The 56,328-nt window shown below is 69.6% G+C and carries 55 protein-coding genes and 1 tRNA gene (2 of these 56 running past the window's edge); 24 read left to right on the plus strand and 32 right to left on the minus strand.

Annotated features, from left to right (window positions below; translation table 11 throughout):
• From ACXJJ3_RS21940 to ACXJJ3_RS21950, 3 genes are all read right to left on the minus strand, one after another.
• Window positions 1–121 carry the start of a quaternary amine ABC transporter ATP-binding protein gene (locus tag ACXJJ3_RS21940; protein WP_458163639.1) on the minus strand. Its footprint begins 935 nt before the window's first position, so the window shows 121 of its 1,056 coding nt (coding positions 1–121); the start codon lies at window positions 119–121; the stop codon falls past the left edge of the window.
• Window positions 122–198: 77 nt separating this feature from the next.
• Complete coding sequence (locus tag ACXJJ3_RS21945; RefSeq protein WP_458163641.1) at window positions 199–657, minus strand: group II truncated hemoglobin; 459 nt, start codon at window positions 655–657, stop codon at window positions 199–201.
• Between the two features lie 12 nt (window positions 658–669).
• Window positions 670–1,569, minus strand: coding sequence for an aminoglycoside phosphotransferase family protein (locus tag ACXJJ3_RS21950; protein ID WP_458163643.1), 900 nt, complete (start codon window positions 1,567–1,569; stop codon window positions 670–672).
• 142 nt (window positions 1,570–1,711) lie between these two features.
• Here ACXJJ3_RS21950 and ACXJJ3_RS21955 point away from each other — a divergent pair, with 142 nt between their 5' ends.
• The 3 genes from ACXJJ3_RS21955 to ACXJJ3_RS21965 are packed head-to-tail and all read left to right on the plus strand — an operon-like array spanning window position 1,712 to window position 3,423.
• Window positions 1,712–2,398: a hypothetical protein gene (locus ACXJJ3_RS21955; protein ID WP_458163645.1), complete on the plus strand. Its 687-nt coding sequence runs from the start codon at window positions 1,712–1,714 to the stop codon at window positions 2,396–2,398.
• A 19-nt stretch (window positions 2,399–2,417) separates the two neighbouring features.
• On the plus strand, window positions 2,418–2,648 hold the full coding sequence (locus ACXJJ3_RS21960; RefSeq protein WP_458163647.1) for an antitoxin VbhA family protein: 231 nt from the start codon (window positions 2,418–2,420) through the stop codon (window positions 2,646–2,648).
• A 7-nt stretch (window positions 2,649–2,655) separates the two neighbouring features.
• The gene (locus tag ACXJJ3_RS21965; RefSeq protein ID WP_458163649.1) at window positions 2,656–3,423 is read left to right on the plus strand and encodes a Fic/DOC family protein; all 768 of its coding nucleotides are present in this window, start codon (window positions 2,656–2,658) and stop codon (window positions 3,421–3,423) included.
• Here the strand turns inward: ACXJJ3_RS21965 and ACXJJ3_RS21970 are convergent.
• The 4 genes from ACXJJ3_RS21970 to ACXJJ3_RS21985 form a co-directional block, all read right to left on the minus strand.
• The gene (locus ACXJJ3_RS21970; protein WP_458163651.1) at window positions 3,420–4,238 is read right to left on the minus strand and encodes a siderophore-interacting protein; all 819 of its coding nucleotides are present in this window, start codon (window positions 4,236–4,238) and stop codon (window positions 3,420–3,422) included. The genes ACXJJ3_RS21965 and ACXJJ3_RS21970 overlap by 4 nt on opposite strands.
• 60 nt (window positions 4,239–4,298) lie before the next feature.
• Window positions 4,299–5,177, minus strand: a complete 879-nt coding sequence (locus tag ACXJJ3_RS21975) for a hypothetical protein (protein ID WP_458163653.1) — start codon at window positions 5,175–5,177, stop codon at window positions 4,299–4,301.
• A 145-nt stretch (window positions 5,178–5,322) separates the two neighbouring features.
• Entirely contained in the window at window positions 5,323–6,363 is a 1,041-nt protein-coding gene (locus ACXJJ3_RS21980) for a hypothetical protein (protein WP_458163655.1), read from the minus strand.
• Window positions 6,364–6,366: 3 nt separating this feature from the next.
• The gene (locus tag ACXJJ3_RS21985) at window positions 6,367–7,422 is read right to left on the minus strand and encodes a hypothetical protein (protein WP_458163657.1); all 1,056 of its coding nucleotides are present in this window, start codon (window positions 7,420–7,422) and stop codon (window positions 6,367–6,369) included.
• 181 nt (window positions 7,423–7,603) lie between these two features.
• On the opposite strand from ACXJJ3_RS21985, the gene ACXJJ3_RS21990 reads away from it, so the two are divergent.
• Window positions 7,604–10,234, plus strand: a complete 2,631-nt coding sequence (locus ACXJJ3_RS21990) for a hypothetical protein (RefSeq protein WP_458163659.1) — start codon at window positions 7,604–7,606, stop codon at window positions 10,232–10,234.
• Window positions 10,235–10,278: 44 nt separating this feature from the next.
• Here ACXJJ3_RS21990 and ACXJJ3_RS21995 read toward each other — a convergent pair whose 3' ends face one another.
• Both ACXJJ3_RS21995 and ACXJJ3_RS22000 read right to left on the minus strand, forming a co-directional pair.
• Window positions 10,279–11,409, minus strand: a complete 1,131-nt coding sequence (locus ACXJJ3_RS21995; protein ID WP_458163661.1) for an endonuclease — start codon at window positions 11,407–11,409, stop codon at window positions 10,279–10,281.
• A gap of 267 nt (window positions 11,410–11,676) precedes the next feature.
• A complete protein-coding gene (locus ACXJJ3_RS22000; protein WP_458163663.1) occupies window positions 11,677–12,486 on the minus strand; it encodes a PrsW family intramembrane metalloprotease in 810 nt (269 codons plus the stop codon).
• Window positions 12,487–12,616: 130 nt separating this feature from the next.
• Here ACXJJ3_RS22000 and ACXJJ3_RS22005 point away from each other — a divergent pair, with 130 nt between their 5' ends.
• The gene (locus ACXJJ3_RS22005; RefSeq protein WP_458163665.1) at window positions 12,617–16,231 is read left to right on the plus strand and encodes a S8 family serine peptidase; all 3,615 of its coding nucleotides are present in this window, start codon (window positions 12,617–12,619) and stop codon (window positions 16,229–16,231) included.
• A gap of 191 nt (window positions 16,232–16,422) precedes the next feature.
• Here ACXJJ3_RS22005 and ACXJJ3_RS22010 read toward each other — a convergent pair whose 3' ends face one another.
• From ACXJJ3_RS22010 to ACXJJ3_RS22045, 8 genes are all read right to left on the minus strand, one after another.
• Entirely contained in the window at window positions 16,423–17,394 is a 972-nt protein-coding gene (locus tag ACXJJ3_RS22010; protein WP_458163667.1) for a helix-turn-helix domain-containing protein, read from the minus strand.
• A gap of 356 nt (window positions 17,395–17,750) precedes the next feature.
• On the minus strand, window positions 17,751–18,011 hold the full coding sequence (locus ACXJJ3_RS22015; RefSeq protein WP_458163669.1) for a Txe/YoeB family addiction module toxin: 261 nt from the start codon (window positions 18,009–18,011) through the stop codon (window positions 17,751–17,753).
• Window positions 18,008–18,292, minus strand: a complete 285-nt coding sequence (locus tag ACXJJ3_RS22020; RefSeq protein ID WP_458163671.1) for a type II toxin-antitoxin system Phd/YefM family antitoxin — start codon at window positions 18,290–18,292, stop codon at window positions 18,008–18,010. Before ACXJJ3_RS22020 ends, ACXJJ3_RS22015 begins: the two co-directional genes overlap by 4 nt.
• Window positions 18,234–20,123, minus strand: coding sequence for a hypothetical protein (locus tag ACXJJ3_RS22025; RefSeq protein ID WP_458163673.1), 1,890 nt, complete (start codon window positions 20,121–20,123; stop codon window positions 18,234–18,236). Before ACXJJ3_RS22025 ends, ACXJJ3_RS22020 begins: the two co-directional genes overlap by 59 nt.
• Complete coding sequence (locus ACXJJ3_RS22030; RefSeq protein WP_458163675.1) at window positions 20,108–20,863, minus strand: ABC transporter ATP-binding protein; 756 nt, start codon at window positions 20,861–20,863, stop codon at window positions 20,108–20,110. Before ACXJJ3_RS22030 ends, ACXJJ3_RS22025 begins: the two co-directional genes overlap by 16 nt.
• A gap of 67 nt (window positions 20,864–20,930) precedes the next feature.
• A complete protein-coding gene (locus ACXJJ3_RS22035; protein ID WP_458171930.1) occupies window positions 20,931–21,407 on the minus strand; it encodes a 5'-nucleotidase C-terminal domain-containing protein in 477 nt (158 codons plus the stop codon).
• Window positions 21,290–22,720, minus strand: a complete 1,431-nt coding sequence (locus ACXJJ3_RS22040; protein ID WP_458163677.1) for a bifunctional metallophosphatase/5'-nucleotidase — start codon at window positions 22,718–22,720, stop codon at window positions 21,290–21,292. The genes ACXJJ3_RS22035 and ACXJJ3_RS22040 overlap by 118 nt, the downstream gene beginning before the upstream one ends.
• 187 nt (window positions 22,721–22,907) lie before the next feature.
• A tRNA-Leu gene (locus tag ACXJJ3_RS22045) sits at window positions 22,908–22,991 on the minus strand.
• A 170-nt stretch (window positions 22,992–23,161) separates the two neighbouring features.
• Here ACXJJ3_RS22045 and ACXJJ3_RS22050 point away from each other — a divergent pair.
• The 6 genes from ACXJJ3_RS22050 to pknB all read left to right on the plus strand — a co-directional run bounded on the left by ACXJJ3_RS22050 (window position 23,162) and on the right by pknB (window position 30,734).
• Entirely contained in the window at window positions 23,162–24,016 is an 855-nt protein-coding gene (locus ACXJJ3_RS22050; RefSeq protein ID WP_458163679.1) for an FhaA domain-containing protein, read from the plus strand.
• Between the two features lie 10 nt (window positions 24,017–24,026).
• Window positions 24,027–24,509, plus strand: a complete 483-nt coding sequence (locus ACXJJ3_RS22055) for an FHA domain-containing protein FhaB/FipA (RefSeq protein ID WP_458163681.1) — start codon at window positions 24,027–24,029, stop codon at window positions 24,507–24,509.
• A gap of 10 nt (window positions 24,510–24,519) precedes the next feature.
• Window positions 24,520–25,923, plus strand: a complete 1,404-nt coding sequence (locus ACXJJ3_RS22060) for a PP2C family protein-serine/threonine phosphatase (RefSeq protein ID WP_458163683.1) — start codon at window positions 24,520–24,522, stop codon at window positions 25,921–25,923.
• Window positions 25,920–27,317 (plus strand): FtsW/RodA/SpoVE family cell cycle protein, encoded by a 1,398-nt coding sequence (locus ACXJJ3_RS22065; protein ID WP_458163685.1) that lies wholly within the window; start codon window positions 25,920–25,922, stop codon window positions 27,315–27,317. The genes ACXJJ3_RS22060 and ACXJJ3_RS22065 overlap by 4 nt, the downstream gene beginning before the upstream one ends.
• Complete coding sequence (locus ACXJJ3_RS22070) at window positions 27,314–28,768, plus strand: peptidoglycan D,D-transpeptidase FtsI family protein (RefSeq protein WP_458163687.1); 1,455 nt, start codon at window positions 27,314–27,316, stop codon at window positions 28,766–28,768. The genes ACXJJ3_RS22065 and ACXJJ3_RS22070 overlap by 4 nt, the downstream gene beginning before the upstream one ends.
• A gap of 115 nt (window positions 28,769–28,883) precedes the next feature.
• Entirely contained in the window at window positions 28,884–30,734 is a 1,851-nt protein-coding gene (pknB, locus tag ACXJJ3_RS22075; RefSeq protein WP_458163689.1) for a Stk1 family PASTA domain-containing Ser/Thr kinase, read from the plus strand.
• A 67-nt stretch (window positions 30,735–30,801) separates the two neighbouring features.
• Here pknB and ACXJJ3_RS22080 read toward each other — a convergent pair whose 3' ends face one another.
• Both ACXJJ3_RS22080 and ACXJJ3_RS22085 read right to left on the minus strand, forming a co-directional pair.
• Window positions 30,802–31,419 (minus strand): aminodeoxychorismate/anthranilate synthase component II, encoded by a 618-nt coding sequence (locus ACXJJ3_RS22080; protein ID WP_458163691.1) that lies wholly within the window; start codon window positions 31,417–31,419, stop codon window positions 30,802–30,804.
• A 17-nt stretch (window positions 31,420–31,436) separates the two neighbouring features.
• The gene (locus ACXJJ3_RS22085) at window positions 31,437–32,207 is read right to left on the minus strand and encodes a DUF881 domain-containing protein (protein ID WP_458163693.1); all 771 of its coding nucleotides are present in this window, start codon (window positions 32,205–32,207) and stop codon (window positions 31,437–31,439) included.
• A 100-nt stretch (window positions 32,208–32,307) separates the two neighbouring features.
• Here ACXJJ3_RS22085 and ACXJJ3_RS22090 point away from each other — a divergent pair, with 100 nt between their 5' ends.
• The 4 genes from ACXJJ3_RS22090 to ACXJJ3_RS22105 all read left to right on the plus strand — a co-directional run bounded on the left by ACXJJ3_RS22090 (window position 32,308) and on the right by ACXJJ3_RS22105 (window position 35,255).
• On the plus strand, window positions 32,308–32,568 hold the full coding sequence (locus ACXJJ3_RS22090) for a cell division protein CrgA (protein ID WP_458163695.1): 261 nt from the start codon (window positions 32,308–32,310) through the stop codon (window positions 32,566–32,568).
• Between the two features lie 318 nt (window positions 32,569–32,886).
• Window positions 32,887–33,411, plus strand: coding sequence for an EXLDI protein (locus ACXJJ3_RS22095; RefSeq protein ID WP_458163697.1), 525 nt, complete (start codon window positions 32,887–32,889; stop codon window positions 33,409–33,411).
• Window positions 33,412–33,531: 120 nt separating this feature from the next.
• Entirely contained in the window at window positions 33,532–34,473 is a 942-nt protein-coding gene (locus ACXJJ3_RS22100) for an ATP-binding cassette domain-containing protein (RefSeq protein ID WP_458163699.1), read from the plus strand.
• Window positions 34,470–35,255: an ABC transporter permease gene (locus tag ACXJJ3_RS22105; RefSeq protein ID WP_458163701.1), complete on the plus strand. Its 786-nt coding sequence runs from the start codon at window positions 34,470–34,472 to the stop codon at window positions 35,253–35,255. The genes ACXJJ3_RS22100 and ACXJJ3_RS22105 overlap by 4 nt, the downstream gene beginning before the upstream one ends.
• On the opposite strand, the gene ACXJJ3_RS22110 is transcribed toward ACXJJ3_RS22105, so the two are convergent.
• From ACXJJ3_RS22110 to ACXJJ3_RS22120, 3 genes are all read right to left on the minus strand, one after another.
• On the minus strand, window positions 35,252–35,926 hold the full coding sequence (locus ACXJJ3_RS22110; RefSeq protein ID WP_458163703.1) for a pyridoxamine 5'-phosphate oxidase family protein: 675 nt from the start codon (window positions 35,924–35,926) through the stop codon (window positions 35,252–35,254). The two genes, ACXJJ3_RS22105 and ACXJJ3_RS22110, sit on opposite strands and share 4 nt — an antisense overlap.
• 53 nt (window positions 35,927–35,979) lie before the next feature.
• Window positions 35,980–37,152 carry an NAD(P)/FAD-dependent oxidoreductase gene (locus tag ACXJJ3_RS22115; RefSeq protein ID WP_458163705.1) on the minus strand — a complete coding sequence of 391 codons (1,173 nt, stop codon included), beginning with the start codon at window positions 37,150–37,152 and terminating at the stop codon, window positions 35,980–35,982.
• 82 nt (window positions 37,153–37,234) lie between these two features.
• Window positions 37,235–38,179: an RNA polymerase sigma-70 factor gene (locus tag ACXJJ3_RS22120; protein ID WP_458163707.1), complete on the minus strand. Its 945-nt coding sequence runs from the start codon at window positions 38,177–38,179 to the stop codon at window positions 37,235–37,237.
• A gap of 18 nt (window positions 38,180–38,197) precedes the next feature.
• On the opposite strand from ACXJJ3_RS22120, the gene pdxR reads away from it, so the two are divergent.
• Entirely contained in the window at window positions 38,198–39,565 is a 1,368-nt protein-coding gene (gene pdxR, locus ACXJJ3_RS22125) for a MocR-like pyridoxine biosynthesis transcription factor PdxR (RefSeq protein WP_458163709.1), read from the plus strand.
• On the opposite strand, the gene ACXJJ3_RS22130 is transcribed toward pdxR, so the two are convergent.
• The 4 genes from ACXJJ3_RS22130 to arfA are packed head-to-tail and all read right to left on the minus strand — an operon-like array spanning window position 39,552 to window position 45,118.
• Entirely contained in the window at window positions 39,552–40,454 is a 903-nt protein-coding gene (locus ACXJJ3_RS22130) for a hypothetical protein (protein ID WP_458163711.1), read from the minus strand. The genes pdxR and ACXJJ3_RS22130 overlap by 14 nt on opposite strands.
• A gap of 57 nt (window positions 40,455–40,511) precedes the next feature.
• Entirely contained in the window at window positions 40,512–41,399 is an 888-nt protein-coding gene (locus tag ACXJJ3_RS22135) for a glycoside hydrolase family 43 protein (protein WP_458163713.1), read from the minus strand.
• Window positions 41,400–43,610, minus strand: a complete 2,211-nt coding sequence (locus tag ACXJJ3_RS22140) for a family 43 glycosylhydrolase (protein ID WP_458163715.1) — start codon at window positions 43,608–43,610, stop codon at window positions 41,400–41,402.
• A gap of 20 nt (window positions 43,611–43,630) precedes the next feature.
• Window positions 43,631–45,118 (minus strand): arabinosylfuranosidase ArfA, encoded by a 1,488-nt coding sequence (gene arfA, locus ACXJJ3_RS22145; RefSeq protein ID WP_458163718.1) that lies wholly within the window; start codon window positions 45,116–45,118, stop codon window positions 43,631–43,633.
• Between the two features lie 117 nt (window positions 45,119–45,235).
• On the opposite strand from arfA, the gene ACXJJ3_RS22150 reads away from it, so the two are divergent.
• Window positions 45,236–46,234 (plus strand): LacI family DNA-binding transcriptional regulator, encoded by a 999-nt coding sequence (locus ACXJJ3_RS22150; RefSeq protein WP_458163720.1) that lies wholly within the window; start codon window positions 45,236–45,238, stop codon window positions 46,232–46,234.
• On the opposite strand, the gene ACXJJ3_RS22155 is transcribed toward ACXJJ3_RS22150, so the two are convergent.
• Window positions 46,231–47,358 (minus strand): FAD-dependent oxidoreductase, encoded by a 1,128-nt coding sequence (locus ACXJJ3_RS22155; protein ID WP_458163722.1) that lies wholly within the window; start codon window positions 47,356–47,358, stop codon window positions 46,231–46,233. The genes ACXJJ3_RS22150 and ACXJJ3_RS22155 overlap by 4 nt on opposite strands.
• A gap of 85 nt (window positions 47,359–47,443) precedes the next feature.
• Between ACXJJ3_RS22155 and ACXJJ3_RS22160 the strand changes: the two genes are divergently transcribed.
• Window positions 47,444–48,004 (plus strand): TetR/AcrR family transcriptional regulator, encoded by a 561-nt coding sequence (locus ACXJJ3_RS22160; RefSeq protein WP_458163724.1) that lies wholly within the window; start codon window positions 47,444–47,446, stop codon window positions 48,002–48,004.
• On the opposite strand, the gene ACXJJ3_RS22165 is transcribed toward ACXJJ3_RS22160, so the two are convergent.
• On the minus strand, window positions 47,971–48,225 hold the full coding sequence (locus ACXJJ3_RS22165; protein ID WP_458163726.1) for a hypothetical protein: 255 nt from the start codon (window positions 48,223–48,225) through the stop codon (window positions 47,971–47,973). The genes ACXJJ3_RS22160 and ACXJJ3_RS22165 overlap by 34 nt on opposite strands.
• 19 nt (window positions 48,226–48,244) lie before the next feature.
• Here ACXJJ3_RS22165 and ACXJJ3_RS22170 point away from each other — a divergent pair, with 19 nt between their 5' ends.
• A complete protein-coding gene (locus tag ACXJJ3_RS22170; protein WP_458163728.1) occupies window positions 48,245–48,742 on the plus strand; it encodes a hypothetical protein in 498 nt (165 codons plus the stop codon).
• Between the two features lie 19 nt (window positions 48,743–48,761).
• Here ACXJJ3_RS22170 and ACXJJ3_RS22175 read toward each other — a convergent pair whose 3' ends face one another.
• Both ACXJJ3_RS22175 and ACXJJ3_RS22180 read right to left on the minus strand, forming a co-directional pair.
• Window positions 48,762–50,672, minus strand: coding sequence for a DUF4328 domain-containing protein (locus tag ACXJJ3_RS22175; RefSeq protein ID WP_458163730.1), 1,911 nt, complete (start codon window positions 50,670–50,672; stop codon window positions 48,762–48,764).
• Window positions 50,673–50,901: 229 nt separating this feature from the next.
• Window positions 50,902–51,600, minus strand: coding sequence for a DUF4328 domain-containing protein (locus tag ACXJJ3_RS22180; protein WP_458163732.1), 699 nt, complete (start codon window positions 51,598–51,600; stop codon window positions 50,902–50,904).
• A gap of 139 nt (window positions 51,601–51,739) precedes the next feature.
• Between ACXJJ3_RS22180 and ACXJJ3_RS22185 the strand changes: the two genes are divergently transcribed.
• Together ACXJJ3_RS22185 and ACXJJ3_RS22190 are read left to right on the plus strand one after the other, a co-directional pair.
• On the plus strand, window positions 51,740–52,213 hold the full coding sequence (locus tag ACXJJ3_RS22185) for a methylated-DNA--[protein]-cysteine S-methyltransferase (RefSeq protein ID WP_458163734.1): 474 nt from the start codon (window positions 51,740–51,742) through the stop codon (window positions 52,211–52,213).
• Between the two features lie 130 nt (window positions 52,214–52,343).
• Window positions 52,344–52,658, plus strand: coding sequence for a hypothetical protein (locus tag ACXJJ3_RS22190; RefSeq protein WP_458163736.1), 315 nt, complete (start codon window positions 52,344–52,346; stop codon window positions 52,656–52,658).
• Between the two features lie 88 nt (window positions 52,659–52,746).
• On the opposite strand, the gene ACXJJ3_RS22195 is transcribed toward ACXJJ3_RS22190, so the two are convergent.
• The gene (locus ACXJJ3_RS22195) at window positions 52,747–53,595 is read right to left on the minus strand and encodes a hypothetical protein (protein ID WP_458163738.1); all 849 of its coding nucleotides are present in this window, start codon (window positions 53,593–53,595) and stop codon (window positions 52,747–52,749) included.
• Between the two features lie 222 nt (window positions 53,596–53,817).
• On the opposite strand from ACXJJ3_RS22195, the gene ACXJJ3_RS22200 reads away from it, so the two are divergent.
• The 3 genes from ACXJJ3_RS22200 to ACXJJ3_RS22210 all read left to right on the plus strand — a co-directional run bounded on the left by ACXJJ3_RS22200 (window position 53,818) and on the right by ACXJJ3_RS22210 (window position 55,441).
• Window positions 53,818–54,360: a peptidylprolyl isomerase gene (locus ACXJJ3_RS22200; RefSeq protein WP_380190036.1), complete on the plus strand. Its 543-nt coding sequence runs from the start codon at window positions 53,818–53,820 to the stop codon at window positions 54,358–54,360.
• A gap of 63 nt (window positions 54,361–54,423) precedes the next feature.
• Window positions 54,424–55,170 carry a rhomboid family intramembrane serine protease gene (locus ACXJJ3_RS22205; RefSeq protein WP_458163740.1) on the plus strand — a complete coding sequence of 249 codons (747 nt, stop codon included), beginning with the start codon at window positions 54,424–54,426 and terminating at the stop codon, window positions 55,168–55,170.
• A 106-nt stretch (window positions 55,171–55,276) separates the two neighbouring features.
• Window positions 55,277–55,441, plus strand: coding sequence for a hypothetical protein (locus tag ACXJJ3_RS22210; protein WP_458163742.1), 165 nt, complete (start codon window positions 55,277–55,279; stop codon window positions 55,439–55,441).
• Between the two features lies 1 nt (window position 55,442).
• Here the strand turns inward: ACXJJ3_RS22210 and ACXJJ3_RS22215 are convergent, their stop codons facing one another.
• Window positions 55,443–56,328, minus strand: the 3' portion of a protein-coding gene (locus ACXJJ3_RS22215; protein ID WP_458171931.1) for an S-adenosylmethionine:tRNA ribosyltransferase-isomerase. 113 nt of this gene lie beyond the right edge of the window; the window shows 886 of its 999 coding nt (coding positions 114–999); its start codon lies beyond the right edge, outside the window; it ends in the stop codon at window positions 55,443–55,445.

Raw genomic sequence — 56,328 nt, forward strand, 5'->3', positions numbered from 1 at the left:
CAGCCAACTCAGCCCGCCGTGGCACCCGCTGCGCCTTGGGACCGAACACCTTCCACAGCCCCTGCACGGACAGCAACGCGTCGGAATCCTGAACGTCGGGGTATTCCAGCTGAGCGGTCACAGGTAAACCCTCGCATCCCCGCCGGCAGACACAACGTGAACCGGGACTCTACCCAACGACGAGGCGACCGACTCCTGCTAGGGCTGGTATGGCGGGGCTTCGCCCCAGCCCCAGTGGGGGACGGGGGCTTTGGGGGGTGGGGTGGCGTTGGGTTGGGAGTTCGCGAGGGCTATGCGGGTGCCCCACTCGATGTAGGCGACGAAGGCCGAGCGGAACTCCGGGTCGTCGGGCAGGCCGGCCGGGTCGGCGCTCTTCGCGATCAGGGCCGCCCAGCGGGAGCGTTGTTCCTCGGTCAGGGTCAGGTTCAGGTGGTGGGCGAGCATCGCGGGGTAGCCGCCGAGTTCGTCGGTGTAGCGGCTGTGGCCGCGGAACACCTCGCCCAGCCAGATCGCCACGTGTTCGCGGTGGTTCTCGCTCATGTGCGCGAAGACCGGCGCGAGGATCGGATCCTCGAGCACCTGGTCGTAGAACACCTCGGTCAGCCGCCGGAGCGCGTCGTGCCCGCCGGCCCAGTCGTACAGCGTCGGAGTTGTCACGTAATCATGTAATCACGAGAACAGCGCACCGGCCACCGCCGCGAGCTCGTTCTCGATCCGGGTGTCGCCGTCCGCGGTGAACCAGAGCACGTTCTGCAGGATCCGCCCGGCGGTCCAGGCGAGCGCTCGGTCGCGCGGGATCCCGGTCACGTCCAGCATCAGATCGAACCTGTTCCGGATCGCCTGCGGAAGGTCCCCGGTCGCCACCAGGTCGTCCCACCGGTTCCACACCGCGGGCATCAGTTCGAACGCCGGGTCGCCGGCCAGCGGCTTCGGGTCGATCACCAGCCATGGCTGCCGGTCGGCCGCCAGCACGTTGTAGTAATGCAGGTCCCAATGCAGCAGCCGATCGCCGGGCTCGGGCAGCATCTCCGCCATTCGGTCGGCGAGGCGGCGCGTCAGCGCACGGTCGGCCGGGTCCGCCAGCAGCGGGATGATCGCGGGGGCGTCCGCCAGCATCTGGCCGGCGATGTCGGCGAGCCGCCGGACGCCGGACGGCGCGGGGACGACCATCAGACGGCTGAGGAGTTCGGCGAGGATCCGGGTCGCCTCGACGTCGTCCGGTACGTCGTCGAGCGTCCGCGGGTGAAGGCGTTCGAGCAGGATCGTGGAGGTGGTCGGATCGTCTTCGAGGACCTGGACGACGTCGTCGTGGTTCCAGGTGCGCAGCGCGAGCGCCTCGCTCTCGGACTCGTCGTTCACCGACTGAAGTTTGAGCATCGCCGCGGTCCCGTCCCGGCGTACGACGGGGACGATCAGCGACGCCTCGCCGCTCAGTACGTCGCCGTCGACGGTCAGGTCCCACTCGCCGACGTACCGCTCGACGGCTCCGGGGAGGCTGTCCAGCCAGTCGGAGGCCTTCTCGCGGTGGTTCCGGATGAGCTTCGCGGGAATCTCGATCACCCGATGCACAGTAGGGCACGTCCCCCGATCCCGCGCCGTCGCGAGGTGCCGTGCCGAGTGCCCCGCAGTCGGCGCGGGGTCGGGGGACGTGCCCTAGGTGCTTGCCCGGGGGATGTGCTTGGGTTTTCTCGTGGAGAGCAGGCTTCGGCGGGTGCAGCGGATCGTGGCGGCGACGTACTTGGGCATTCCGGTACTGCTGCTGGTCGTCGTCGCGGTGATCGCGTCCCGCGGTCCGGCGGTCGCGTGGATCGGCTGCGTCGTACCGCTGGCGATGCTCGCGCTCGGGATCGTCCTGCGTGGTCGGCACCGGTACCGGCCGCGCTGGTGGACGGGCGTCGCCGGCCTGTTCGGCGGTCTGACCGGGCTGATGGTGACGCTGTTCCCGCTGGCGATCGGCGTGTGGTGGCCGGCGGTACTCGCGCTGCCGGGCCTGATCGTCGGCGTCGTCGCCGGTCTGGTCCTCGCCCGTACGGCGGATCGCGCACTGCTGGTCCCGTTCGACCCGGAGCTCGCGGGTACGCCGTACGAGCTCGTCTTCCGGCTCCGTGGGATCCCGCTGGCGGCGGTCCTCGTCGGCGCCGACACGGTCACCGTCCAGTCGCACCCCGTCCCGCGCGCCGAGCACCAGCGCCGCAGCTACCCGCTGAGCACCGTCACCGGCACCTACGAGTTCGACCTCTCCGGCGCCGAGCGCCTCAAGTTCCCGATCGCGGTCACGGCCGCGGTCGCCACCCCCGGCCCCGCCGTCATCCTGCAGGCGAACGGCGAGGACTGGGTCCTCCCCACCAACCAGGCGACCACCCTGATCGACATCCTGACGGTCCGCCGCGGCACCTGACGCTCCGTACAATCGGCCCATGGCCGAGAACCTGGACATCGAGCAGCGCTGGCCGGAACTGTTCGCCCCGCTCGACGACGACCAGCGCCGCTCCGTCGTCCAGTCGTTCGCGAACATCTGGCACGAGGGCTGGGAGCCGAACCGCGACGACGTCCAGAACCTCACCGACCGCGCCCGCGGCCTGATCGACGACGCCGAGTACCTGCGTCGCGCCGAGGCAGCCGCCGACCGCCGCGCCGGCCAGGACTGACCGCCCGATGGCAGGCGATCCGTACCTCTACCCGCCGCCGAACCAGGACGTCCTGCAGAACAAGTTCGGCCTGCTCGACAACAACAAGCTCCGGGACCGCGAGTACACCGCCACGGCGAACCGCCTGCGGCAACTGGAGTCCGGCGAGGTCGAGGTCCCGCGGACGTACGACGCCCGCCACCTGCACGCGATCCACGCGCATGTCTTCCAGGACGTGTACGAGTGGGCGGGGCAGACCCGTACGACCGAGCTGTACAAGGGCCACGGCGGTGGCTTCGCGCCGCCGGGGCAGATCGACCGTTATCTGGACGACGCCGCGAAGCTGATCGAGTCCGCCGACTGGGCGTCGATGAGCCAGGAGGAGTTCGGCCAGCACGCGGCGAAGGTCTACGCGTACGTGAACCAGGCGCATCCGTTCCGGGAGGGCAACGGGCGGGCGGCCAAGATGTTCATGCAGCACGTCGCCGAGCTGTCGCCGTACCGGCTCGACTTCAGCAAGGTGCCGCCCGAGGTGTGGAACCAGCGATCGATGCTGAGCGGGCCGGACCTCGGCCAGTACGAGCCGTGGCCGGAGGAACTGGAGCCGGTGTTCGAGGCGATCGCCGAGCCGCGCCCGGGTGGACCGACACGCAGCCTGGTGCCGGCGGAACTGCGGGAGGCGCGGCGGGTGGCCGGGCTCGACGCGGGTCCGGCGCGCGGCACCCGCGCCACGACCGGGAGCACCCGCCGGACGACCTCCCGGGGCCGGCCCGGGCAGTCACCGGAGCGGGGCTAGCTCGCGGCTTCCTCGCGTTTGCGGGTTTCGGCCTTCTCGGCCTGCCAGCCGTCCTCGTTCTTGCCGAGGCGCCAGTAGCCGGACAGCGAGACGCGGTCGCGGGGGAGGCCGCGGTGCTGGAAGAGGTTCTGGCGGATCCGGAAGACGAAGCCGGCCTCGCCGTGGACGAAGACGTGCGGGATGCCTTCGGGGAAGTCGAGTGCCTCGACGGCGTCGACCAGGGCGTCGCCACGGGTGCCGTTCACGCGGTGGAACCACTGGAGGTCGACCTCACCGGCGGTGCCGAACTTCTGCTGCTCGGTCTCGTCGCCGACCTCGAGGAGCACCGTGGCCCGCGCACCGGGCGCGAGCGCCTCAACCGCCGCGCCGATCGCCGGCAGCGCGCTCTCGTCGCCGACGAGCAGGTGCCAGTCGGCCGCCTCGTCCGGCGTGTACGCGCCGCCGGGGCCGTTGAACCACAGCACGTCACCGGGCTGCGCCGACGCCGCCCACGGCCCCGCGACTCCCTCGTCGCCGTGATACACGAAGTCGATCGTCAGCTCGCGGGTCGCCTCGTCCCAGCTGCGGACGGTGTACGTCCGCATCGTCGGCCACTGCTCGGCCGGGAACGTCTCCCGCACCACGCCCATGTCCAGCGGCTCGGGGTACTCGACGCCGTCCTTGCCGAACAGCAGCTTCACGTACGCGTCGGTGCAGCCGTTGCCGGCGAAGTCGTCGGAGGTCAGCACGACCCGGATCATGTGCGGCGTGATCCGCTCGGTGCGCTGGACGACGGCACGCTTGCAGACGCGGTTACGGCGGGGTGCGGGGGGCACGCGACCACTTTCCTCTCGGGCGGATAGGTAAGGTCACCCTAACCCATCCGCCCAAGCGGCCTACGGCCCGCGGATCGAGAAGGTCTTACTGAGGCCGGCGACGTACGGCGCGCACGCCGGGAAGTGGACGCGGTACGGGATGGTCCCGCGGTACGCCGGTTGTGCCTCGACCGTGAAGCGCCCGGACTGGCGGACTCGGCGGACGTTGCCGGTCCGCCACTGCGAGGCGCCGTACAACCGCTGCAGCTCGACCCAGCAGTTGAACGGTGCGCCCGCGACCGCGCCGTTCACCGGAACGATCGTGCCGACCGGTGCGCTGCTCCGCGACGGTGCCGCGGAGACGATCGCGGGGCGGGCGGCGGTGAAGGCGAGCGTGGCGTTGATCCACGGATCGCCCGGGACGATCAGGCAGTTGCTCGGGTTGTTCGTCGACCCCGGATAGGCCTTCTTCACGATCCCGTTCGTGTCGGTGACATCCGTCGTACCGGGTCCGAAGTACTCCGCGCAGCCGCTGTCGTGCTTGAGCGCGACCCGGATCCGGCTGCCGTACGGCTTGCCGGTCTGCGCGTCGATGACCGCCCAGCGGATCGAGTACGGCGCCCCGAACGGCACCACCTTCGGCGTCACCGCGGCGGTGATCCGCGGCTGGTGCGTGCCGGTGACGGCGAGCGAGGGACCGGCGTACGGCGTCGGGTCGAACGTCGGCGGGCTGGGCGGCGAGAACGGTCCCGTCTGTACGCCGGTGATCTTGAAGGTCCCGTTCGCCGTCGACGGGACCTGCAGCGCGCCGCTCCAGGTCCCGGTCGCCGCATCGCGAGACAGGTTCGTGGAGTACAGCGCGGACATGCTGCCGGAGCCGCCGGTGCGTTCGAGGATCACGTTCACCGGCGCCTTCGCGTCGACGGCGTACGAGCCTTTCACCGTCACCGTGACCGGCACCGTGTTGAGTCCGCTGACCGCGACGGTGCCGCGGTTCAGCGTGACCGACTCGATGTGCAGGCCGGGTCCGGCGCGGCCTGCGCCGCCGCCGGCAGAACCGCCAGCGCCAGCGGTCCTCCCAGCAGTGCGGCGAGCGCACGTCTCATCACGTGCCCCGGATGTAGAACGCCTTGCTGAACGCGGCGATCGAGTTGCAGGCCGGGACGTACGACCGGTACGCGATGCTGCCCCTGTACCCCGGCTGCGCGTTCACCGTGTAGCGCCCGGAGGTCCGGACCTGCCCGGTGCTGACGGTCCGCCACTGGGTCGCGCCGTACAGCCGCTGCAGGTACACCTTGCAGCCGGCCGCGACTGTGTGGACCGCGCCGTTCACCGGTACGACGGTGCCGACCGGCGCGCTGGTCCGCGACGGCACCGCGGTCACGGTCGGCTTGGTCACCGGGCGTGCGATGTTCAGCGAGAGCCAGCCGTTCGCGGCCGGGTTGCCGGGCAGCAGGAGGCAGTTGATCCCGTCGGCCTCGGCCGCCGAGTGCGACTGGGTCACCCGGCCGTTGACGTCGGTCAGGTGGGTGTAGCCCGGACCCATGTACTCGACGCAGATGTTGTCGAAGGCAAGCTCCACCCGGAGCCGGCTGCCGTACGGCTTACCGGTCTGCGCGTCGGTGACCGCCCAGGTGATCGAGTACGGCTTGCCGTAGGGCACGCGCTTCGGGTTCACCGACGCGGTGATCTTCGGCTGGTGCGTCCCGGTGACCTTCAGGGTCTGACCGGAGTACGGCGTCGGGTCGGTCATACTCCCGCTGCCCGGGAAGTACGGGCCGGTCATCACGCTCGTGACCTTGAACGTGCCGTTCGCCGTCGACGGGACGTTCACCGGCCCGGTCCAGGTGCCGGCGGCCTCGTTGCGGACCAGGTTCGTGGAGATCACGACGGTCTCCATCCCGGTCCCGCCGGTGCGTTCGAGGATCACGTTCACCGGCGTCTTCGGCTCCGGTGCGTACGAGCCCTTGACCGTCACGGTGACCGGGGCGGTGTTCAGGCCGCTGACCGCGACGCTGGTCTTGTTCAGCGTGATCGAGGTGATCTTCAGGTCCGGGTCGGGGCTCGCGTGCGCCGCGACCGGCGCGGCGGCGACACCGAGGCCCAGCAGCGGTACGGCAAGCAGTGCGGACAGCACTCTCTTCATGGGTCACGTCCCTCGGATGTAGAACGTCTTGCTGGACCCTGCGACGATGTTGCCGCAGGCCGGGAAGTACGCGCGATAGGCGATGCTGCCCCGGTAGGCCGGTTGCGCGTTGAGCGTGAAGCGCCCGGACTGGCGCACCGTGCCGGTGCCGACGCTCCGCCACTGCGAGGCGCCGTACAGCCGGTGAAGTTGCACCGGGCAACTACGCGATACCCGGTACACCGAACCGTTGACCGGCACGACGGTTCCGACCGGGGCACTGGCCCGCGACGGCACCGCCGAGACGACGGCCGGGCGTGCAACGTCCAGCCACTGCCCGGCGATGTAGTACGGGTCGGTGTAGAGGAGCGCGCAGTTCTTGAAGTCGCCGTCGGCGGCGGTGTACGACTTGGTGATCACGCCGTTCGTCCCGGTCCGGTAGACCGGGCCGCCGCCCTCGGCGCACGGCACGTCGACGCCGAGGTGGATCGGGAGCTGCGAGCCGTACGGCTTGCCGGTCGCGGAGTTCGTGACCGCCCAGGTGATCGAGTACGGCTTGCCCCACGGCACCACCCGCGGGTTCACCGCGGCGGTGATCCGCGGCTGGTTGGTGCCCTTCACGGTGAGCGTCTGGCCGGAGTACGGCGTCGGGTCGACCGGGTCACCGGCGATCGGCCCGCCGTACGGGCCGGTGGCCACGCCGGCCACCTTGAAGGTGCCGTTCGCGGTCGAGGCGACGTTCAGCCGGCCGGTCCAGGTGCCGTTCTCGATCGTGCCGGCGGTCCGCTTCAGGTCCGTGGACGCGATGTCGGTCCGCGCCCCGGTGCCGCCCGTCCGCTCGAGCAGGACGTTCAGTACGACATCGTCGTCGGCGGAGTTGCCGGAGTGGTACCCGCCCTTGACGGTGACGTTGACGGGATAGGTGTTCAGCCCGGACACCGCGACCGACGTCCGGTCGAGGGTGACCTGGGAGACGGTGAGGTACGGATCAGGGGCGGCGTGGGCGGCCGGCACACCACCGAGCAGACCTCCCGCGAGCGGTATCGCGGTCAGGGCCGTGAGCACTCGATAGATTCGCATGACACTGAGCGTGACAGCGGTACAGGCCGGTTCCAACCATTTCGGCCCGGAACTGCACGATCGGGCGGCCGTCGATAGACCACTTGCCCTCGGCGCGGATTCAACTTCCGGGAGCCGACTGTTAACCCGTAGGTAACTCACCGACAGTGTCGGCGACCGCTACGATCCGCAGGCTGTTCCAATGAGTCAGGTCCCGGGGGTCGACCGCGTCACGCGCACCGACCGGCTCGGCAATCCGATCTCGCTCGGCGGCGTGCTGCCGGAGAGCAAGGCGATCCTGTTCACCGGCCCGCCCGGGATGGGCAAGAGCACCGAGCTGGACCGCGCCGAGGACCTGGCCGCGCAGCACGGGTGGACCACGATCCGGATGTCGGCGTCCGCGAACATCCCGATCGAGCACCACCTGACCGGCGCGGTCCGGAACAGCCTGGACACGCTGGACCGGCGCTTCCGGCGCCGTCCGCCGCGGACCGGCCTCGGCCGGATGCTCGCGCGCTTCCGCCCGGACCCCCTCCGGACCCTGCGCAAGACGGTCAACGACCTGACCCGCAGCGGCCGGAAGACCCGGGTCGGCGTCGAGACCCGCGTCGGCGGCGGTCCCGTCCAGGTGATCCACAAGACCGAGCAGGACACCACGGCGTACGACAAGCTCGGCACCACGCTGAACGACTTCGCCGACGAGCTCGGCAGGCTGACCGAGATCGACAACAAGCCGATCCTGCTGCTGGTCGACAACATCGACAAGGCGGAGGAGCCGGACCGGGCCGGCCTGAACGAGCTCGCGATCCACATCGAAGGCCTTGACCGTCCGGTCTGGTTGATCGCGGCCGGCGGCTCCATGTCGACCAGCAGCCTGATGGTGGCGTCCCGGCGGATGTCCGGTATCGCCACCACGACGTCGAACCAGTTCGACATCCGCGAACTCGAGCCGGTCGCGGACGCGCAGCTCTGGCCGGCCGTCACGGAGCCACTGGACGCGGCCGGCATCCCGTACGACGACGCCGCGATCCAGAACATGCTCACCGCCGCGAACGGCCACCCGGCGCGGATCCGGAACTTCTGCAACGCCGCCGTCGCGTACCGGGACCCGCAGCAGGGCATCACCGTCCTCACCGCCGCGCGCGCGATCGCGCACGTGAACGCGGACGCGGCGCAGATGTACCAGGACGTGTGGGACCAGAAGGACACCAACGCCGCACAGAAGGACCTGCTCGCCCGGGTCGCCGCCGAGGGGTCGAACGGCCTCGCGATGCCGGCCGTCATGCAGGGCGCCGGACCGGGTGCCTGGCAGCAGATCGACGACGCCCGGCAGGACCTGGTTGCCCGCGGCCTGCTCCGCGAACACGACGGCTCGGTCGTCACGATCCCCGACCACGGGTTCCGCGACTGGCTGAACGACTACCTCGGCCAGACCCCGAAGCCGCCGGCCGAAGAGCCGCTGCTGCCCGCGTCCGGGGCCCGCTCCGCCGCGCTCGCGCCCGCGCATCCGACCGGCAAGCTCGAACGGACCAACGAGGTGTTCGGGTCCGCCGCGACGCTCGTCCACCAGGTCGACCGCAAGGACGAGCGCGGCCGGCCGATCTCGCTCGACCAGCGCGTTCCCCGCGGTACGTCGGTGTTGTTCACCGGCCCGCCCGGATCCGGCACCAGCCAGGAACTGAACCGGACCAAGAAGCTCGCCGACCAGGAAGGCTGGATCTCGATCCGGCTGGACGCCACCCGCCGGGAGCCGATCGAGGCCCGGGTGATCCGCTCCCTGCAGAGCCAGATGAGCACGTTCGAGGCCAACTTCCCGCCCGGCGAGGTGAACCAGCTGAAGAAGCTGGTGAACGGGATGGCGATCCGGACCCAGAACCGGATGCACACCGCCCAGGCCCGGTTCGGCTGGCCGTCGGTGTTCCAGGTCGGCCTGCACCGGTCCTGGGAAGGTGTCGCCCGGGACTCGGTCGGCGCCACACTGAACGACGTCGCCGCGCAGCTCGGCAAGATGGCGGCGCCGAGCGGTAAGCCGATCCTGCTGATGGTCGACAACCTGGACGCCGCGTCCAAAGCGGACCTGACCACGCTGACCGATCTGTCCTCGCACCTGCGCCGCGCCAAGAAGCCGCTGTTCCTGGTCGCGGCCGGTGGCGAGGAAGCCACCAGCCGGTTGCTCGAGGCATCGGGTGGGAAGGCCGGCAAGGAGACCATGGAGGCGGCCCGCTGGGACGTCCGCCGGCTCACCCCGCTGAGCGCGGAGGAGCTGCGGCCGGCGCTCACCCGCCCGCTGCAGGAGGCCGGTATCCGGTCCACCCCGCAGGCCGTCGACCAACTGCTCGCCGCGGCGAACGGCAACCCGAGCCGGCTGCGGACGCTCACCGGCGAGGCGCTCGACCTGGCCGGTTCGGACCAGACCCTGACCGCGGAGACCGTCGGTACGGCGATCGAGCGGCACCAGATCCGCTCCCGGGTGCTGTACGACGCGGCCTGGTACAACTGCACGCCCGAGCAGAAGGACCTGCTCGCCCGGACCGCCGCACACGGCGCGCAGGGGATCGCGATCCCGGCCCGCTCGGGCAACGACCCGGACCGCTGGTCGCTCGACGGCGCGGCGCAGAAGCTCGTTTCGAACGGCCTGCTCACCCGGACCGGGCAGCAGATCAAGGTCGGCGACCCGGGCTTCCAGAAGTGGGTCCAGACCCGGCTCGGCGTCGCCGCGGCCACCTCCGGCATCGTTCAGGCCACGCAGGCGAAGGCCGCCGTACCGACCGGTGAGCGGTCTCCCGAGGTGCGGGCCGCCGGGCAGCAACGGGACCTGCAGGCCAACAGGTAAGGGCCGCGCCTCCGGCGGAGACGCGGCCCTCGGGGTTCAGAACCTCACGGCCAGATCGAGTTGATCCATTCCGGGTGGTCGATGAACGGGTTCCGGTTGTGCTGGAACTGGTTGTAGATGACCTCGTTGCGGTTCTTCTCGAACGCGTCCGGTGGGTCGGCCGCCGCCCACGCCTTCAGTACCGACAGCTTGCCGATGTACGGCGCGGTGCCGTTGCCGACCTTGTCGTCGAGCTCCAGGTTCGCGAACCCGTCGTCGCCTTCGTACCGGACGGCCATGTAGAAGATCATCCGGGCGACATCGCCGCGGACCGCCGGGCGAGGCGCGAACGAGTCCGAGTCCGCCGTACAACCGGTGCACTGGGCAACCGCCGTACCGCCGTTGTCGAAGTCGAGGTTGCCGCGCGCCGAGTTCACCGAGACGTCCTCGGGACGCAGGTGGTGGATGTCGGTGCCGGGACCGGTCGCAGTACCGAAATCGCCGTGCGACTTGGCCCAGACGTGCTCCCGGTTCCAGTCGTCGACTCCGCCACCCTGGCTGCTCTTCGCGATCGAGCGGCCGGAGTAGACCTCGATGACGTTGTTGCTGTTGTTCGGGTCCTGGTCGGTGACCTTGAGCGCGTCCCAGACCTGGTCGTAGGTGAGCTTGGTCTGCTGCGAGATGATCGTGTGCAGCGCGGCCTTCAACGCGGCACCGGTCTTGCCCGCGGCACCGGCGTAGTAGTCGCCGGGATCGGTCGGCGGATCACCCGGGTCCGAGGAGCCACCCCCGCCGGCGAAGGCGGTCGCGTTCTTCAACCCGGGATGCGAGAAGTACGCCGCGAGCGCACCGGTGACGGTGATCTGCTGACCGAGCAGACCCGGGTTGGACTGCAGCCCGTACGCCGCCCGGAACTCGGCCGGGATCTGCACGTAGAGCATCGACGACGTGCTGGTCTGCGACGCCGAGTCGGCGAGCGCCAGCGCGTAGTCGTTCGGGAAGTTGCTGCGGACAACTGTGCTGGTCGCGGTCGGCTGCCCGACCACGTACCCGGTGACCGAAGCGGTCGAGCTGTCCTGACGGCCGATCGCGGTCGCGACCGTGATCGAGGTGGCGGCGTTCGACGGCGTGATGCCGAAGCCGAGAAGGGCTAGTACGGCGGTGACAAGCAGCGCCGGACGGAAGAGTCGTTGCACGGCTACTCCCAGGGGCGGTTGGGGACCGGTGGACGCAGGACAGTCTGCCCAGCTTCGCGGGCGACGTAACAAACACCAGATGAAGAGTTGAACCGGTGGGGTGCTGAAGGAGTGAGTGTCGTTCAGCACCCCACCTGGGCAAGCGGGCCCCCATCAGGCCGTGACGCACCGCCGCAGCCTGCTCTGCCCACCTACCAGCGAGGTACCACTGGCGGGCGGCACCTCACCGACAAGGCGGCGTCGGGCGGACGCCGTTACGGACCGTACTCATTTCGACACGTCTTGTCCATACCCCAGGGCCGGCTGGAAGTCGGTCCGCTGGGCGCGCTTGAGGCCGTACAGCAGCAGCCCGATCGAGATCGCGCCGACCACGGCGTACGTGATCCGGCCGCCGACGCCGTCCCAGGTGGTGTGCAGTGCGACGGCCAGTACGTACATCCCGAGGAAGCCGGCGAACCGCCGACCGGTCGGCTCGATCACGAAGCGCCACAGTCCCCAGCAGGTCAGCCCGGTCCAGGCGGCGTGCCCGGCCGGTGAGAGCAGGCCGCGGATGAACAGGGTCTGCTCCGCGGCGCCGACGTTCCCGCCGGACTGCAGCAGCGCGACGAACGCGTACCCCATCGTCTCCAGTACGGCGAACCCGGTGCCGACCGCTACACCGATGACGATCCCGCGGCCGAGCGACGTCCGGTACCGGTGCCCGAAGAACACCACGAGCACCGCCGGTACGACGAGCTTGGCCGCCTCCTCGATCACGCCCACGCCGACCATCGGCAGCGTCCCGAGCCGGCGCATCGCGTCGTACTCGAGGAACCCGGCGACCACCACGCCGACCACGCCGCCGAACAGCAGGCAGCCGCCGAGCGTCGGCCCGTCGATCAGCCAGCGCCCGGACCGTCCGGCCGCGAACGTGACGAACGTCAGCGGCACCACGAGTGCGCCGAGCAGGATCATGGTCGGGAACAGGTTCGGGTTCCCGGTGTCGGTCAGCACCACCATCACCGCGACGTACAACCCGGCGCCGATCAGGAACGTGCCGATCCAGCCCCACCTGCGGGCCAGCTGCTGTCCGGTCATGGGGCTGATGCTGCCGGTTCTGGCGCGGTTGCGCCATGTCGCAGGGACGGCAGTGATGGACAGGTCAGATTTCCGTGACGTGATTGCAAACTCTGTCGGAAGGCTGTCCCGCCCGAAGGAGAATCTGCCCATGTCCTCCCCCCGACGGATCGCCGCGCTGACTACAGCGGCGGTCCTTGCCCTCGGCGCCGCGACGGTGATCCCGTCCGCCGCCGCCCCGCCGCCGTCCACGAACCGAACCCCTGGCTCGACCGCCTCGGTCACGCTGATCACCGGTGACGTCGTCGACGTGACCGACGCCGGCGGTGGCCGGAAGGCCGCCACCGTGCACCCGGCCGCGGGCCGCGAAGGCGTCTCGTTCCACACCGTCGAGGCCGACGGCGGCCTGCGGGTGCTGCCGAGCGACGCGGTCCCGTACATCTCCAGCGGCGTCCTCGACGTGAACCTGTTCGACGTCGACGAGCTGATCGCGGACGGGTACGGCGCGGCCGCCGGCCTCCCGCTGATCGTCAAGGACACGCCTGGGCTCCGGGCCGCGCAGAACCTGACCGGTACGACGACCACCCGGCAGCTCCCGTCGATCGGCGGCCGCGCGGTCGAGGCCGCGAAGGATCAGCTCCCGGCGCTGTGGAACGCACTGAAGCCGTCCGTCGGCGTCCAGTCGCTGAACAGCGGCGTCACCAAGATCTGGCTCGACGGCAAGGTCAAGCCGGTGCTGGACAAGAGCGTCCCGCAGATCGGCGCGCCCGACGCCTGGAAGGCCGGGTACGAGGGCTCCGGCGTCGAGGTCGCCGTCCTGGACACCGGCGTCGACGCGAACCACCCGGACCTCCAGGGCAAGGTCAAGGAGAGCCACGACTTCTCCGGTAGCCCGAGCGGTACCGAGGACCACTTCGGCCACGGCACGCACGTCGCCGCAACCATCGCCGGCACCGGTGCCGGCGCCGGCGGTACCCGAAAGGGCGTCGCGCCGAAGGCTGACCTGCTGGTCGGCAAGGTGCTCGGCGACGACGGGTACGGCTACGACTCCTGGATCATCGCCGGGATGGAATGGGCCGCCAACTCCGGCGCCAAGGTCGTGAACATGAGCCTCGGCGGCGACGCCACCGACGGCACCGACCCGCTCAGCCAGGCCGTCAACGACCTCACCGCCCAGACCGGCACGCTCTTCGTGGTTGCGGCCGGCAACGAAGGCCAGGACGAGACCGTCGGTACGCCGGGGGCTGCCGCCGCCGCGCTGACCGTCGGCGCCGTCGACCGGCAGGACAAGCTCGCCGACTTCTCCAGCCGCGGCCCGCGGCTCGGCGACTCCGGCCTGAAGCCCGAGATCACCGCGCCCGGCGTCGGCATCATCGCCGCCCGCGCCGCCGGCACCGCCATGGGTGACCCGGTCGACGAGCTCTACACCGCCGCCTCCGGCACCTCGATGGCGACGCCGCACGTCGCCGGCGCCGCCGCCCTGCTCGCCCAGCAGCACCCGGACTGGAAGGCCGACCAGCTGAAGAACGCGCTGGTCAGTACGGCGAAGACGCAGCCGGACCAGACCGTGTACCAGCAGGGCGCCGGCCGCGTGGACCTGACCCGCGCGGTCGCGCAGAAGGTGACCGCGAGCGGCGTCGCCGACTTCGGCCTGCAGACCACGACCGACGCGACCACCCGGACCATCACGTACCGGAACGACGCGGACAACCCGGTCACGCTGAACCTCGCCGCCCAGATCACCAACCTGGACAGCGGCAAGCCGGCCACCTCCGGCTTCGGGCTGCCCGCCACGGTGACGGTGCCCGCGCACGGGTCCGCCGACGTACCGCTGGCGCTCGACCCGGCACAGCTCGGCCGCGGGCAGTACAGCGGCTGGGTCGTCGCGACCGGGTCGGACGGCGTCGTCACGCACACGGCGGTCGGCGCGCTCCGGTCGGGGCCGCGGCACAAGGTCACGTTCCGCGCCGTCGACATGGACGGCAAGCCGACCGGGGTCCCGGTGTTCTCGCTGTACGGCGACAACTCGCGGTCCGACGTACTGGCGTGGCTCCGTGACGGGCAGACGTACACCACTGAGGTCGAAGAGGGTACGTACCTGATGCACGCGCTGGTCGAGCACAACGACCCGCAGGACGAGCAGGCCAGCCTGGTCACCGACCCGAACGTGGTGATCGACAAGGACACCGACATCGTCATCGACGCCCGCAAGGCGGTGCCGATCACGATCCAGACCCCGAAGCCGTCCGAGCAGCAGGCGGTGCTCAGCTACTACGTGCACCGGGTGTACGGCAACGGCCGGTCGATCTCGCACGGGGTCATGCACTTCAGCACCGTCCAGAAGGTCAACGTGACCCCGACCAAGCCGGTCAAGGACGGCAGCTTCGAGTTCTCCTCCCGCTGGCAACTGGTCGCTCCGATGGTCCAGGCCGCAGTCCCCGGCCTGGCCTCGACGCCCCTCGACATCAACCTGCTCGGCCAATCGCCGGCCTTCGACGGGAAGAAGCGATTCCGGCTGACGGCGTCGCTGGAGGACGCCAAGGGCGCGCTGGTCGTGCTGCCGTCCGACAGCGAGAGTGCGGAGATCGACGCAGCCACGGCAGCCGGCGCGGCAGCAGTCATCCTCATTCGTCCGCCCGACTGGACCGCGTGGACGGTCTGGCGCCCGACCGGCGACCGCCTGCCGATCCCGGCGATGGTGACGACCACCAAGGACGGTCAGAAGCTGCTCGACCGGATCAAGCGCGGCGGCGCCACGATCGACCTCACGCTGACCACCTCCAGCCCGTACCTGTACGACGTACAGCAGGTGTCGACCGGCGCGATCCCCGCGAAGATCGACTACAAGGTCACCCCGGCGAACAGCGCCCGGATCACCACGCGGTACGCCGACAACGGCGGGTTCAACTGGGCCAAGGAGCAGCGGTTCGGGTGGCGTCCGTGGCAGGAGTACTCGTGGAACGACGCGCAGCGGTTCGTCGAGACGCCGAAGGTCCGCGAGGAGTGGGTGACCTCGGGCGACTCGCTCTGGCAGCACCGGGTGCACCACCTGTACACGTGGGACTCGATGAACCCGCTCGGCGGCGGAATGACGTCCGTACCGCAGAGCTACCGGGCGGCGAAGTCGGACGAGACGTGGTTCGGACCGGTGGTCCGACCGGCGGCCGCGCCCGGTATCCCGTCGACTCGGACCGGTGACCGGCTGTCGTTCCGCATCCCGACGTTCGTGGACGCGGCCGGGCACTACACCCGCGGCGAGACCACGTCCGCGTCGGCGACCCTGTCCCGCGACGGGAAGGTGGTCGCGGAGCTGCCGAACGCGTGGGCCGACGTGATCACGACGAGCGCGGACGCGGCGTACAAGCTGGACCTGTCGACCGCGCGGATCGACAAGGAAGGTGAGTGGAACTGGGGGACGCAGACGCAGACCTCGTGGGAGTTCCGCTCGTCCAAGCAGCCGGAGGACAAGGCGACACCACTCACGTTGCAGCAGGTCGACTACAAGGTCCCGGTCGACCTGACCGGGAGGGTCGCCACCCGCACCCACGTCATCGGGTTCGAGTCGCCCCGCGCCAAGTCACTCCAGGCCTGGTCCTCCTTCGACGAAGGCAAAACCTGGCAGAAGCTCGTGACGGTCGGCACCGCCGGCCACTACGTCGCAGTCGTCCCGAACGCCCACGACACGGTCTCCCTCAAGGTCGAAGCCACCGGCCTCAACAACACCAAGATCACCCAAACGGTGATCCGCGCCTACGGCATCCGCTGAAACCCGCGCCGGGTGCCGCACCCGCGGCGCCCGGCGCGTGGTAAGTAGTGATGACGGGTCTGTGAGCAGGTCGAACCGCAGTGCGCGGAGGCGGACGCCTCCACGCGGTGGTTGGCGCGCACAGCCCCCGCGCGGTGGTTAGGCGCGCGCCCCGCGCGGTCCCCGGGCGGGGCGGTCGGCGCCTTGTGCGCTTACAGCCAGTTGCGTTTGGCGGCTTGGAAGGCGAGGCCGGTTCTGGTGTCTACGCCGGCGAGGGCCATCAGGCGGTCCAGGCGGCGTTGGACCGTACGGCGGCTGATGCCTAGTTGGGTGGCGATCGACTTGTCGGGGACGCCGCCGACGAGAAGTGAGAGAAGTAACCGCTCGGAGTCGTCGAGGCCCTCCGGGGTGGGGGCGTCGGGCTGCAGGCGGACGGGCGTCGCGAACTCCCAGTAGCTTTCGAAGAGGGCCAGCAGCGCGTCCAGCAACTGCCCCTGGTTGATGATCGCGGCGGACGGCTCCCCGACCGTCTCGTCGTCGCGGACCAGCGGGCAGATCGCGGTCGAGCGGTCGACGATCGCGAGCCGGACGGGCAGCGTCGGTACGACTCTCGCCTCCTCGCCCCAGCTGACCCCCTCGGCGATCGTGTCCAGTTCGCCCGGCGTCTCGATCAGCGCGCGCTCGTAGATCGCCCGGTAGCGCACCCCGCGGGAGAGTGCGCCGTACTCCTCGGTGTTCTCGGCGCCCTGCATCGCCAGCGGGTTCGCGCGGCAGAACCAGAGGATCTCCTCGCGCGCCGAGTTCTGCAGATCCCGGAGCCGCTCGCGGAGGGTGGTCGCGCCGATGATCACCTCGACCAGGTGATGCGCGTCCCGCCGTCCCGCACTCGCCCGGAACTCCTCGCTGAGCGCGGCCACCGTCTTCCGCGCGGCTTCGAGCGACTCCTGCCGCCGAAGCAGCGTCGTACCGAACGCAACATCCGGCGGCAACGGCCGGAACACCGGCTCGTCGGCGGCCTGCACCGACACCAGCCCTTTCGCCTGCAACCGCTGCAGCACCTCGTCGGCCTCCTGCGGCGGCAACTCGGCGACCTCGGCGAGTTCCCCGGCGCGCGCGGCGGACAAGCCGACCAGCAGCCGGTACGTGTGCTCCTCGTGCGCGTCGAGCAACGAACCGTCGTGCATGCACCCACCTAACAGCCTTACTCATCAGGAAGCGAGCGCTTTCGCAATGACACAACAGAGCCATGACCCACCCGTGCCATCAGAGATCAGGTGAGCGCCCGTCACTTTCCCGTCAAGCGGAACTCGCCGCCGCCCAGCGAACCGCCCTGGAGAAGAGACGCGTGATGAACATGACCGACTACGCCGGCATCGCCGGTCTGATCGCCGCGGCCGCCGTCGCGATCTGGATGCTGCGCAACCACCGCACCGCCCCCGCCCCCGCCCGCACCGGCAGACACCGCGGCGCCCCTACCCTGCGACTACCGCGCCCTGCCCACCCGGAGCGCGCTTCTTCGCGCAGGTAATCAATCGAATCGTCAGGGGCCGTAGTGGTACCGGCACGCGATGATGTGGATTCCGTCGTCCGCGATCCGGTAAACGAGGCGATGCTCCGAGTTGATGCGCCTCGACCAGTAGCCGGCAAACTCGTGCCGCAGTGGCTCTGGCTTGCCTATACCCTCATGGCCGTTGCGGTCGACGTCCTCTATCAGCTGATTGATCCGCTTGAGGAGCTTGCGGTCATTGACCTGCCACCAGAGGTAGTCCTCCCAGCCCCGATCAAGGAAGACGACCTTCACGCGGCGCCACCTGGCGTCCCGGTCTCGCGGGCATCGTCCGGGTCGGCCAGTTCACGGACGGCGCCGCCACCCGCCCGGTCCTGCTCGATCGCGTCACGGAGCCGCCTGGCGTTGGCCGGCGACCGCATCAGGTAGTCGGTTTCCTTCAGCGACTCGTACTCGGCCAGCGTGACGACGACGACAGGCTCGTGCCCGGCGCGGGTGATCACCAACTCCTCCGCATCACGCTCGACCGCGTCGAGGGCGGCTGCCAGGTTCGCGCGCGTCTCGGTAAAACTCATCGTCTTCACGCTGTACAGAATAACGTACAGCGCGCTTCTTTGCGTAGTGGTAAGTGAGCCCGCCGTACGCGTACATCGACAACCCCAGCGCACCCATCAGCACGATCACGACCCATTGCCACGGGCCGTCCTGGTAGAGGGCCAGGAACCATGACTTCGTGCTGTGGCTGCCTGTCAGCTTGATGATTGCCGGTACGACGGCCTGCGGGAACAACGGGATCGCCGCGAATCCGAGGCAGAACCCGGCCAACGTACGACGCCACTTCGGGAGCGCGTCGAGTCCCGCGGTCTTCTTCGCCTGCTCCGCGGGCGACCGGCCGTGTCTGAGCAGTGTGAGGAGTTCCGGGCCGCGCCGGTCCAAGCGACGGGCGGCGACGCGGCCGAAGGACCACCACGCGAGGACGCCGGACAGCACGCCCAGCGGCACGCCCCACCAGCCCAGGTAGAGCGCCACGATCAGGGCCGGCGCGCAGGTCGTCGCGACGAGCACGAGCATCACGTAGACGATGCCCATCGTCTCGCCCTCGTTCTCACCCGAGTTGAGCGGGTTCCCGGACCGCTTGTGCGCGTCGGTCGTCGGTACGGCGGCGTACACCGAGCAGGCGACGACGAGGCCGGCCGCACCGCCCAGCAACGCGGGCAGCACGCTCAGCACCAGGGGCCACGCGCTGGTCACGCCGGACCACCACGTCAGCAGCAGCGTGATCAGCAACGTCGCCGGCCCGAACACGAGCAAGAACGCCCGCTGCCGGGCACGGACATCCGCCCGGCTTGAGCCAGGCGTCATCAGCGTCGTCCAGTACGCCGTACCGTCCGCGCCGTACAGGTTGGCGCACATCGACCCGGCCATCACGACCGCCGCCGGCCCCGCCCACGGCAGCATCGACTTCATCCCGATCGCCAGCGGCATCAGGCAGAAGAACAGCCCGTACGCGACCGAGAACACCACCTTGTGCCCGTAGAGCAGGTCCCGACTCCAGGAGCGGATCTCCTTCGCAGCCGCGGCACCCTGTGCCGTCTTGGCGGTCAACAGCCGCCTAGGCCGACCCCCTGCCCGGGCTGCCGTCGTACGACGCACCAACAGCGCGGACCACGCAAAGAGCATCAGCACCGCGAGTACGACGAGCGCCAGCAACAGCCCGGCCGCCTGCAGCCAGTCACCACGCCCCGCGGCCTCTGCCGCGCCGAAACCCCAACCAGACGGCGCAATCCGAGCAGCCCGCGCCAGGGTCCCCTGTACGTCGGTCGACACGAACGCCACGATCAACGCCCACCCCTGCGCCGTGAACGCCAGGATGAACGCGTTCACCAGCGCCGCGATCACCGCACCGGCCCGCACCTGCAGCAGTACGCCGTACACCGCGACAGCGAGCCGCGACGCCAGCACGAAGCAGAACAACTGCAACAGCAGTGCCGGTACGGCAACGAGCCCCGCGACAACACCACCGCTGGCAACGACCAGGCTGACCAATGCGATCAGGCTGATGATCGGCGCCACGCCCGCAAGCGCAGCCACCAGCAGGCCACTCCCGAGTGTCCGCGGCGACAGCGGCAGCATCGTGAAGTACTCCGGCTTGAGCGTCTCGTCACCGCCGCCCGCGAACAGCGGCCCGATCACCCAGCCGAGCATCCACACGCCCAGCACAACCACCAGTACGTCGTTCTTGCCGGCCGCCGCGACCCAGATCGTGCCGCCCGCGAGCGCCAGCCCGACGAACGCGCCGGTGACGATCCACGACCGCCGGAACTGGTCGCGCAGGGCATGCCGGAACGCGGCCAGCCGCATCCGGACCAGCGTGTGCGACGTCGAGTACGTCAGTGCGAGAGCCACGTCAGCCCCTCGGCGCCCCGCGTCGACGCGCCGACCAGCGACACGAACGCGTCCTCCAGGCTGCCGCCGGCCCGCACCTCCGACACAGTCCCCGCGGCCACGACCTTCCCGTCGGCGACCACCGCGACCCGGTCGCACAGTTGCTCCACCAGTGCCATCACGTGACTCGAGATGACCACCGACCCACCGCCGGCGATGAACCGGTGCAGGATCGTCCGGATGGTGGCCGCCGACACCGGGTCGACCGCCTCGAACGGCTCGTCCAGCACCAGCAGCCGCGGCGCATGCAGCAGCGCCACCGCCAGCCCGAGCTTCTTCCGCATCCCGGTCGAGTAGCCGATCACCTGCTTGTCGTCCTCGTGGTCGAGCTCCAGCACCTCGAGCAACTCTGCCGCCCGCCGGCGTACCTCGTCCTCGGGCAGTCCCCGGAGCAGCCCGAGGTACGTGAGCACCTCCCGCCCGGTCAGCCGCTCCGGCATCCCCAGCCCGTCCGGCAACACCCCGACCAGCGCCTTCGCCCGGACCGGCTCCCGCCACACGTCCACACCGAAGATCCGCGCCGTCCCGCCGTCCGGCCGAAGCAACCCGACAGCCATCGACAACGACGTCGTCTTCCCGGCCCCGTTCGGCCCGAGCATCCCGAAGAACGACCCCGCCGGCACACTCAAACTCAACCCGTCGACCGCCCGCTGCTCCCCGAACACCTTGGTGAGCCCGTCGAGCTCCAACGCTTCGTCCATGCCGAAACTCTGTCACCGCACCCCGGCACCCCGCGTCACCCCATCGGCTGACCCGCCGCATCAACCGTCAGGTCAGCACGGTGATCCGGTCCAGCGCGGACGGCGTGATCAGCGGGTTCGCGCGCAGGTACTCGATGAACTCCTCGTGGTCCCGCCCGTTCCGGTACGGCTCGGTGAAGCCGGACAGCGCGCCGTACCCGTCCGCGCCGATCAGTGTGTACGCGAGACCGGCGACCCGGTACGTCTTGGCGAGGTCCAGCGGTACGCCGTCGATCCGGAAGCCGTCCGGGTCGACCCGATCGCCGACCGGGCGCCGGGCGTCGAAGGTGGCACGGACGTTCGCGGAGAAGTTCAGCGGGCCGTACTTCGCCGCCTGCCACTGCTGCTCGAGCGCGTCGTGGATCTGTTGCCCGGTCAGCGTGACGGTCAGGATCGGGTTCTCGTAGCCGAGCTGGCTGTACGCCTCGCCGTACAGGATCCGCCGTCCGCGTCGGCCGCGTTGCTGCCCTTCGCGTAACGCAGCGTCCCGGCGACCGCGTTCGATCCGGTGATCGGCTTGGCCGCGACCAGGGCGAAGTCGACCGGTCCGTGCCGTCGCGCCGACCAGTAGCAGAGGTCCGCGCCGAGCTCGCCCATGCTGCTCTCGCCGGATCCCGTCAGCGTCGGCGTGAAATCGGCGGACAGGTGGCCGGCGACAGTCCCGTACCGGCGCTCACCGAAGGCCGTCCAGTAGTCGACGATGCGGGCGATCCGCGGGTCCGGCGTCACGTCCAGCGTGACCGGATGGTTGGTCGAGACGGTCAGGTCGCGCACCACCGCGCCGGTGCGCGGGTCCAGCTTCAGGTTGATCTCGTTGATGATCTGCCCGGCGTGCCCGGCCTCGACCATCGGCCGCGGGACGCCGTTCGGGTCCGGCAGCATCGCGTTGAACCACCAGTGCCAGTGTCCGGTGACGATCGCGCAGATGTCGGGGCTGAGGTCGGCGGCGAGCTGGATCGCCGGGCCGGTGGCGAGGTTCGCGCCGTTGATCGGCGCGTGCCAGTTGTCGTCCTGTTGCGCGCCGTCGTGCACGACCACGACCAGCGCGTTCACGCCGCGCTTCTTCAGGTACGCCGCGACCTGGTTGCCGGCCGCCGCCGTCTCGATGCTGGCCAGGCTCGGGTTGTACGAACTGGAGCCGGTCGGGGTGTTCGCGACGGTCAGGTGGATGAACCCGATCGGGTACCGCTGTCGCCGGTCCGTCACCCACTCGATGTTGTACGGCGCGAACACCGGCTTCCGGGTGTTCCGCCAGAGGATGTTGGCCGAGTAGTACCCGAACCTGATGCCCTGGTACCGGCGCCCGGTCGAGTCCGGGAAGCTCGAGTCGCGGCCCGGCGTACCGACCGGCTTGCCCTTCATCAGGTGGTCGACCAGGTAGTCGACGCCGTAGTCGAACTCGTGGTTGCCGAGCGCCGAGAACTGCAGCCCGAGCGCGTTCAGCACCTCGATCGTCGACTCGTCGGACAGCATCTTGTTGTCCAGCGGCTGCCCTCCGCAGAAGTTGTCGCCGGCGCTGAAGAAGATCGAGTTCCGGCGCGCCTGGATCGCCCGCAGATGCGTGGCCAGGTACGCCGCGCCGCCGACATGCAGACTGACCTGCCCGTCCGCCCCGGGCAGGAACCCGTCCGCCTGCGCCGTCGGCGTCCGGTTGTTCCCGTGGAAGTCGGTGATGTTCAGCAACTGCACGTCGACCAACTCCGGCGCCGCGGGCCGCCTGGCCGCCTCACTCGCGTACGCCGGCACCCCCAGCCCGACGGACGCGACCGCCGCTCCCGCACCAACCAGCACCGACCTCCGGCCGACCGTTCGCTGCACAGCGCCACCCCTCTCGATCCGAGCCAGACCCAGACGCTATGCAACTTTTTGCCCGTTTCGACAGCAAAGGAAACAGAAATTTACGAACTGTCCATCCCGTGGCCCGTACACAGATCATCCGAAAGGAGGAAATCTGACCGGGAAAGCAAAAGTCCCGGTCGAGGAGCTCGACCGGGACTCTGTTCTGTGCGCGAGGGGGGAGTTGAACCCCCACGCCCTTTCGGGCACACGGACCTGAACCGTGCGCGTCTGCCTATTCCGCCACCCGCGCGCAGTCGCCTGAGATGATCTCTGGCGACGAGAAGGAACAGTAGCACGGGTTGTGCCGGTGCTTCACATTGCGGGTTCGGTCGAACCTCCCGATACGATCGATCGTCGTACCCGGTGTGTCCGCCACGACCGGTGGACGACATCTTGCGTACCGACGGTGGAGGAGGAGGCGTGCGACCGCTACAGCGCTTCGAGCGACGCCTGGAAGGCATTGTCAGCGGTGTCTTCGCGCGCGCTTTCAAGGGTGATGTGGAGCCGATCGAGCTGGCCGCGGCTCTCAAGCGTGAGATCGACAACACCGCGCGGATCCTGTCCCGGGACCGCCGGCTGGTGCCGAACCACTTCACGATCGAGCTCGGCCCGGACGATTTCGAGCGGCTGAACGCCTACGGCCGGACCCTGAACCACGAGCTCGCCAACGAGCTGCGGGACCACGCGGACATCCAGCGGTACACGTTCTCCGGACCCATCGACATCGAGCTGGTCCAGCAGGATGATCTGCCGACCGGTAAGTTCCGGGTGGTCAGCGAGACGGCCGGGACGCCCCAGCGGCGGCCGGCCGAGTACCAGCAGCCCGAGCCCCAGCCCTACCAGCAGGAGCCCTACGTGCCGCCGAACCCGCCGCCGGTCACCCCGCAGTACCAGCAGCCGCAGCCGCCTCCCCAGCCGCCGCAGCAGCAGTCGCCGCGCCGCGGTCATCCGCAGGTGATGCTCGAGGTGAACGGCCGTCGCCGCCCGGTCAACCCGCCCGGCGTGGTGCTCGGTCGCGGGACCGACGCGGACATCCAGATCAACGACCCGGGCGTCTCCCGCCGGCACGCCGAGATCCGGCTGATGCCGGAAGGCCCGAACGGCATCCGGGTCGTAATGGTCGACCTCGGCTCCACCAACGGCACGCTGGTGAACGGCCGCCGGTCCACCGAGGCCGAGCTGACCGACGGTTCCACCGTGCGGATCGGCAACACGACCATGACGCTGCGTCTCGCGGACGAGCCGATGGCCCAGCCGCCGAGCAGCGGGTGGTGACTGACCTTCCATGTCGGAACTGACCCTGACCCTGATCAAACTGGGGTTCCTGGCCCTGTTGTGGATGTTCGTCCTCGCAGTGCTGTCCGTGATCAGGTCGGACCTGTTCGGCGCCAAGGTGGACAGCCGGGCGGCGGCTCCCGCCGCGCCGCCGGTCACCCGGACGCCGAAGCCCCCGAAGCCGGCCAAGAAGCGCAAGGGCCTGCCCGGGTCGCTGAGCATCGCGGACGGTCCGCAGGCGGGGGTCGGCGCGTCGCTGGTCGACGAGCCGGTGATCATCGGTCGTGGTTCGGACTGCCAGATCCGGCTGGACGACGACTACTCCTCCACCCGGCACGCCCGGCTGTTCCTGTCCGAGGGCCAGTGGTGGGTCGAGGACCTCGGCTCCACCAACGGCACGTACCTGGACGGCCAGCGGGTGACCCGCCCGGTCCCGGCCGAGATCGGCGGTTCGATCCGGATCGGCCGGACGACGCTGAACATCGCGAAGTAGGCCTGCCCCGATGACCCTGTCGCTCGACTACGCAACCCTTTCCGACGTCGGACGGGTGCGCCGCAACAACGAGGACTCGGCGTACGCCGGTCCGCACCTGCTGCTGCTCGCCGACGGGATGGGCGGCGCGGCCGCCGGTGAGGTGGCCAGTGCCGCCGCGGTCCAGGTGATCCGCCGGCTGGACACCGCCGAGATCGGCGGCGAGGACATGATCGAGGCGCTGGCCGGCGCCGTGCACCGCGCGAACGAGCGGCTCTCCGAGCTGGTCGAGGAGGACCCCGAGCGCGAGGGCATGGGCTCGACGGTCACCGCGCTGATGTTCGACGGCAAGCAGCTCGGGCTGGCGCATCTCGGCGACTCCCGGGCGTACCGGCTGCGCGACGGGCAGCTGTACCAGCTGAGCCACGACCACACGTTCGTCCAGTCGCTGGTCGACGAGGGCCGGATCTCCCAGGAGGAGGCCTTCACGCACCCGCACCGGAACCTGATCCTCCGGGTGCTGGACGGCCGCCCGGACTCGGATCCGGACCTGCAGATCCTCGACGTCCAGGCCGGCGACCGGCTGATGCTGTGCAGCGACGGCCTGCCCGACTACGTCAGCGACGACGTGATCCTCGCCTCGATGTCGTCCGGTACGCCGGACTCGGTCGTGGTGGAGCTGATCACGCACGCGCTCGAGGCCGGGTCGAACGACAACGTCACCTGCGTGGTGGCCGACGTCGTCGAGACCGAGCCGGCCAGCGGGATCCAGCCGCAGCTGGTCGGCGCGGCGGCCGAGCTGGCCCAGGGCAGCACCGGTCGCGGTGAGCCGACGGTCGCGGTCGGCGTCGCCAGTGAGGGCGGCGGTGGCGGCGGTGGCGGTTCCACGGTCGACCCGGAAGAGCTGCGGTATGCGCCGCGCCCGCCGAAGCGGTTCCTGTGGCCGCGCCGGATCGCCGTCCTGGTGGTCGTCCTCGCGGTGATCGTCGGCGGCGCCTGGTTCGCGTACAGCTGGACCCAGAAGCAGTACTACGTCGGCTCCGACGGCGACTACGTGGCGATCTTCAAGGGCGTCGAGGCGGATCTGCCGGGGCTCTCGTTGTCGAAGGTGTACGAGAGGCAGTCGCTGCAGGTCGACAAGCTGCCGACGTACAGCCGTGAGCAGGTGGAGGGCAACATCCAGGCGGACAACCTGGCCGGCGCCCGGTCGATCGTGGCCCAGCTGGAGCAGACCGCTGCTCAGTGCGCCGCGAAGGCCAAGCAGACGCCGACCCCGAAGCCGACCGTGCCGCCGAAGCCGTCCACGACGGTGCCGGTCTCGAAACCGCCGTCCACCGTGCGGCCGACCGTACCGACGACCGCGAAGCCGACGACCACGCCGACGGCGACGCCGAGCACGCCGGTCGACACCGACGACTGCGACGGGGTCCGATGAGTATCGCGTCGACGTCCGTCATCCAGATCATCCCGCGCACCCGGCGCGGGGTGGAGCTGCTGCTGCTGGTGATCGCGGTCGGGGTCGCGGTCGCGGCGTACGTGAACGTCGGCATCACGGTCCAGAACTCGGTCCCGGCCAGCACCGGGTACTACGCCGCCGGTATCGGGCTGCTCGCACTGATCGCGCACGTCGCGCTCCGCTTCCGCGCGCCGTACGCCGACCCCGTGCTGCTGCCCTGCGCCGTTCTGCTGAACGGTCTCGGGGTCGCGATGATCCACCGGATCGACCTCGGCCTGGCGATCGTCGCGCAGGCGAAGGGACGGGTGCCGAAGGCGCCCGCCGCGCCGCAGCAGATCACCTGGACGGCGGTCGGCGTCGTGCTGTTCCTCGTGGTGATCCTGGTGGTCCGGGACCATCGCCGGCTGCAGGCGTTGACGTACACGGCCGGCCTCGCCGGTCTGGTGCTGCTGGTGATGCCGCTGATCCCGGGCCTCGGCGTCAACCTGAACGGTGCCCGGATCTGGATCCGGCTGGCCGGCATGTCGTTCCAGCCCGGTGAGTTCGCGAAGATCTGCCTGGTCGTGTTCTTCGCCGGCTATCTGGTGGTGAAACGCGACGTCCTGACGCTGGCCGGTCACCGCTTCCTCGGGCTGGACCTGCCGCGCGCCCGCGACCTCGGCCCGATCGGGATCGCCTGGGCGGTCAGCTTGGGCGTCCTGGTGTTCGAGAGCGACCTCGGCTCGTCGCTGCTGTTCTTCGGTCTGTTCCTGTTCCTGCTGTACGTCTCCACCGAGCGCGCCGGCTGGCTGATCATCGGTGGTCTGCTGTTCGCCGGCGGCGCGTACTTCGCGTATGTCACGTTCGGCCACGTGCACCGCCGGATCACCGACTGGCTCGACCCGTGGGCGATCGACGGCGGCCAGATCAAGCTCGGCCTGATGGGTCAGGCCTGGGGCGGCGTCCTCGGCCGCGGCCTCGGCCAGGGCCACCCGGAGGCCACGCTGTTCGCGCAGAGCGACATGATCATCTCGTCGTTCGCCGAGGAGCTCGGCCTCACCGGGCTGATCGCGATCCTGCTCGTCTACACGCTGATCATCGAGCGCGGCCTGCGGACCGCGCTCGGCTGCCGGGACATCTTCGGCAAGCTGGTCGCGACCGGTCTGGCGATGTCGTTCGCGCTGCAGGTGTTCGTGATCGTCGGCGGCGTGACCGCATTGATCCCGCTGACCGGTCTGACCACACCGTTCATGGCCCTCGGCGGTACGTCGCTGGTCGCGAACTGGGCGATCATCGCGCTGCTGCTGCGGATCAGTGACCAGGCCCGGCGGCCGCAGACCCCGGCCGCCCCAGTGTCCGACGAAACGATCGCGATGGCGGTGCAGAAGCAGTGAACTCGGCGATCCGACGACTGGCCGTGGCGGCGATCATCCTGATGCTCGCACTGATGGCGAACTCGACGTACCTGCAGGCGTTCCGGGCGGGCGAGATCAACGGCCGCAACGACAACAACCGGGTCCGGGACTCGCAGTTCTCGGTGAACCGCGGCCCGATCCTGATCGGCACCACCCCGATCGCCAAGAGCGACCCGTCGAACGACCAGTTCAAGTACCAGCGCAAGTACCCGTCCGGGCTCGTCTACGCGCCGGTGACCGGCTACTACTCGTACCTGTTCGGTCGCGGCGGTATCGAGCTGACGATGAACTCCGAGCTGAACGGCACCGACCCGTCGATGGCGTTCCGGCGGATCATCGACGTGATCAGCAACCGCCCGCAGCAGGGCGGCAGCGTGACCCTGACGTTGAACGCGGCGGCCCAGCAGGCGGCGTACGACGGTCTCGCCGGGAAGATCGGCGCCGTCGTCGCGATCGAGCCGAAGACCGGCAAGATCCTCGCGATGGCGACCCGCCCGTCGTACGACCCGAACCTGCTGGCCTCGCACGACACCACGAAGGTGTCCAACGCCTGGAAGAACCTGCTCGCGAACAAGACCCAGCCGCTGTCGAACCGTGCGGTCCAGGAGCTGTACCCGCCGGGGTCGACGTTCAAGCTGGTCACCGCGGCGGCCGCGCTGTCCAGCGGCAAGTACACGCCGGACAGCAAGGTGTCTTCGCCGGCGCAGCTGCCGCTCCCGCAGACGACCGTCCCGCTGGTGAACGAGGACGGCAAGAACTGCGGCGGCAGCGACAACGCGACCCTGACGATCGCGCTGCGCTACTCGTGCAACACCGCGTTCGGCACCGTCGGCATGGCGCTCGGCGCGGACGCGCTGAACCAGCAGGCGGCGAAGTTCGGCTTCGGCGCCCGGCCACTCACCGAGCTGCCGGGAGTGGCCACCAGCCAGTTCCCCGGCGACCCGAACGAGCCGCAGACCGCACAGTCCGCGATCGGCCAGTTCGACGTCCGAGCCACGCCGCTGCAGATGGCGATGGTCGCGGCCGGCATCGCGAACCAGGGCAACGTGATGAAGCCGTACCTGGTCGAGAACGTGAAGACCCCGGACCTGAAGACGGTCTCGGAGACCAAGCCGGAGTCGCTGCACCAGGCGGTCACCCCGCAGGTGGCGACCCAGTTGACCGACATGATGATCGACGTGGTCAACAACGGCACCGGTAAGCCGGGCCGGATCAGCGGCGTCCAGGTGGCCGGCAAGACCGGTACCGCGCAGACGTCGAAGGACCGCCCGCCGTTCGCCTGGTTCACCGCGTTCGCACCGGCGAAGGACCCGAAGGTCGCGGTGGCGGTACTGATCGAGGACGCGAACGTCCCCCGCACCGACGTGGCCGGCGGCACGCTGGCCGCTCCGATCGCCAAGAAGGTGATGGAGGCGGTGCTGGGCCAATGAGCACGATACGGAATGATGCGACCACAAGGCGTCTTTCCAACGGGGATCCAGGTGTGGCTCTCGCTACCGTGGGCAAGTTGAGTGTGTTTTTCCGGACAGGTTGGAAGGCTGGGTCATGACATCGCAGGCACGTCTCGTCGGCGGCCGGTACGAAGAAGGCGAGCCGCTCGGCCGCGGCGGTATGGCCGAGGTCCGCAAGGGCGTGGACAACCGGCTCGGCCGGAGCGTCGCCATCAAGCGGCTGCGGGTCGACCTGGCCAGTGACGCCACGTTCCAGGCGCGGTTCCGGCGGGAGGCCCAGTCGGCCGCCTCGCTGAACCACCCGACGATCGTCTCCGTCTACGACACCGGCGAGGAGCCGGATCCGAGCGGCTCCGGCGTCACGATCCCATACATCGTGATGGAGCTGGTCACCGGCAAGACGCTCCGCGACCTGATCCGCGAGGGCCGCAAGATCATGCCGGAGCGCGCCCTGGAGATCACCTCCGGCGTGCTCGAGGCGCTCGACTACAGCCACCGGGCCGGCATCGTGCACCGCGACATCAAGCCCGGGAACGTGATGCTGACCCCGCAGGGCCAGGTCAAGGTGATGGACTTCGGGATCGCCCGCGCGGTCGCCGACACGTCCTCCACGATGACCCAGACCGCGGCGGTCATCGGTACGGCGCAGTACCTGTCCCCGGAGCAGGCGCGCGGCGAGACCGTGGACGCCCGCTCCGACCTGTACTCGACCGGCTGCCTGCTGTACGAACTGCTCACCGGCCGGCCGCCGTTCGTCGGCGAGTCCCCGGTCTCGGTGGCGTACCAGCACGTCCGGGAGCAGCCGCTGCCGCCGTCCTCGTTCGACCCCGACATCCCGCCGGAGGTCGACGCCGTCGTCCTGAAGGCGCTGGCGAAGAACCGCGAGGAGCGGTACCAGAGCGCGTCCGAGATGCGCGCCGACATCCACCGGGTGCTGGCCGGTCAGCAGGTGACCGCGCCGATGGCCGCGGTCGCCGAGACCCGGCAGATGCAGCCGACCCAGCTGGCGCCGACGGCCGCCACCCAGCAGCTCCGGCAGACCGGCGGCAACGACCTGCTGCCGCCGGGCGGTGACGACCTGGAGGAAGGCGACGAGTCCCGCTCCCGGCGGAACCGCGGGCTCGCGTACTTCCTGCTCGGACTGGCGATCGTGGCGATCGCGATCGGCGCGTACGCGCTGTACTCGAAGTACGGCGGCAGCAACACCGGCAGCGGCGACCCGACGACGTCGAACACGCCGCCCGCGAAGGTCCAGGTGCCGGATCTGCAGAACAAGTCGGTGCCCGCGGCAACCCAGCTGCTGGCGGCGCAGGGCCTGAAGATCGGTTCCACCAGCTCGGAGAAGAGCGACTCGGTCGGCAAGGGCTTCATCATCCGCCAGACACCTCAGGCCGGCACCGAGGCGGACAAGGGGTCCGCGGTGACCGTGGTGGTGTCCGGCGGGAAGAACACCTACCCGGTGCCGGACGTGATCGGGATGTCCGAGTCGAAGGCGCGCAAGCAGCTCGAGTCCGCCAACGGCCAGTTCACCGTCAAGGACCAGGCGGTCGAGCAGGACAGCGACCAGAAGAAGGGCACGGTCATCGCGGTGAGCCCGGACCCGGGCGGTGAGTACCCGCCGGGGACGCAGTTCACCCTCACGGTCTCCACCGGTGTCGTGCAGGTCGACGTGCCGAGTGTCGTCACCCAGACGCAGGACGACGCCACCAACGCACTGAAGGCGCTCGGCTTCCGCGTCGGTTACAAGTTCGCCAACGACCCGAACGCCCCGGACCAGACCGTGGTGGACCAGAGCCCGAAGGGCGGCACCAAGGCGCCGAAGGGCGACCTGATCGTCCTGACGGTCAACAACCACCAGGATCAGCCGACGCCGCCACCGTCGACGCCGACCGACAATCCGAGTGGCGGGCCGAGCACGCCGGTCATCACGATCCCGGGTGGCTGACCGGTCCTGAACGCAGAGAACCCCCTCGAGGCACTTCGCCTCGAGGGGGTTCTTCGTTGCTACCGGGTCAGCTGACCACCGGCGCGAGGCCGGCGGAGTTGGCGACCGCGTCCGGGTCGCCGCAGATCGTCAGCCAGTTCGCGAGCATCCGGTGGCCACCCTCGGTGAGCACGGACTCCGGGTGGAACTGGACGCCCTCGACCGGGAAGTCGCGGTGCCGGGCCGCCATGATCACGCCGGCCTCGGTCCGCGCCGTCACCCGCAGCTCGTCCGGCACGCTGTCCTCGGTGATCGCGAGTGAGTGGTACCGGGTGGCGGTGAACGGCGACGGGATCCCGGCCAGCACGCCGGCGCCCTCGTGGAACACCTCGCTGGTCTTCCCGTGCAGCAGCTCGTCCGCGCGGCCGACGACGCCACCGTACGCGACGCCGATCGCCTGTAGGCCGAGGCAGACCCCGAAGATCGGCGTCTGGCGGCCGATCTGCTTGACGATCTCGATACAGGCACCGGCTTCTTCCGGCGTCCCCGGGCCGGGCGACAGCAGCACACCGTCGAACTCGGCGGCCTGTTCGGGAGTCACCTCGTCGTTGCGCAGCACGGTGGTGTCGGCCCGCAGTTGCTGCAGGTACTGCACCAGGTTGTAGACGAAGGAGTCGTAGTTGTCGACGACGAGGATCCGGGACATGCGCTCCATTGTGGCAGCTAGCGTCCGGTCACGCTGGGACTGGCCGACGGAGTGTGCGGGAAGCCCGGAACGGTCGCGGTCTGCAGGTCGAGAGTGCCTTCGTACGCCGGCATCTGCAGCGAGGACTCGCTCTTCACGTCGTACCCGAGCTGGAACTTCACGACGTAGTCCTGCAGGTTCTGGATGTACTGCGAGTTGTCGAGCGCCTTCTGCAACTTCCGCCGGTCGCCGATCGCGGAGATCGTGTACGGCGGCAGGTACGGGACGCCGTGCAGGACGACCGAGTTGCCGACACACTTCACCCCGGTCGTGGAGATGACCCGCTGGTTCTGGATCGTCATCGTCTCGGCGCCGCCGGACCACAGCGCGTTCACCACGGCCTGGATGTCCTGCTGGTGGATGACCAGCCAGTTCTCGTCGACGTCCGGGTTGTCCTTCACCACCTCGGGCGGCGCGTCCCGCAGCGTCACGGTCAGGCCGGGGCCGGTGACCGGCCGGGTGCCGACCTGCTCGGACAGGTCCTCGAACTGCTTGGCGAGCTTCGGGTCGATCGATCCCTGCTGGGCCTGCAACGCCTCGATGTCGTGGGTCAGCGCCGCGTGCTGTTTGACCAGGCTCGCACTGCGCCGGCTCTGTTCCTCCACGAGCCCCGCGAGCGTAGTGTTGCGGCTGGGTCGCAGGTCGGTACCCCGGGCGTTGGTGGCACTGGTCGCGAACAGCAGACCGGCGCACATCAGCGCCAGCGGCGCACCCGCGCGCCACAGTGAAATCCGCCTCAACCTACGCACCCGTGATCTCCATATTGCTCTCTGCACTACGCTAGCGCGGGACCGGACCGGAACAGGTCCCGCAGCGGTTAGCTTATGCGTCCTTACAAGGAGTTCAGACGTGCCCGAGTCGAGCAGTCGCAACAAGAAGAAGACCGAGAAGGTCAAGGCCGAGAAGACGCCGAAGAAGCCACGTACCCAGTCACGTGTCTGGGTGGCACCGCTGATGCTGGTGTGCTGGCTGCTCGGGCTCGCCTGGCTGGTCGTCTTCTACGTGGCCGGCCAGGACATCCCGGTGATGAAGGACCTCAACAACTGGAACCTGCTGATCGGCATGGGCCTGATCGCGGTCGGTTTCGTCGTCTCGACCCAGTGGGTCTGACCCCACACACTCTCGCACTCAAAGACCTCGACCGGGCCCACGGGCGTCCCGGTCGAGGTCTTTTCTGTTTCTACCTCCAAGTTATCCACACCCGTATCCCCAGGTGTGCACACGGATTTCGGTGAGTTATCCCCAGGTCGGGAGTTACTTCTCCACCGAATGTGTCCAAAACTGGGCCAAATCTGTGGATAACTCAGGTTTGAGCCGACCGGTTTCCACACCGTTCACCTAGGCCGTCCCCAGCTTCCACATCTACGTACAGATCTACGTAGACATATGCGGAGAGATCTGCGTATAGTTCTACGTAGGAGGAGAGCGATGCCCAACAAGACGATCTACGTGTCCGACGACGACCTGCCGCTCTACAAGCGCGCGCAGGAGCTCGCCGGCAACCTGTCCTCGGCGATCTCGATCGCCCTACGGAAGTACGTCGAGATGGAGGAAGGCCGGCTCGAGGGGTACGACGAGATCACCGTGCGGGTGGGCCGGGGCACCGGCCGCAAGCAGCGGTTCTCCGGCGTACTGCTCGCCGAGGGCGGCCGTTCCAGCAGCACCGGCTACGAGGCGTTCAAGGTCTACCGCACCCGGACCGGCAAGTTCGTCCTGCACGCGGATCGCCGTAACCAGTTCAAGCAAGGTGCCGACGACGAGCGGTACCTGACCGGCTGGCGCTCCTGGGTCGGCAACTGGAGCAGCGACCAGTCCTGGAGCATGGCGCAGGGCGAGGCGACGCTGTACGTCATGGACACCGTCGAGGAGCTCCGCGCGCTGATCCCCGAAGACCTCTACGAACTCGTCGAAGAGGCCGCCGACCAACCGGCCGTCGAGGACCTCGACATCTAACTGAACCGCACACACCGGACGCCCCCAGCCGAGCGCCCGGGCGATCAGGCACGCCCGAATCCACCCACTGAGCCAACGGGCCAGGTTCCCCCTGCCCGAAAAACACCCCAAGGACCACTCATGTCATCAGCGATCGACGTCCGCGGACTGCGCAAGTCCTACGGCGACAAACTCGTGCTCGACGGCATCGACCTGAACGTTGCCGAAGGCACCATCTTTTCCCTGCTCGGCCCGAACGGCGCCGGCAAGACCACCGTCGTCCGGATCCTGTCCACGCTGGCCGCGGCCGACGCCGGCGAGATCCGGGTAGCCGGCCACGACCTCACCCAGGACCCGGAGGCGGTCCGGGCCGCGATCGGCGTCACCGGACAGTTCTCCGCGGTCGACGGCCTGATGACCGGCCGGGAGAACCTGATCCTGATGGCCGACCTGTACCACCTCGGCAAGCAGGAGGCCCGGCAGCGGGCGGACGAACTGCTCGAGCAGTTCGACCTGGTCGACGCCGGCAAGAAGCTCGCGATGACGTACTCCGGCGGCATGAAGCGCCGGCTCGACCTGGCGATGACGCTGGTCGGCCGGCCGCGGATCATCTTCCTGGACGAGCCGACCACCGGCCTCGACCCGCGCAGCCGGCACAGCATGTGGACGATGATCCGCGAGCTGGTCGCCGGCGGCGTCACCGTGCTGCTGACCACGCAGTACCTCGAGGAGGCCGATCAGCTGGCCGACCGGATCGCCGTCCTCGACCACGGGCGGCTCGTCGCCCAAGGTACGGCGGAGGAGCTGAAGCGGCTCGCCCCGGGCGGGCACATCCGGCTGCGGTTCACGTCGCCCGAGGAGTTCACGCTCGCGGGCCAGGTGCTGCCGACCGCCGTACCGAACCACGAAGCACTGGTCCTGCAGGTGCCGAACGACGGCAGCGTACATGCGCTGCGCGACCTGCTGGCCCGGATCGACGACGCCTCGCTCGAGGTCGACGAACTCACCGTCCACACCCCTGACCTGGACGACGTCTTCTTCGCCGTCACCGGTCAGCCCACCGGGAAGGTCACAGCACAATGAGCTACGCACTCCAGGACACCTCGACGATGCTCCGCCGCACGCTGCGGCACGCCCAGCGGTACCCGGGTCTGTCCCTCGGCGCCCTCGGGATGCCGGTGATCATGATCCTGCTGTTCGGGCTGATCTTCGGCAACACGTTCGCGAACGGCCTCGGCGGCGGGGGCGGGCGCGGCGAGTACATCAACTTCCTGACCCCGGGCATCCTGCTGATGTCGATCGCGTCCGGGACGATGTCGCCCGCAGTCGCGGTCTGCATGGACATGACCGAGGGCATCGTCGCCCGGTTCCGGACGATGGCGATCTTCCGGCCGGCGGTCCTCACCGGGCATGTGCTCGGCAACGTGCTGGTGACGATCGTCAGTCTGGCGCTGGTGGTCGGGTTCGCGTTCCTGATCGGGTTTCGCCCGGATGCGTCGGTCGGCGGCTGGCTGCTCGCGGCCCTGCTGCTGATCGCGCTGACGATCGGCCTGACCTGGTTCGCGATCGCGCTCGGGCTGACCAGCAAGACGCCCGAGGGCGCGAGCAACGTCGTACTGCCGATCAGCCTGCTGCTGCCGTTCCTCAGCAACACGTTCATCCCGCTGGACGCGATGCCGAGCGGCATCCGCTGGTTCGCCCGGTACCAGCCGTTCACCCCGATCATCGACACCCTGCGGCACCTGCTGCTCGGGACGCCGATGGAGAGCGGCAACGGCTGGCTCGCCGCCGCGTGGTGCGTGGCGATCGCGATCGTCGGCTACTTCTGGGCCCAGAAGAACTACAACAAGGGGACCGTGGCCTAGCTCGGTGCGCCGAGCAGGTTCGCTCGAGTGCGGACGTGGGCCGGGACCAAGAGATCGCAGTCGGGGTTGTTCTCCGGTTCGCCGGCGACGACGTGGAGTGGGATGACGCCTGTCCAGTACGGCAGGTCGAGGTCCTCCTCGTCGTCGTTGGCGGCGCCGGACCGGGTCTTCACCGAGGCCTCGGTGAGCGAGAGGGCGAGGACGGAGGTCTTCGCGAGCTCCTTCCGGTTCGGTGGCCGGACCGCGAGCGAGCGGCCCGGGACCAGGTGGTCGACGATCCGGTTCAGCCCGTGCAGCTTCTCGTCCGGGTCGGTGACCAGCCGCGGTACGCCGAAGATCACCGCGGACCGGTAGTTCACCGAGTGGTGGAACGCCGACCGCGCCAGCACCAGCCCGTCCGCGTGCGTGACCGTGACGCAGACGGTCTGTTCCGGCGACGCGACCATGCTCCGCGCGGCGACCGATCCGTGCAGGTACAGCGTCCCGTCCGGCCCGCGTTCCAGGTCCACGCCGTACGCCGTCGGCAGCACGACCGGATCGCCGTCGACCACGACGCCCAGGTGGCAGAACATCCCGTCCAGGAGGACGTCGTACAGTGCCTGGCGATCCGTGGCGGCGCGTTCCTTCGAGCGGCGGAGAGCGGTCCGGGCGGTCGGCTGCAGTCTGGTCATACCTCCAGGGTGGGCGCGCAGTGGCCTGGCGGCACGGGCCATTCCGGAACGAATCAGCTAGTCCACTCGCGCAGCGGTACGGCGGCCGCGACGACGTGCCGGCGCCGGACCGGCAGCCCGAGCGTCGGGTTCGCCACACTCCACGCGGCGCCCTTGCAGATCGTCTCCTTGTAGACCGCGGCCACCCGTCCGGTGAGCGCTGCGTTGACCGCACGGTCGTCGCTGGTCACGTACTGGATCAGCCCGTCCTGGCGGCCCAGCGAGATGCACTGGTTGAAGTACGCCAGCGGTGCGTGCGGCATCCGGCCGCCGGTCAGCCGGGCCGCGATCGAGTCGGCGGCCTGCCACCCCATCGGCTGACCCGAGGCGCATGACATCCGCAGCGGCTTGTCCTTCGATCCCAGCGCGTACGCCGCGTCGCCGATCGCGTAGACGTCCGGGTGCGAGACGGACCGCATCGTCCGGTCGACCACGATCCGCCCGGTCTCCGAGACCTCCAGCGCGGTCGCCTGCACGATCGGACGGACGGCGAACCCGGCCGTCCACACGGTGACCGCGCTCGGGATCAGCGAGCTGCCGACCGCCACATGATCGGCCGCGACCTCGGTGACCCGGGCGTTCTCGTGCACGGTGATGCCGAGCCGATCGACGACCTTCCGGAGATGCCGGCGGCCCTTCGGCGACAACCAGTCCCCGAGCCCGCCGCCGACCATCAGCGCGACGTCGAGGTCGGGCCGCGACTCGGCCAGCTCGGTCACGAACTCGACGCCGGTGAGGCCACCGCCGACGACGGTCACCGGCTGACCGGCCGGCAGCGAGGCCAGCCGCTCACGCAGCCGGAGCGCGCCGGGCCGGCTGGCAATCTGGTAGGCGTGCTCGGTCGCCCCGGGTACGCCGTGTGCGTCCCACCTGCTGCCGAGCGCATAGACGAGCGTGTCGTACTCCAGCTCCTCGGACTCCAGCGCGACCGTCTTGCGTTCGACGTCCACCCCGGTGACCTTCGCGAGCTTGAGGTCGACGCCGGTGCCGGCGAACAGCTCGACGTACGAGCGGTGCTTCAGGTCGCGGCCGGTGGCGACCTCGTGCATCCGGACCCGCTCGACGAAGTCGGGTTCGGCGTTGACCAGCGTGATGCTGACCTCGTCGCGGTACAGCCGTGCGGCGAGGCGGCCGGCGGCGACGGCTCCGGAGTACCCGGCGCCGAGGACGACGATGCGGTGCTTCATATCCGTGCTCCTGTCTGCTGCGGTGTCGACCCTTGAACCGGGCAGCCCGCCGATTCATGACAGGAACGTGCTGTGAAGCAGCTCACAGGATGGTCAGCAGCGGCTCTCCGTGCTCGGCGGCGGCGAACAGCTCGGTCGCGCGGGCCAGCTTGTCCGGGTTCGCCTGGGTCCGGACCGAGGTGATGCCGTCGCCGGTCACCTGGACGCAGATCACGCCGATGACCTCGCCGTTGACCAGCACCACGAGCGCGGGCTCGCCGTTCGCGGGCCAGGTGTAGACCTCCGCCGCGCCGCCGACGTACAGCCGCTTCGCGTCGGTCGGCTTGAAGATGCCGCGCAGGTAGCGGGCGACCGCGAGCGCGCCCTCGACCGCGGTGGTCCGGGCCGGGACCTTGCCGCCGCCGTCGCCGACCGAGATCGCGTCGGCGGTCAGCAGCCGGACGATCGAGTCGGTCTGCCCACTGGTCGCGGCCAGGATGAACTCGTCGACGATCCGCCGCGCCGCTGCCTCGTCGACCTCGGCCCGGGCGCGACCGTCCGCGAGATGCCGCCGCGCGCGGCGGAACAGCTGCTGGCTGGCGGACTCGGTGAGCTCGAGGATCTCGGCGATCTCGCGGTGCGGGTAGTCGAACGCCTCGCGCAGGACGTAGACCGCCCGCTCGTTCGGCGTCAGCCGTTCCATCAGCGTGAGGACGGCGTACGACACCGACTCGCGCTGCTCGGCCGTGTCCGCCGGGCCGAGCATCGGGTCGCCGTCGAGCAGCGGCTCGGGCAGCCACTGGCCGACGTACGTCTCGCGCCGCGCGCGGGCCGAGGTCAGCTGGTTCAGGCAGAGGTTGGTGAGCACCTTCGTCAGCCACGCCTCGGGTACGTCGATCCGCCCGAGGTCCGTGGCCTGCCAGCGCAGGAACGTCTCCTGGACGGCGTCCTCAGCCTCGGAGGCCGAGCCGAGCAGGCGGTACGCGATGGCCTCGAGCCGCCGCCGGGACCGCTCGAACCGGGACACGTCCTCCGCCGTCATGGCCATGCTGGAATCCTAGTAGGCGTGCAGAGTTCACTGCCGCTGACGATCGACCGGACCTCCGGGGTGCCGTTGCACCTGCAGCTGGCCGAGCAGTTCCGCGCGGCCGTGCTGGACGGGCGGCTGCAGGCAGGACACCGGCTGCCGTCCACGCGGGATCTCGCGCGGGAGCTGTCGGTGTCGCGCTCGGTGACGCAGGCGGCGTACGACCAGTTGCATGCGGAAGGCTGGATCGAAGGCCGGACCGGCGCGGGCACCTTCGTCACGGACGTCGTCCCCTTGCAGCCCGCGGTACGACGCCGTGTCGCGCATCGGCACGACGCCGAGGCGGAGCTGCTGACGCTGCGCCCGGGCATCCCGTACATCGCGCCGACCCCTGACCCGGGCTGGCGGCGCGCCTGGCGTGGGGTCTCCACCCAGTCGCCCCCTCGTGGGTACGACGACGCCGCCGGGCTGCCCGCGCTCCGCGCCGCGCTCGCCGACCACGTCGCGCGCGTCCGCGGCATCGCCTGCGGTCCGGAGAACGTGCTGGTCACGAACGGGACCGTGCACGGTCTGCGCCTACTGCTCACGGTCACCCGGCAGCCCGGCGACCGGATCGCGATCGAGGACCCCGGCTACCTGAACGCGGTCGCCGCCGCCCGCGACCACCGGCTCGAGATCGTCGACGTCCCGGTGGACGAGGACGGCCTGCAGGTCGCCGCGCTGACCGATGACGCGGCCGCCGTATACGTGACGCCGTCCCACCAGTACCCGCTCGGCGGCCGGCTACCCGTTGCCCGACGCAACGAACTGGTGCGCTGGGCGCGGCGTACCGGCAGCCTGCTGATCGAGGACGACTACGACAGCGAGTTCCGGTACGACGTCGCGCCGCTGCCCGCGCTGGCCCAGCTGGACCTGGAGCGGGTCGTCCACCTCGGCACACTGTCGAAGACGCTCAGCCCGGCGCTCCGGCTCGGCTGGCTGGTCGCGTCCGAGGCGATGGTCGACCGGCTGGCCGCGTTCCGCGCGAACTCCGGCGACTGGCCGGCCTGGCCGATGCAGGCCGCCCTGCTCGCGATGCTGCGCGACGGCTACCTGGACCGTGCCGTCCGGCGCAGCCGCCGGCTGTACGCGGAACGGCGTACCCACACGTGTGAGGTGCTGGCGCCGTACGGGCAGGTGATCGGTCAGGACGCCGGGCTGCACATCACGCTGTTGCTCCCCGGCAGCACCGACGACCGCCGGATCGCAGCCGCCGCACGAGAGGCCGGCGTCGTGGTCGCACCACTGTCCGAGTACCGCCGCAGCATTCCCGGGCCACCAGGGCTGGTGATCGGTTATGCGACACCTTCGACGTCCGACCTCCACCGTGCGTTGACGATCCTGACCGACGTCCTCAGCCGCCCGTGAGCTGGTCGTAGTAGGCGACCGGCGCCCAGCGGAAGTTCACCGGGTCCGGGAAGGTGCCGTTGTCGACCTTGCCGAGCGGGTTGATCACGGTCGCCGTACCGTTGGCGTGACCAACGGCGTACAGGTTGCCGGTCTTGGTGTCCTTGTCGATGCCGAGCAGCAAGGTCCCGTAGTTGCCGCACTTCTCCGCGACCAGGGTCTCGAAGCTCTGCCAGCCGCTGGTCCGCACCGGCGTGACGATCGGCTTCAGCGGCGAGGTGATCGGGATCCGGATCGTGTAGAGCGCGCCGCTACGGGTGTTCGCGAGGAAGGTGTCGTACGTCGGCGTCTTCGCGATCAACGCCAGCGACTTCACCGCGCCGAACCCGGGGTACGAGCCCGTGCTGCGCCAGGTGTTGCCGCTGACCGTCCAGCGGAAGAGCGTGCCGTCGTTGCGCAGCCCGTACGCGATGTTGTGCTCGGGCTTGCCGTCCTCGAGGTGTGCGAGCTGTGCGACCTCGAGCGCGGTGAAGTTCGCCCACCCGCTACCGACCCGGACATGCTCGTCCATGCCCTCGTTGACGTTGTAGAACCGCCAGTACAAGGTGTCGCCTTGCACCACCCAGCCGTACGAGTCGGAACCCGCGACGCTCGGCTCGCTCCGGAACGTCGTACTGAGCCGGACCGTTCCCGCCTGGAAGACGTTGGGACTGCTGAACGTCTTGCCCGCTTTTGGAGGCGTTCCGGCACTCACCGGCGTAGCCGTCTGCGCGCCGGCCGCGGTCACCGACCCGGCGCTCATCGTGCAGACAGCGGTGACGGCCCGCGCCGCCTGCGCCGTACCCGCACTCACCGCGGCCGCGGCCAACGCCACCGCGCCGGCCAGCCCGACAATGCTGTGTCGCTTCACGATGCTCTCCTCTGGTCGCCGCTTCCAGAGAGCTTGATGCGGTCGGGCCCGCAAAGGTTACGGCTGCAAGGGATTCTCGGCGAGTGGCGGTTGCACCACCGGGGTGTCACCGTCCCAGGTCAGGCGGGACAGCCACATCGTGCGGCCCTTCGGATCGGTGCCGACCTGCGCCGGATCCCAGGCGTGGTAGACGAACCAGTCGCCGAGCACCATGTTGTGCCCCGGGCCGGCGGCGTCGGGGGAGCTGGACAGGATCGGGTCACCGGACTTCACGCACGGCCCGATCGGCGACTCGCACAGCGCGTGCCCGACGGCGTACGCCGCCTTGTCGAAGGCGTTGCCGGAGTAGAACAGGTGGAACTTGCCGTCCCGCTCGACCATGTACGGCGCCTCGACCAGCGTGCCCTCCCAGGGCAGGTCCTGCTTGATCATCCGGTGCACCGGACCGACGAGCGTGAGCCCGTCGTCGGACAGCTCGGACACGTAGATCCAGGTGTCGACGCCGATCGCGTTGCCGTCGTTCTTCCAGTACAGCCAGCGCCGGCCGGTCGAGTCCTGGAACGGCGACGCGTCGATCGAGCCGCCCTCGTCGGCCTGACTGATGAGCGGACTAGTCGATTTGTCGATATATGGACCTTCAGGTGAGGTCGCCACCGCGACGCCGACCGCCTGCCGGTCGGCGTCGACGTCGCGGGACGTGTAGTACATGACGTACCGGTCCGGGGCGTGGACCGCGACCTCCGGCGCCCACACCCGCCCCGGGACCGTCCAACCCGGCACCGACGGCAACGCGTCACCGACCGGCTGCCACGACACCAGGTCGCGGGAGCTCAGGGTCTGCACGTTGCCGAGCCGGCCATTGGTCGCGAACGCGTAGTACTCGTTGCCTACTGCAATGATCTGCGGGTCGGCGAAACCGCCGTCGTACACCGGGTTGGAGAACATTCACTTACTTTCGTAGAAGTTGAGGTAGTCGAACGTGGCGACCGGCGGCGGGTTCGCGCCGGTGAACTCGCCATGGGCGTAGATGCCGATCTTGGCCGCGGACGGCAGCACCCAGGACGCGCCCCAGGTCCAGTTCTTGCCGTCCACCGACGTCCCGGCGCGGTACACGTGCTCACCGGCGGCGTTCTTGTGGTACGCGAGCCGCATCCACAGCGTCGGCGCCGAGCGACCGATCGCGGCCGCGCCGTACGACGTGGCGCCGTCGGACGGACGGGCGACGAGCTCCCGGCCGTACTCCGTCTGCCGGGTCTTCCAGATCGCGACGTTGCCGAGCCGGGCGAAGTCGTCGTCGTTGATGTACGCGATCATCCCGGCCTGCTGGTAGTTGCGGACGTCGCCCTGCCCGGTGTCGAGGTGCAGCTTGGTCTCGGCGATCCAGCTGTCTCCGGCCGGCGTCTTGTGCAGCAGGAGTCCGGCGTTGTTCGACGAGCCGGTCATGTCGGCGTTCTCCAACGGCCACGACAACTTGCCGTCGGCAACGGTCGCCTTGTCGTCCTGCCGGACCCAGGACCAGTCCGATCCGAGCGGGCCGTTGAAGTCGTCACCGGCCAGCAGCTTCCCGGTCCGCGGCACCGCGACCATTTTCTTGACCGGCTTGGCGACGGACCGCACTGTCAGGTTGTCCACCTCGGCAGACCCCAACCACCGCACCGGCGCCGACTTCAGCTCCAACCCCGGCACATCCAACTGCGCCTCTCCGTACACATCTCCCAGGCCGGCGTCGTTCAGTCGCGCCGTCACGGTGGATCCGGAGACTTCTACGGACAGCTTGTTCCACTGGGTGCGGTCGAAGTCCGCCGGCAGGTTCACGCTCGACGTACGCCGGCCGACTGTGACCGTCAGCCGGTTGTTCGCAACGGTCGCCACCACGTGATTGCCCAGCACTGTGCTGAAGGAGCTGCCCAGCTTGGTGTCCGCTTCGACCCGGAGGGATCCGCCCGGGGCGGACTGGTGGGTCTGGGCGGCGCCGTTGATGGTGGCAGTGGGGCCGCCGAGCGAGTCGCCCTGCTGGCGGGTCGCGCCTTGCAGGCCGGCGGCCGGATCGGTGGAGTCGATGCCGAGCTCGGAGCCGGTGGCCGGGGCGGCGACCGGGTTCTCCGACGGGCCGGCGCCGGCGTTCGTGCGCGGCCAGCCGTCGATCCAGTCGATGTTGTCGATCAGCATCGGCCGCCGGTTGATCCCGAACGGCGTGGTCAGCCAGGACTGGTTGCGGTCGATCGCGTGGTAGACGATGTGGTCCTGCCCGGCCGCGTCGGTGATGAACGCGTGGTGCCCGGGACCGATCCAGCGGTTGCCGTTCTGGGTGATCACGGTCGTGCCGCCGACCCGGGAGTCGGTCAGCGCCGCACCGTCCGCGTCGACGAACGGCCCGCGCGGGGAACGCGAGCGGCCGGCGAAGACGGAGTACCCGGTGGTGGGTCCGGCGCAGCAGTTCATCGACGAGCCCATGAAGTAGTACCAGCCGTCGCGGTAGACGACGTACGAGCCCTCGTAGCGGTCGCCGATCGTCACCTGCGTGGGCGTGCCGACCGCGTGCATGCCGTCGGGGCTGAGTTCGGTGACGGAGATGCCGCCGTAGAAGCCGCCGTAGTACAGGTACCGCTTGCCGTCCGCGGCGGTCAGCATCGCCGGGTCGATGGTGCCGAGGTAGCCGCCGTTCCCGTCCGGGCGCGGTGCGACGACCGGTCCGCCGGTCGCGGTCCACGGGCCGGCCGGGGTCGGCGCGGTCGCGACACCGATGGCCGGGTCGCCCCCGGGGTTGGCGAGCGTGTCGGTGACCGTGAAGTACATGACGTAGTGGCCGTCGAAGTACCGGATGTCAGGGGCCCAGAAGAACGAGCCGGGCGCGGCCCAGGACGGTTTCGTCTGGTCGTTGAAGACCGTGCCGAGGTACTCCCAGGAGCTGAAGTCCTTGGTCCGGGCCATGTGCATCAGGCCGAACGGGCCGTTCGCCACCAGCGGGTCGGAGGTGGCGTACGCGTACCAGTAGCCGTCCCGGCCCTGGATGATCGACGGGTCGGCGAACGTGTCGGCGAAGCTGGAGGTGACCGGGTTCGTGGTGGTCACCACCGGTGCGGCGGTCGCGGCCGACGTACCGGCTGCGATCGCGGCCACAGTCAGGGCTGCGGCGAGTAGTCGTCTCGGAGGCACGGGCGGGTCCTCTCTCGAAATCAACTGCTGAGCAGGATCACGTGCCACGATGCGGGCGGCAGCGTGGCACGGCAGACACCGTCGACAACGGCGGTGGTGTCGACGGCCCGGGGCTGGACCCGGTCCGGATCGTCCGCCGTGTTCACGGCGGTTCGGTCCTCGTCGTAGAGGGCGAGGTGCCGGACAACTTGCCCGGACACCGGGACTTCCAGGTCGATCTTGTCGGTCTCGCTCCGGTTCACCACGAAGATCGCGGTCTCCCCGGTGGTCTCGTCGTACGTCGCGGTGCTCCAGAGCGCCGGGATCCGCCCGAACGCGGCGGTGTCGACGTCCGGCCCGCCGGTGATCGCGGTCTGCAGGACGGTCGGTCCGGCGTACTGCGCGGTCAGCGCGAACGGGTAGAAGATGGTCTGCCGCCACGCGCGGCCGCCCGGCTCGGTGCGGATCGGGCCGATCACGTTGACCAGTTGCGCGAGGCAAGCGATCTTCACCCGGTCGGCGTGCCGGAGCAGCGTGATCAGCAGGCTGCCGACCACCACCGCGTCGTCGACCGTGTAGGTGTCCTCGATCAGCGGACCCGCCTCGCGGATGTCCAGGCCGAGCTCGCCGGGGAACTCCTGCTGCCGCCAGACGTTCCACTCGTCGAACGAGAGCGTCAGCTCCTTCTCACTGCGTTTCAGCGCCTTGACGTGGTCGGCGGTCGCGATCACCGAGGAGATCATCCGGTCCATCTCCTCGGCGCACCCGAGGAAGCTGGTCTGGTCGCGGTCCTTCGGTTCGTAGTACGCGTGCAGGCTGATGTGGTCGACCAGGTCGTAGCTGCGCTCCAGGACGACGCGCTCCCACTCGCCGAACGTCGGCATCCCGGCGTTGCTCGATCCGCAGGCGACCAGCTCGAGCCCGGGGTCGACCCGGCGCATCGCGTTCGCGGTCTCCTCGGCGAGCCGGGCGTACTCCTCGGCGGTCTTGTGGCCGATCTGCCACGGGCCGTCCATCTCGTTGCCCAGGCACCAGATCCGGATGTCGTGCGGCTCCGGGCTGCCGTTCGCGATCCGCCGGTCGGACAGGGCGGTGCCGGCCGGGAGGTTGCAGTACTCGAGCAGGTTGACGGCGTCCCGGATGCCACGGGTACCGAGGTTCACGGCCCAGATCGGCTGCACCTCGGCCTTCCGCGCCCAGGCGACGAACTCGTCGGTGCCGAACTGGTTCGACTCCAGCGACCGCCAGGCCAGGTCGAGGCGCCGCGGCCGGTGCTGCTTCGGGCCGACGCCGTCCTCCCAGCGGTAGTTCGAGACGAAGTTGCCGCCCGGGTACCGGACCGCGGTGACGCCGAGCTCGCGGACCAGCGCGAGCACGTCCTGCCGGAAGCCGTCCGCGTCCGCGCTCGGATGCCCGGGCTCGTAGATGCCGGTGTAGACGCAACGGCCCATGTGCTCGACGAATGAGCCGAACAACCGCCGATCGAGCGCACCGACCACGAACGCCGGGTCCACCACAAGCCGGGCCACAGGGCCTCCCCAGGATCGTTTACAACGTTTACCGTGGATGTCTACAACGATTGACAATCGGTGTAAAGAGTTCGGCGGTGGCACACTCAGGCGACAGGCCGGTGACAGGAGGTTCGGATGGCGACCAGGCTCAGTGACGTGGCCGCGCGGGCCGGCGTCTCGGTGAAGACCGTCTCGAACGTGATCAACGACTACCCGCACATCACCGCGCAGACGCGGGCGAAGGTCGAGGCCGCGATCGCCGCGCTCGACTACACGCCGAACGTCAGCGCCCGCTCGCTGCGTAAGGGCCGCTCGGACTTCATCGCGCTGGCGCTCCCGGAGATGGGATCGCCGTACTTCGCCGAGCTCGGCGCCGAGATCAGCCGGGCCGCGAAGCGCCGCGGGATCACCGTGCTGATCGACCAGACCGAGGGCGAGGCCGCGGCCGAACGGTTCGTGCTGGACGGGATGCGCGGGCAGCTCATCGACGGGATCATCTTCTCGCCACTCGCGACCGCCCCGGCCAAACTCACCTCGGTCGCGATCGGGAAGCCGCTGGTGCTGCTCGGCGAACGGCCCGCCGGCGGCCAGTTCGACCGCGTCGCCGTCGACTCGGTGCAGGCGTCGTACGACGCGACCACGCACCTGATCTCGCTCGGCCGGACCCGGATCGCGGCCATCGGTGTCGGCGGGACCAGCACCGGCGCGGTCCGGCGGAAGGGGTACCGGAAGGCGCTCAAGGAGGCGGGGCTGCCACACGATCCCGCGCTCGAGCTCGCCGGGTCCGGGTACCACCGCGCGGACGGCGCGGCGGCGATGCGGGAGCTGCTGGCATTGCCGAAACCGCCGGACGCGGTGTTCTGCTTCAACGACCTGATGGCGCTCGGCGCGCTGCGGACCCTGGCCGACGCCGGGCTCAGCGTGCCCGGAGACGTCGCCGTGGCCGGGTTCGACGACATCGAGGACGGCCGGTTCCACTCGCCGTCGCTGACCACGGTCTCGCCGGACAAGGAGTGGCTGGCCGACAACGCGGTCGCCCTCCTCCTCGACCGGATCACCGGCAATGACAGCTCCGCGCACCGCGACCTGACCGTCCCGTACTCCCTGGAGATCCGCGAATCGACAGGCGGTTAACGCTCCGGGAAGCCGGCCAGCTGCTTGGCGAGGGTGTGCTGGGTTTTCTGGGGGGCTAGGCGGAGTACGGCGTTGCGGAGCGGGCGGATGGGGCGTGGGAGGTTGGCCAGCCGGGTCAGGCGGTGGGCCAGGTTGATGACGCGGATCGCCTCCGCGCGGCTGTTCGTGGCGTAGGTGTCGAGGCCCGACTCGTCGCCGGCCAGGGCGCGGTCGAGCGCGTCGGCGAGCGCGACCGCGTCCCGCAGGCCGAGGTTCATACCCTGACCGCCGGCCGGGCTGTGCGTGTGGGCCGCGTCGCCAGCCAGCAGGACGCGACCGGCCCGGTACTCGTCCGCGACCCGCTCGTGGATCCGGAACCGCGAACCCCAGACCACCTCGGTGACCTTGGGATGCGTCTTGCGCGGGCCACGGTCGGCCAGCAACTGCTCGGCGAACGCGATATCGGGGTGCTCCGGCGCGTCGTGCACCTCGGCGACCAGGCGGAAGCTCCCGTCCGGCAGCGGCGCCACCACGAGCATCCCGGCGGCCGCGAAGTACAGCCCGACCTCGTCGGTCGGCAGGCCGCCGGCGACCCGGACGTCGACGAGGCTCAGCGACAGCTCCAGCGTGTTGCCGGGCATCCGCAGCCCGGCCAGCTCCCGGACGGTGCTGTGCATGCCGTCGGCGGCCACGACGTACTGCGCGTGGATCACGTCGCCGTTGTTTAGCGTGACGTCGACGCCGTCGGCGCTCTGGGTCAGGCCGGTCGCGGCGTACGGGCGGAGGACCGAGCCGCCGAGCTCCTGCAGGCGTTCGAGCAGCACCTGCTCGGTGACGGGCTGCGGGATCATCGTGACGAACGGGTACGCGGTCGGCAGGTCCGCGAAGCCGACCGGGATCAGCGCCCGGTCGCCGGACCGGACCGCGAAGTCCTGCAGCTCCAGGCCGAGGTCGATCAGCCGCTTCGTCACGCCGAGCTGCTCCAGAACCTCCAGCGTCCGCGGGTGGATCACGCAGGCGCGCGAGGTGTTCGTGCCCTCGGCCTGCCGGTCGACCACCACCACGTCATGCCCGTGCAGCCGCAGCCCGACACCTACCGCAAGCCCGACCGGCCCGGCACCTACCACCACAACCTCTGCGTTCATGATCTTCTCCTTGCCAACGCTTGTTGACTTTTACGCTAGGACCGCGAGTAGAGAAAGTCAACAAGTGTTGGCATATGCTGTGGGTATGGCGGAGAAGAAGTCCGACCGGACCCGGGCGGCGATCCTCGCGGCGGCGCGGGAGCGGTTCGGGGCGGACGGGTACGAGCGCGCGACGATCCGGGCGATCGCGGCGGACGCGGCGATCGACCCGGCGATGGTGATGCGGTACTACGGCAGCAAGGAGAAGCTGTTCGCGGCGGCGGCCGAGTTCGACGTCCGGCTGCCGGAACTGCACGACGTACCGAAGGAGCGGCTCGGGGAGGTGCTCGTCCGGCATCTGGTGGAGCGCTGGGAGGAGGACGACACGCTGCGGGTGCTGCTCCGGACCGCGGTGACGAACGAGTCGGCGGCCGAGCGGATGCGGCAGGTGTTCATCGGGCAACTGACGCCGACGTTCCAGCGCGCCGCGATCGACCGGCCCGCCGTACGGGCCGGGCTGATCGCGACCCAGGCGCTCGGCTTCGCGCTGTGCCGCTACATCCTCGAGCTGCGCCCGGTGGTCGAGTTGACGACCGACGAGGCGGTCGCCTGGCTCGGCCCGACCGTGACCCGCTACTTGACCGAGCCCTCACCCAGCCAGGCGTGAACGGCGGGCAGTGTCTCGGCCAAGGTCGGGAGATCTGGGTGCCACTTCAGCTCCCACTCGAGTGAGAGCGGGTAGTCGGTGCCGTCGAGCGCGGCCAGCAGGTCCTTGATCGGGAAGTCGCCCGCGTCGATCGCGACCGGGCGGTAGTCCTGCCGCGAGTCGGCCTGCTTGAACTGGACGAGCTCCAGCCACGGCCGCAGCAACGCATACGACTCGGCCAAGGTCTCGCCGTGCGACCAGGTGTGCGAGCTGTCCCAGAGCGCCCGCACCTTGTGGCCGGGCGCGTCGGTGTCGAGCAGCGCGCAGAACGCCGCGACCTGCCGGCCGGTCGAGTGCGTGGGTCTCGAGCAGGATCGGTACGTCGCGCGGCGCGGACGTCACCCGGTCCAGCGCGCGGATCTCGCCCGCGCTCGGGCCTTCCGGCGTACCGGCGTCGGTGTCGTCACCCGGGAAGACCCGGACGCCGAGCGCACCGAGATCGGCCGCGAGCTCCAGGTGCGCCTCGAGCGGCTGCTCCTCGACCGCGCACAGCCGCACGTAGCTGCTGATCGCGAGGATCTCCAGGCCGGCGTCCTCGATCCGGCCGCGCAACTCCCGCCGCTGGGCCGGCGACAGGCCGGTGTTGGTGAACTCGTCCGGCGCCGCGCGCAGCTCCAGACCGGTGAAGTTGTTGCCCTGGGCAAGTGCCAGGACGTCGTCGAGTGCTGCTCCGGGACAACCGAGGGTGGCGAAACCTAAACGCATACGCTCTATCTGATCAGACCCAGCGGCCACGGCGCGGTTGGGTCCGCGGGCCGTTCGGCTGCTCGGGTTCGGTCGGCTGCTGCTCGTACGGGTACTGCTGCTGGTACTCGGTGTGCTCCTGGTACTGCGCGCCGTACGACTCGGTCGAACCGTTCTCGTACGCGTACCCGTCGGAGTTGTACGCCGACGAGTAGTCCGACGTGTACGACGACGAGCCGTAGTCCGTGTAGTCGTTGCTCGCCGGGTACGACGGCTCCGGACCGTACGACGGGACCGGCGGGAGCGGCTTCGACGGGGTCAGGAAGTCGTCCTGCGCGTCGTGGCTCGGCGCCGGCGCGGGCTCGTAGTACCCGGAGGACGCCGACACGTGCGACGACGGCTGCGAGTGCTCGGACTGCCCGTACACCGTGTGGTCCTGGTACGACGACTGCGTGGTGTGCCCGGAGTGCGCGGCGTGCGTCGTCGTGTGGTTCCCGACGGCCGGCTGGATCGCCGAGGGGCTGTCGACCGCGACCCGAGCGGCCCGTCGACCAGCGCGCGCAACGGGTGCGGGCTCCGGCTCGGGTGCGGTCTGCGCCTCCGCGGGGGAGGACGTCGAGGTGAGGTCCTGCTCGTACGAGTACGGCTCGGAGTAGCGGGCCGCCCAGTGCTCCTCGTGCGCGGGCTGCTGCTGCGGCGCCGGCTGGTACGAGTACGGGTCGGGCTGGACGACGGTCAGCGGCGGCGTCTCCTCCCGCCAGCTGCTCGCGGAACCGAGCGTGTCCTGGGTGATCGTGTTGCGGTACTCCTCCCAGGTCGGCTCGGCGGCGGCGTACCGCGTCTCCGCGGCCGGCTGCTCGTCCTGCCAGTCCTGGATCGGGCTGAACTGCTCGGTCGCCGGTCCGGCGTCCGCGCCCTGCCAGCTCTCCGCGGCCGGGGCGAACGGGCTCCACTTCGGCGCTTCCTCAGGCTGCTGCTGCGGCGCCTGCGGCTGCTGCGGGGCGAACGGGCTCGCGACCGGCGCTTCCGGAGCAGGCGCCTGCGGGGCGAACGGGTTGTTCGACTGCATCTGCGGCTGCGGGGCGCCGGCCATCTGCAGCTGCGGCTCGCGGACCAGGCCGAGCGACGGCGCGATCGGCTCCGAGATCACCGGCTGCTCGTCGGTGTCGTCGTTCGCGTACGACGGGACCTGGGTCACCTCGTACGTCGGGACCGCGCTCAGCTTCGGGCCCTGGTCCCACCACGGCACCCACTTGCGGGTGGTCTGCATGTGGTTGATCTTGCGGATGATCATCGTCGCGGCCACCGCGGAGATCGCGGTCAGCACCAGCGACGCCGTACCGGCCATCGCGATGCCGCGCAGCGAGCCGACGGTGGCTTCCATCCACATCAGGAACCGGCGGACCACGACGTCGAACGCAAGCGCGCCGATCCAGGCCACCCACCAGATCGACGTCAGCGGGGGAGTCCTGAACCGGCGCAGGTCGTCGGCGTACACGGGGGTCTTCGGATCGCTGGCGATCCAGACGTCGTCGACGATTTGTTTCGGATACCAGAGGTTCGGTCCGGGGACGAACCAGCTGGCCAGTACCCAGCCGTGGCTGCGGCGATGGTCGGCCTGCGAGAAGACCTCGGAGTTGACCCGGACCCGCCACAACCAGATGACGAAGACGACGGCCGCGGCCACCGAGACGATGACGTTCGGAACGGCGGTCACCTTGGCGATCGCGTCCGCGCGGTTGAGGTCCGCGTCGTCGACGTTCGGCATCCCGCCGAGATAGCGGTGCACTACCGAGTACGTGTTCCAGTCGGACCAAGTGGACAGGAGATGCGTCACGGTGGACGCCCCCAGCAGGCCGATGGCGATCTTGCCGACCGTCCCGATCTGCTGGAACTCCTCAGCCGCGTGCGGCTGCCACTGTTCCTCGTCCTCGACAGGGGTCATCAATGCCTGCGGGTGGCTCACGTCTCGCGTCCCTCGCGTTGCTGGAACTCCGTCGTCTGTCCGGCGCTTCGGCCCGGCCCTGCCCCCGCGTGACCGAGCCACATTGATACCACGAAGTAGGTAGGCCAGGGCAGTCGGCCCCAACGCAGAGGGTGTCGACTTAACGTGTTCTTTTCGTACGCCCATCACCAGTGGTAACGAGGCAGCGAGCAGGGCGTGACGGTTTGGTTTACCGCGCAGGTGGTTGGAAGCCGTTCTGAGGTGTTCCGAGCGCCCACCACGGCACCCACGGACGCATGCTCTGGAGCTCGTCGATGCGCTGGATCAGGATCACCGCGAACACCGCGGCGCCGGTGGTGAACAGCGCCGAGACGGAGGAAAGTATGACGTTCGTCCGCAGATCTCCCAGCTGCGACGCGCCGGACAGTACCCCTCTTTGCACGATGTTTCCGGTGACCAGCCCGGTCACCCAGGTCAGCCACCACGCCCAGACCAGACGGGTACCTGGGAGGTCCTTGAGTTCCGCGGTGAACGGATCGGTCCGCGGGTCGCTGGCCGCGACGATGTCGTCGACCACCTGCTTCGGATACCAGAGGTTCACCACCGGGACGAGCCAGCAGCCGAGCACCCAGCCGCGGGTGTACCGGTGCTGGCCGCGGCAGAACATCTCCGCGTTCCAGCGGACCCGCCACAGCCAGACGATGAACACCGCCGCGGCCGCGAACAGCGCCAGCGCGGCGACGATGCCGAGCGAGCCGGACACCAGGTTCGCCTCGGACCAGCGGTCGGCGTTGTCGCCGTACGTCCGGCGGGTCCGGTACAGGTTGAAGTCCGACCAGGCCGTCGACCAGCTGGTCACGGTGACCAGGCCGATCAGTACGGACGCACCGATGCCCATCGCCCGCTCGGAACTGAACCAGCGGTCCAAGGGCGGTACCTGTGCGGGCCGGCTCGGCATGGTTCAGGCATAGCACAACACGGCGTGACCGGGCGAGAACATCAGGTTGCGGCCACTCCGTGGCGCTTTTCTGCCAGAAAGTGTCGGCGCTCGCGGGGAGGATGGTCGTATGCACTGGTCTGTGGTCGACTCACCGATCGGCGACCTCACACTCGCGGTCGACGAGACCGGGCTCTGCCGGCTGCACTTCGGCGGCACCGACCGGGCGCAGTCCGCCGATCCGCTGCTGACCGAGGCCGCCGAGCAACTCAAGGCGTACTTCGCCGGCGAGCTCCAGCAGTTCACGCTGCCGCTGTCGGTCCGCGGCGGCTCCGACTTCGAGCGCGCGGTCTGGAAACAACTCACCCGGATCCCGTACGGCGAGATGCAGACGTACGGCGACGTCGCGAAGATCGTCGGCGACCTCGGTGCCGCCCGCGCGGTCGGGACCGCGTGCAACCGGAACCCGATCGCGATCGTGGTGCCCTGCCACCGGGTGGTCGGCGCCGGCGGCAAGATGGTCGGCTTCGGCGGCGGTATCCCCACCAAGCGGCACCTGCTCGAACTCGAGGCGCGGGTCGCCTTCGAGAGCATGTGGTCCTGAGACGCTCTCCAAGACCTGACGAAGATCTGACACTCGACAGGGCGTTATCGGGGCGCGCCGGTCGGTGATGGGCACTAACGTTTGAAGCGAGCGATTCAGGATCCTCCAACCTGCCGTGGAAGACACATAAATGAACAAAGCCCGCACCACTGACCACCTGCACCCGGACCTCAGCGCACTGATGAACAAGAGTGCCGAGGAATGGTCGGCCCCCGAGATCCAGGACACCGCCCGCGCGGCGCTCCGGATGCACGCCCCCGACCGGGAGCCGATGACCTGGACCAGGCGGTTCAAGATCGTCCCCTGGCTGCACCGCAACGACGCGGTCTGCATGAGCTGCGGAGGCTCCTACCCGTGCATCACGCACCGGTATGCCACCCAGTTGCTGTCCGCCGGCCGCTACACGATGACCAAGGCCGACGACCCGGAGCAGCAGGCCGACTGAGAGCGTCGTACGCGCAAGGCGACGCCCGGACGGACGAAGGTCCCGGACCCCCCGTGGGGGCTCGGGACCTTCGCCGTTGCGGTGGTGATCAGGAGTCGCTGGGCCGGGACTCGCTCGAACCCGTCGACTTCCTGGTGGTGGTCTTCTTCGCGGCGCCGTTGGACGCGGCCTTCACCTCGTCCTTGGCCTCCTCCGGCTTGGTCTCCGCCTTCGGGGCGTCCGCCTTCGGCGCCTCGGCCTTCGGGGCCTCCGGCGCGGCGTCGCTCTTGCCGTTCGCCGCGGTGGTGGTGCCGTTCGCGGCGGTGCCGGTCGACGTGGTCCCGTTCGCCGCGGTGGCGTCGGCCGGGCGGGTCGACGTACCGGCCGGGGCGGAGCTGTAGTCGCGGCCGCTGGTCGGGGTCGACTGCCAGGCCGGCTCCGGCGGGGTCAGCAGCTTCTTCACCGCTGCCGCCGCCAGCGCGCCGAGGCCCAGGAACAGCGCCACGTTGCGGAGCTTGTGGCTCTTCTTCTTCGGTACGTCGAGCTCGCCCTTGAGCGCGGCCTTGGTGGCCTTGCCCCGGCGGCTGGTCTCCTCGACGACCGGCTCGGCGGCGGCTGCCAGGGTGGCCAGCGCGGCCGTCACCTTCGGCAGGACGTCGTCGTTCAGCCGCTCGCGGGCCTTCCCGGCCGCGTGCTCGGTGGCCGGACCGACCTTGGCGAGTGCGTCGTCGAGCACCGGACCGGCCTTCTCCACCGCCTGGTGGGCCAGGTGTGCGCCCCGCTCGACAGCCTTCTCGGCATACGGCGACACCTTCTCCCGTGCGGTGCCAACGGCCGGCGCGAGGTGCTCACGGACCTGGCCGACGGCCGGTCCGAGCTTCTCGGTCGCCGACTCGGCGAGCGGCCGGACGCGGTCCTTGGCGGCCTCGACCCGGTCCTTGGACTTCCTCAAACCCACGGTTCCCTCCTCGGTGCCGCCCGCCCCGCGGACGGCTCTCCCGCCCATCGGCGACATGGGCTTCTTTCTGATGACAACTCTGGACAAATCCGGCTGCATCTGCATCGTACGACGTCACGAGCCGATAACCCTGTGCCCCCACCACCCAATCCCACACGTTCTTTGAGTGGCATGACAGGATCGAGGGCGTAAGCAGTGGTAACCCGACTAGGAGTGACTCCCGTGGCCGAAGAGCTGTACGCAACCCTGCAGACGAACAAGGGCGACGTCGTCATCAGGTTGTTCCCCAACCACGCGCCGAAGACGGTGAGCAACTTCGTCGGCCTCGCCGAGGGCACCAAGGAGTGGACCGACCCGGAAACGGGCCAGCAGGTCACCAAGCCGTTCTACGACGGCCTGGGCTTCCACCGGGTGATCGACGGCTTCATGATCCAGGGCGGCTGCCCGCTCGGTACCGGCACCGGCACGCCGGGGTACCAGTTCGACGACGAGATCCACCCGGAGCTCCAGTTCGACCGGCCGTACCTGCTCGCGATGGCGAACGCCGGCATCCAGTTCGGGCACGGCACCAACGGTTCGCAGTTCTTCGTGACCGTGGTCCCAACCCCGCACCTGAACCGCAAGCACACGATCTTCGGTGAGGTCGCCGACGACGACTCGAAGAAGGTCGTGGACGCGATCGCGACCGCGAAGACCGCTCCGGGCGACCGTCCGATCGACCCGATCGTGATCAACAAGGTCGTCGTCGAGCGCAAGAACGCCTGACACAGCTTCAGCGTGGGGCCGGGAAGTTCCCGGCCCCAGGCTCCCAGAGAGGGAAGCACCCGCGTGACCGAGACCGTCTGCTACCGGCACCCGGATCGGCCCGCCGGGGTGCGCTGCCAGCGCTGCGACCGGCCGATCTGCCCGGCGTGCATGAACAGCGCCGCCGTCGGCTTCCAGTGCCCGAGCTGTTTCAACCAGGGTGTCCGCTCGGTGCCCCGTACCCGTACGTCGCTGGGCGGTCTGCAGCGCGGCGGCAGCCAGCAGGTCGTGACGTTTACGATGCTGGCGCTGAACGTCCTGGTCTTCCTCGCCGTCCGGTTCGGCAGCCCGCAGATCCTCAGCGATTTCGTGATGGTGCCCGCGCTCGCCGAGAGCCAGCCGTGGCGGCTGATCACCTCTGCCTTCACGCACGTCCAGATCTTCCACATCTTCTCGAACCTGTTCATGCTCTGGCAGCTCGGCCCGATGCTGGAAGGCATGCTCGGCCGGCTCCGGTTCACGATCCTGTACCTGCTGTCCGCGCTCGGCGGTAGCGTCGCGGTCTGGCTGCTGTCCGCCCCCAACGGCGCCACCCTCGGCGCGTCCGGCGCGGTCCTCGGCCTGGTCGGCGCCCTGCTGGTGATCCACCGTGCCCGCGGCTTGGACATCACCTGGATCATCATGTACGTCGCGGTCACCGCGTTCCTGTCGTTCGCGATCGCGAACGTCTCCTGGGAAGGCCACCTCGGCGGCTTCGTCGTCGGCGCCGCGACCGCGTGGGTCTTCCTGCGGCTCTCGAAGCACAAACGCCGCAACAATCAAGCGGCATAGGCCACAACTTCCGCTCAGTTGGATCAAATCAGGTGACAACCGGGCGGAAGTGCTCGTCTAATCAGGTGACGTCCCGACGGGGGACCAGCTTGGTAAGGACATCCACATGAGCCCACGCGCAGTGGACAAACGCGCCCGCCCCGGCAACGAACATCAGGTCGTACGACCCGCGGCACCGGAGGCCCCGAGCGCGGTCACCGCACTCCAGGCGGCCGACCACACCACGAACCGGATCTCGCAGCGCAAGCAGCCGACGAAGGCGGCCTCCTGACTCAGCGCAGCAACAGGCAGCTGTCGCCGAACTCGTGCCAGAGGTACTGGTTCCGGAGCGCAGCGTCGTAGACGTGCTGCACCTGATCCCGGCCGACGACTGACTCGAGCAGCAGCAGGTGCGAGGCCTCGGGCGCGTGCCAGCCGGTGATCAGGCCGTCGACGACCTCAGGCTGGTTGTCCGGGCCGAGTACGAGGTCTGTCCAGCCGCGGGACGGGACGACCGTTCCGCCGACGGCGGCCGACTCGATCGCCCGTACGCCGGTGGTGCCGACCGCGATCACCCGTCCGCCGTTCGCCTTGACCCAGTTGACGAGGCGGGCCGTGTGCGTCGGTACGTCGTACCGTTCCGGCTGGGGTGGCTCGTGGCTCTCCAGTGAGGAGACGCCGCAGTGCAACAGGATCGGCGCGATGAGGACGCCCTGCGACGCCAGGTGGCTCACCAGCTCGAAGCTGAACGGCCGCGCCGCGCTCGGCATCTCCGCACTGCCGGGCTCCCGGGCGAAGACGGTCTGGTACGACGCCAGCGGCCAGCGCTTCCCCACGTAGTTGTAGGTGATCGGCCGCCCGTGCCGTTGCAGGTACCCGAGGACGTCGGGCGTCGGCGGCCGCGCGATCCACAGCCGGTTGGGCGATGCCTCGTGCGGCGCCAACAGGGTCAGCATCCCCTCGGGCAGTTCCACCTGCTGTCCCGGCGTACCGTCGAACATCGGGGCGCCGCCGTCGCGGAGCTCGACGACCCAGGTGCCGTCGTCGAGCGGCGTGGAGAAGTGCACGGTGTACGTCGTACCGTCGACGGCCGCGGCCAGCGTGCCGGAGGTGTTCACCAGCAGCAGGTCGCCCGGCCGCAGGTGGTCGCCGATCCGGTCGAAGCGGGTGTGCGTGATG

This window comes from Kribbella sp. WER1 (genome assembly GCF_054189145.1).

Bases quoted from the DNA above. Each gene is read 5' to 3' on its own strand.
- ACXJJ3_RS21980 (WP_458163655.1), bottom strand. From the start codon at position 6,363: ATGAAGAGAGTGCTGTCCGCACTGCTTGCCGTACCGCTGCTGGGCCTC.
- ACXJJ3_RS22005 (WP_458163665.1), top strand. From the start codon at position 12,617: ATGTCCTCCCCCCGACGGATCGCCGCGCTGACTACAGCGGCGGTCCTT.
- ACXJJ3_RS22150 (WP_458163720.1), top strand. From the start codon at position 45,236: ATGGCGACCAGGCTCAGTGACGTGGCCGCGCGGGCCGGCGTCTCGGTG.
- ACXJJ3_RS22135 (WP_458163713.1), bottom strand. From the start codon at position 41,399: ATGTTCTCCAACCCGGTGTACGACGGCGGTTTCGCCGACCCGCAGATC.
- ACXJJ3_RS22060 (WP_458163683.1), top strand. From the start codon at position 24,520: ATGACCCTGTCGCTCGACTACGCAACCCTTTCCGACGTCGGACGGGTG.
- ACXJJ3_RS22115 (WP_458163705.1), bottom strand. From the start codon at position 37,152: ATGAAGCACCGCATCGTCGTCCTCGGCGCCGGGTACTCCGGAGCCGTC.
- ACXJJ3_RS22210 (WP_458163742.1), top strand. From the start codon at position 55,277: ATGAGCCCACGCGCAGTGGACAAACGCGCCCGCCCCGGCAACGAACAT.
- ACXJJ3_RS21990 (WP_458163659.1), top strand. From the start codon at position 7,604: ATGAGTCAGGTCCCGGGGGTCGACCGCGTCACGCGCACCGACCGGCTC.
- ACXJJ3_RS22000 (WP_458163663.1), bottom strand. From the start codon at position 12,486: ATGACCGGACAGCAGCTGGCCCGCAGGTGGGGCTGGATCGGCACGTTC.
- ACXJJ3_RS22155 (WP_458163722.1), bottom strand. From the start codon at position 47,358: ATGAACGCAGAGGTTGTGGTGGTAGGTGCCGGGCCGGTCGGGCTTGCG.
- ACXJJ3_RS22120 (WP_458163707.1), bottom strand. From the start codon at position 38,179: ATGGCCATGACGGCGGAGGACGTGTCCCGGTTCGAGCGGTCCCGGCGG.
- ACXJJ3_RS22105 (WP_458163701.1), top strand. From the start codon at position 34,470: ATGAGCTACGCACTCCAGGACACCTCGACGATGCTCCGCCGCACGCTG.
- ACXJJ3_RS21960 (WP_458163647.1), top strand. From the start codon at position 2,418: ATGGCCGAGAACCTGGACATCGAGCAGCGCTGGCCGGAACTGTTCGCC.
- ACXJJ3_RS22065 (WP_458163685.1), top strand. From the start codon at position 25,920: ATGAGTATCGCGTCGACGTCCGTCATCCAGATCATCCCGCGCACCCGG.
- ACXJJ3_RS22030 (WP_458163675.1), bottom strand. From the start codon at position 20,863: ATGGACGAAGCGTTGGAGCTCGACGGGCTCACCAAGGTGTTCGGGGAG.
- ACXJJ3_RS22020 (WP_458163671.1), bottom strand. From the start codon at position 18,292: ATGAGTTTTACCGAGACGCGCGCGAACCTGGCAGCCGCCCTCGACGCG.
- ACXJJ3_RS22095 (WP_458163697.1), top strand. From the start codon at position 32,887: ATGCCCAACAAGACGATCTACGTGTCCGACGACGACCTGCCGCTCTAC.
- ACXJJ3_RS21965 (WP_458163649.1), top strand. From the start codon at position 2,656: ATGGCAGGCGATCCGTACCTCTACCCGCCGCCGAACCAGGACGTCCTG.
- ACXJJ3_RS22100 (WP_458163699.1), top strand. From the start codon at position 33,532: ATGTCATCAGCGATCGACGTCCGCGGACTGCGCAAGTCCTACGGCGAC.
- ACXJJ3_RS22190 (WP_458163736.1), top strand. From the start codon at position 52,344: ATGAACAAAGCCCGCACCACTGACCACCTGCACCCGGACCTCAGCGCA.
- ACXJJ3_RS22185 (WP_458163734.1), top strand. From the start codon at position 51,740: ATGCACTGGTCTGTGGTCGACTCACCGATCGGCGACCTCACACTCGCG.
- ACXJJ3_RS22010 (WP_458163667.1), bottom strand. From the start codon at position 17,394: ATGCACGACGGTTCGTTGCTCGACGCGCACGAGGAGCACACGTACCGG.
- ACXJJ3_RS22055 (WP_458163681.1), top strand. From the start codon at position 24,027: ATGTCGGAACTGACCCTGACCCTGATCAAACTGGGGTTCCTGGCCCTG.
- pknB (WP_458163689.1), top strand. From the start codon at position 28,884: ATGACATCGCAGGCACGTCTCGTCGGCGGCCGGTACGAAGAAGGCGAG.
- ACXJJ3_RS22080 (WP_458163691.1), bottom strand. From the start codon at position 31,419: ATGTCCCGGATCCTCGTCGTCGACAACTACGACTCCTTCGTCTACAAC.
- ACXJJ3_RS21985 (WP_458163657.1), bottom strand. From the start codon at position 7,422: ATGCGAATCTATCGAGTGCTCACGGCCCTGACCGCGATACCGCTCGCG.
- ACXJJ3_RS22110 (WP_458163703.1), bottom strand. From the start codon at position 35,926: ATGACCAGACTGCAGCCGACCGCCCGGACCGCTCTCCGCCGCTCGAAG.
- ACXJJ3_RS22160 (WP_458163724.1), top strand. From the start codon at position 47,444: ATGGCGGAGAAGAAGTCCGACCGGACCCGGGCGGCGATCCTCGCGGCG.
- ACXJJ3_RS22175 (WP_458163730.1), bottom strand. From the start codon at position 50,672: ATGACCCCTGTCGAGGACGAGGAACAGTGGCAGCCGCACGCGGCTGAG.